This window comes from Pseudomonas quasicaspiana, from assembly GCF_021147825.1.
GTDB lineage: Bacteria > Pseudomonadota > Gammaproteobacteria > Pseudomonadales > Pseudomonadaceae > Aquipseudomonas > Aquipseudomonas quasicaspiana.
The window spans coordinates 114072-170346 of sequence record NZ_JAGTPI010000003.1; the positions used below are offsets into that span (position 1 = coordinate 114072).

A 56275-nucleotide genomic window follows, 5' to 3' on the forward strand; every position below is an offset into this window, starting at 1 on the left:
TATGGTCACAGAGCCGGTAGGCACCGGATTGGTTCGGGCGCTGTACTCGACCTATCTCAGCTATTTGCCTCCCGAGCGATTTACCTATGAGGTCCCGCGCCACGCTGACCCACGTGGCGTTTTCGTGGAGATGCTCAAGACCCGCGATTCCGGCCAGTTCTCCTATTTTACGGCGCACCCCGGCATTACTCGCGGCGGGCACTATCACCATTCGAAAACTGAAAAGTTTCTGGTCATCAAAGGCAATGCCTGTTTTCGTTTCCGTCACATTATGTCTGGCGAGTTCTATGAGCTGTTTACTACAGGTGAGCAACCACAGATCGTTGAAACCGTACCTGGCTGGACGCACGACATCACTAATGTCGGCGATGGCGAAATGATTGTGATGCTCTGGGCCAACGAAATTTTTGATCGCGAGCATCCGGACACTTTTGCCCGCCCCGTCGGTACCGAAGCCTGAGCCGCTGTTGACAGGATATTGAAATGAAAAAGCTGAAAATTGTAACCGTCGTAGGCACACGACCAGAGATTATTCGTTTGTCGCGCGTGATGGCGGCCCTGGATGAGCACTGCGATCACATTCTGGTGCATACCGGCCAGAACTATGACTACGAACTTAACGAGATATTTTTTCAGGACCTCGGCATACGCAAGCCTGATCACTTCCTCAATGCCGCGGGCGCCAGTGGTGCAGAAACCATTGGTAATGTGATTATTTCGGTTGATCGCGTACTGGCTGAAATCGAACCCGAGGCTCTCCTTGTGTTGGGGGATACGAATAGTTGCATGGCTGTATTGCCCGCCAAGCGCCGCAAGATCCCGACCTTCCATATGGAAGCCGGCAACCGCTGTTTCGATATGCGTGTGCCTGAGGAAATCAATCGTCGTATCGTCGATCACACGGCTGATATCAACCTTACCTATAGCACCATCGCCCGTGACTACCTTCTGCGCGAAGGGCTTCCTGCCGATAGGGTGATCAAAACCGGTAGCCCGATGTTTGAAGTACTGGGTTACTACCGTGAGGGGATCGACAACTCTGATGTCCTGACGCGTCTCGGCCTTGAGCCTGGAAAGTTCTTCGTGGTCAGTGCGCACCGGGAAGAGAACATCGACTCGGACAAAAACTTCCTCAAGCTGGCTGATGTGCTCAACACGGTAGCTGAGCAGTTTGGACTGCCGGTTATTGTGTCGACGCATCCTCGGACACAGAAGCGTTTTGACGCCATGGGCGTCCAGTTTCACGCCAATGTACGTCTGTTGAAACCTTTAGGGTTCAAGGACTACAACAAGCTCCAGCTGGAGTCCAAAGCCGTACTGTCCGACAGTGGCACCATCAGCGAAGAGTCCTCCATCCTGAACTTTCCTGCACTGAATATCCGCGAGGCGCACGAGCGTCCTGAAGGTATGGAGGAGGCGGCGGTGATGATGGTCGGACTGGAAACCGAGCGTGTGCTGCAAGGGCTTTGTGTTCTTGAAAGCCAGGGCCGAGGCGACGCACGTAGCTTGCGTCTGGTCGCTGACTACAGCATGCCCAACGTTTCGGACAAGGTCGTGCGTATACTGCATAGCTACACCGACTACGTGAATCGCGTCGTCTGGAAGCAATACTGATTCGAGTAGTAAGCATGTGTGAAAGCAGTTTGAGAGTTCTGGTCGTTACGCAGTATTTCTGGCCGGAGAACATGCGGATCAATGACCTGGTTCGCGATCTTTCGGAAAAAGGCCATCAGGTTACCGTACTGACCGGGTTGCCCAATTATCCTGAAGGAACCGTATTCGAGCAGTTTCGCGAAAACCCTGAAGCATTCAGCGCCTACTGTGGCGCTGAAGTGGTGAGGGTACCGCTGATCCCGAGGGGTAAACGCAGTATCAGCCTGGCGCTGAATTATCTTTCGTTCTTTGTCAGCGCCTCGACTCTCGGCGCGTTCAAGCTTCGTAAGCGCGAATTCGATACTGTCTTCGTCTATGCCGTATCACCCATCATGACTGCCATTCCTGCACTGGTGATCGGGCGGCTAAAGCGTGCACCTGTCTTTGTCTGGGTACTGGACTTGTGGCCTGAGACATTGCGTGCGGTTGGCGTGCTCAAGCAGCCAATGCTCCTGGGGCTTGTCGGCAAGGTTGTGTCCTGGATTTACAACCGTACGGATTACTTGCTGCTGCAGTCTCACGGATTTATCGAGAACGTTCGACGCTATTGCACCCGACCTATCAATGACGAGCGTCTGGTCTACTTCCCCAGTTGGGCTGAAGACGATTTCTCGTCTTCTACACCACCGGCTTGCGATCTGATTAAGCCGGATTCGCAGGCTTTCACTGTTGTTTTCGCCGGAAACCTGGGCGACGCTCAGGACTTTCCTGCGGTACTGAATGCCGCCGAGTCGCTGCGTGGAAGTGTATCCGTGCGGTGGGTAATCGTTGGTGATGGGCGAATGAGCGAATGGATTGCTGAGCAAGTCGCGTCTCGTCAGTTGGATAATGTGCACTTGCTGGGGCGACATCCGCTAGAGGCGATGCCGGGCTTGTTCGCACAGGCCGATGCCTTGTTGGTTTCCCTGAAAACCAATGATGTGTTCGAAAAAACCATTCCGGGAAAAGTCCAGGCCTATCTGGCTTCCGGTAGACCTCTGCTCGGCATGATCAATGGTGAAGCGGCGCGAGTGATAAAGGAGTCAGGTGCAGGCTTTGCCTGTGACTCCGGAGATGCACAGGGGCTGGCTGCCATTACTCGCTCGCTGGCCGATGCATCGAAGGATCGTCGCGACGATATGGGGCAGGCGGGCCGCCACTATTACGAGCAGCACTATGCCAAGGGCAATCTTTTGATGCGCCTGGAATCCCTATTTCGTGATGCAACCCTTCGCAAGGCAAGCCCGCAATGAGTACTGCAGTTTTATTGACCGGCGCCACCGGTTTTGTTGGTAATGCATTGCTGAACAACCTCCTCAAGCGCGGCGACAAAGTCGTAGCCGCTGTACGTGACTCCTCTGCAGCGCTCGACCCGCGGGCCTCCCTTGAGTACATCTCAGGCCTGGATGGCAAGACCGACTGGAGAGACTGTCTCAAGGACGTGCAAGTGGTGATCCATTCGGCCGCGCGCGTGCACGTGATGAATGACACCGAAGCCGATCCGCTGGCAGCTTTTCGCGTTGTCAATGTCGAAGGTACCCTTAACCTGGCTCGTCAGGCTGCGGCAGCAGGCGTTCGGCGCTTCATCTTCATCAGTTCCATCAAGGTCAATGGCGAGGGCACTGCGCCAGGCGAATGTTATCGAGCAGACGACACTCCAGCTCCCGCCGACCCGTATGGTATTTCCAAGATGGAAGCGGAGCAGGGGCTGCGCGCTCTGGCCGAGCAAGTGGGTCTGGAGGTGGTGATCATTCGCCCTGTTCTGGTCTATGGCCCTGGGGTCAAGGCGAACTTCCTGTCGATGATGCGTTGGCTGCACAAGGGGGTACCGCTTCCTTTCGGCGCAATCGACAACCGGCGCAGCCTTGTAGCGCTGGATAACCTGATCGATCTGATCCTTACCTGCATGACGCATCCTGCCGCTGCCAACCAGACGTTTCTGGTCAGTGACGGCGAAGACCTGTCGACAACCATGTTGTTGAAACGCATGGCTCGTGCTTTGGGAAAAAGTGCGCGTTTGCTGCCGGTTCCGTCTGTGTTGCTTGTATGGGCCGCGACCCTGTTGGGAAGGCGGTCGCTGTCCCAACGACTTTGCGGGTCTTTACAGGTCGATATTGAAAAAAACCGCACGTTATTAGGCTGGACGCCCGTGGTAAGTGTTGACGAGGCTTTGTCTATGGCTGCCCGTCCCTTCCAGAAGCATGCACAGGAACACGCAAAGAAATGACTCAATGGTGGCTTGTTCCGCTGGTACTGCTGGCGTCGTTATTGATGACTGCTGGCTTGCGCCGGTACGCGTTGGCAAAAAGTATCATCGACATTCCCAATGCTCGCAGTTCCCACGCGATCCCAACCCCCCGAGGCGGCGGCGTCGCCATCGTGCTGGCGTTTCTGGTGGTACTTGCTGCGCTTGGCCTGAGTGATCTTGCCGACTCCCGCTCAGTGATTGGTTTGGCTGGCGCTGGTGGCCTTATCGCAATCATCGGCTTCATGGACGATCACGGGCATATCGCTGCTCGCTGGCGTTTGCTGGGTCATTTCACTTCAGCCGCCTGGGGCCTTTACTGGATGGGCGGCCTTCCGCCACTGTTGATGTTCGGTCATGAGTTTAATCTAGGGTGGATTGGCGCAGTTTTAGCGGCTTTCTATCTGGTCTGGGTACTCAATCTTTACAACTTCATGGATGGAATCGATGGTATCGCCAGCGTTGAAGCCATCTGCGCTTGCCTGGGTGCTTGCGTGATCTATTCGATGGCCGGACATGCGGAGATGATTGCCCTGCCATTGCTACTGGCTGCTGCCGTGGCCGGTTTCCTGTTCTGGAACTTTCCTCCGGCACGGATTTTCATGGGGGATGCGGGAAGCGGTTTCCTCGGCATTATTCTGGCCATGCTTTCACTGCAAGCCGCTTGGGCCGAACCGTCCCTGCTTTGGTGCTGGTTGATCCTGCTGGGTGTATTCATTGTTGATGCGACAGTGACACTGATTCATCGCTTGATAAGGGGTGAAAAGGTGTACGAGGCTCATCGCTCGCACGCGTATCAATTTGCGACGCGCCGGTTTGGACGGCACCTACCCGTGACCCTCGCAGTAGCGGTGATAAATATCGTCTGGTTGCTGCCTCTGGCCATGGCCGTCGGGGTATGGGGGATGGAGGGTACGACTGCATTGATCCTTGCTTATGCTCCCCTGGTCTTTCTGGCATTCAAGTTTTCAGCCGGAGCCGCTGAATAAGTTGGCGTATGCTTTGTAATAAAATTGCTACATGGCGGTTTTTTCATCAACTCTGTGTCTGTTGAAATCGTACAATGCGGCACGGAGTCTGTTGGAAGCAGAGGGATGATGATGACGTTACGTTCGCGAATGCTCGGTCTTTCGCGCAAGAACAAGCGAATTGTGCAGGTTGGCGCCGACATCGTGCTGATCTGGGTCGCGTTGGCTCTTGCCTTCGTTGTGCGCCTGGGTTTCGACGCAGCTTACGCACCTATCTCGAATCACCTCTGGCTGTTTGCCACTGCGCCCATTTTAACCATTCCCATTTTTATCCGTTTTGGCATGTACCGCGCGGTCATGCGTTTTTTTGGCAATGATGCGCTGATCACCATTGGCAAGGCAGTCAGCCTTTCTGCGCTTGTGCTGGCGCTGTTCGTCTATTGGTATAGCGACCACAAGGTGGTCGTTCCTCGATCAATAGTTTTCAACTACTGGTGGCTTAGTCTCGTCATGATCGGTGGCTTACGCTTGATGATGCGCCACTATTTCCTGGGCGACTGGTTCATGGGGAACCTGCACGTACCATTTGCCGCACGTAGTGACGGCCTGCCTAAAGTCGCGATCTATGGTGCTGGCGCTGCTGGCAATCAACTGGTCGCAGCGTTGCGAATGGGACGGTTGATGCGTCCTGTGGCGTTTATCGACGATGACGACAATCTCAGTAAACGTATCATCGCCGGGTTGCCGGTATACAAGCCTAAACATATCCAGCAGATGATCGATGCCACGGGTGCAGATGAAATTCTGCTTGCTGTGCCTTCGGCAACGCGTGGGCGTCGTCGGGAAATACTGGGCTATCTGGAAGGCTACCCGTTGCATGTGCGTAGTGTTCCCGGCTTCATGGATCTCGCCAGCGGCCGAGTCAAGGTTGACGATATTCAGGAAGTTGACATTGCTGACTTGTTGGGTAGGGATTCTGTCCCTGCCCAGGACGATCTACTTGAGCACTGCATCACTGGGAAAACCGTGATGGTGACAGGTGCGGGCGGTTCAATAGGCTCCGAGTTGTGTCGGCAGATCCTGATGCTGAAGCCCGCCAGATTGCTGTTATTCGAGCACAGCGAGTTCAACCTCTACAGCATATTCGGTGAGCTCGAGCAGCAGGTTCAGCGCGGCGCGCTGACGGTTGAGGTACTGCCGATCCTTGGCTCGGTACGTTACTTCGAAAAGATGGTCGACGTCATGCGTACCTGGAATGTTGATACGGTCTATCATGCTGCCGCCTATAAACATGTGCCGATGGTTGAGCACAATAGCGCCGAAGGTGTGCTTAACAATGTCATGGGTACTCTGTACACCGCCCAAGCTGCTTTGCAGGTAGGTGTAGCCAACTTCGTTCTGATTTCCACCGACAAGGCTGTTCGGCCGACCAATGTCATGGGTAGTACCAAGCGGCTCGCCGAAATGGTACTGCAGGCACTCAGTCGCGAGCTCGCGCCTGTGTTGTTTCGAGGCAGCAGTAATGTCTCTCGGGTAAACAAAACGCGATTTACCATGGTACGTTTCGGCAATGTGCTGGGTTCTTCCGGGTCTGTGATTCCTCTGTTTCACAAACAGATCAAGAGCGGTGGTCCTTTAACCGTTACTCATCCAAATATCACTCGCTATTTCATGACCATTCCCGAGGCTGCTCAATTAGTTATTCAGGCCGGCTCAATGGGGCAGGGCGGAGACGTGTTTGTGCTTGATATGGGTGTTCCGGTCAAGATCACTGAACTGGCTGAGCGAATGATTCACTTGTCAGGATTGAGCGTCCGCTCTGAACGTAATCCCCACGGGGACATCGCTATACAGTTCACGGGGTTGCGTCCAGGTGAAAAACTTTATGAAGAGTTGCTGATCGGCGATAACGTAGTCCCAACCCGCCATCCGATGATCATGAGTGCTCACGAAGACTTTCTCTCTTGGGACGTTCTCAAGGAGAAGCTCGAATTGCTAATGGACGCTGTGTCGTTAGACGATTATCCACAAGTGAGGAAAATGCTGCGTGAAATGGTTGCCGGTTATTCGCCAGAGGGCGAAATCGTCGACTGGATGTATTTGGAAAGTCAGGAAAAAATAGCGGATCAATGATGCCCTCTTAGGAGCGGTAAGGATCGCGCTTGTGAAAGGCTGCGGTCTATTAGCGCTCTTGCTTTCAACGCCTCGAATAGATCATCGTTTCTACTGCTTATTAATGTCGACGTTCGAGAAACGATTACTTTTGAACTTCACATCCTGATTTCGCACCGGGGTATTCATGGCAATATCCGCAGCAGCGACAGAGCCAATGACCTGATCCAGATACTTCGGTGCCATCCCGAAGCCAGGCCTTACGCTACGCACAGCATCCGCACTGATAATCTCACCAGCCTTGAGATCCTTCACGAAATACAGCGAACGACGAAACTTGACGTTCCCTTGCTCGCTGGCTTTACGACCATAGTCCACACGACCTAACGCGGCCCAGGCCGTCTTACTGTCCCGACACAACGCCATCAGCTCATGAGGCTCCAGGGAGAAACTATCGTCCGGCCCACCACCACTGCGGTCAAGGGTGAAGTGCTTCTCGATGATGGATGCGCCCAAGGCAACACTGGTAATGGCAGTGGTGTTATCGAGGGTATGGTCCGAAAGCCCCGTCACCAGCCCGAAGCGCTTCATCATGTCGGGGAGGGTACGCAGGTTATAGTCTTCTGCAGGCGCAGGATAACCACTGACACAGTGCAGAATGGCGAGTTCTTTGCAGCCGCCAGCACGCGCAGCTTCAATCGCTTCGGCGATCTCTTGCTCATCGGCCATCCCGGTGGAGATGATCATGGGTTTACCGGTGCTGGCGACGTATTTGATCAGCGGCAGATCTACAGCTTCAAATGAAGCGATCTTGTAAGCGGGCGCGCCGAGATCTTCAAGCAGGTCGACAGCCGTTGAATCGAATGGCGAGCTGAATAGAGTAATGCCCACTTGGCGGGCATGCTCAAACAGCGGCGCGTGCCACTCCCATGGCATCTGTGCTCGAAGATACAGCCCATGAAGCGTCTCACCGTCCCACAACCCACCGTGAATTTTAAACTCATCAGCATCGCTATTCAGGGTAATGGTATCTGCTGTATAGGTCTGTAACTTGACGGCATCAGCACCCGCCAGCTTGGCGGCTTCAATGATTTTGAGAGCGGTTTCCAGCTTGCCATTATGATTGGCGGAAAGCTCGGCAATGATATAGGGAGAAGACTCCACACCAATGGTACGGCCTGCTATGGATATCGATGGACTCATGACTTCTCCCCAAACACCTTGACCAACTTCTCCAGAATAACCGGACGCTTTTCCTGCCACTCCGCTGACGACAAACCGAACTGGACGATGCCCACTTGCTCACCCTCGTACAGATGCTGCTTAGGCGGGACATCTTCAATCCTGAATCCAAATTTCTGATGTAGCTTGAGCACGGCAGTATTGAATTCCAGGACTTCGCATCGGAGCTTGTTCAGGGCGAGCTCGCCAAACGCCATATCCAATGCCATGAATTCCATTTTGCTGCCCGTTCCTTTCGGCGCTTCTGGATCGGCATAAAACGCCCATGTGCCAACGGCATCAACCCTTCCAAGATCGCTAAATCCCACCACGCCCAATGGAGCGCCCGAGCACTCATACATGAAATAACGTCGATCCGATTGCCCCTGAAGCGAGCTCCACCACTTCAGGTGTTCAGCGGTAGAAATCACGTGTCTTGAATACATGTTACGCCGAACGCTTTCAGCGTTACGCCACGTCAGTACGCGTTCGAGTTCATCCTGACGAATCGCTCTCAACATCCCCAGGCTGCTCACTGCGCTATCTCCACACCCGTTAGTCGCTCCAGAATACTGCTGACCTTGCTCGCACCTGCACCGTCAGTAATGCCCGAAGCGGCGGTGGTCATGTTATTCAGAAAGCCAGGATCACTAAGTGCACGTTCAATGCACTGCGATAATTGATCGCCAAGTGGCTCCTCGGACGACAGCAGGTGAGCTGCGCCCGCAGACGACAGCAACGAGGCGGCATATCGTTGGTTATCGGCCAATATCAGCATCAGCGTAGGCAGGCCAAGACAGCATCGTTCCCAAGACGTAGATCCAGCAGCGCCTATGGCCAGATCGGCAGCGCACATCTGGCTGGCCATCTCCGAAACGTTCTCAAGGACACTGGTTCTCCAGGGCATGCGCGCTGCCCGCTGGCGAACAGCATCCAGCCACGGCGCAGTCGTCCCCATCACGACAACGATTTCAGAATCCTTGGGGAGCGGGCTTTCGCAAAAGCTATCTAGAACCCGCTCCGTGACATTGTTGCTGTCGACTCCACCGAGACTGATCAGGATACGTTTCAGTCCGCTGTTTTTACGCCGCTCAAGTGACATTTCCCGCAGCCTTGAAAAGTCAGGGCGAAGCAGGGCGTATTCACTGCCGGTCAGTATTTTGCATTCTTCGGGCACCAGTGCCTGATAGTCAGACTCGGGACGTCCGTAGGTCTGGTCCAGCAGCACATCGCAGCAGTGGTTGCGAGTGGCCAGATCGTCGATGACGGCCAATCTTGAATAGTGAGATTCAAGAAACGACTGCCAGCGATAATCGATCCCGTAATGATCAACGATTATCCAGTCATATGGGTTATCCCCAAGAGCGCTCTTGCACGCCGACGCATCACTCTCCTGAGTGGCCCCCAACCATTGCAGATACTGGGCGCCGGGATGAGCCGATACTTCAGAGCAAGGCGCTCCCAGGTTAAAGACAGGAAACCCTTGATCCCGAATAAACCCAATCAGGTTTCCAGGATGCTCTCGGCATAGAAACTCACAAACGGAGCCTCTTTCCTTGAGGGCATTAGCCAATGTCAGACAGCGCATCACATGGCCGCTGCCCATTTCAAGGGAGGCATCGACCCTGAACATGACCCTCATCGGCTTCACTTTGCCGTATCCACGGCATTCATCACCTTGAACATCCATTCCGCACGCACCCAGTCCTCAAGGGTATCGATGTCTTGCACGCGGTGTCTTGCCAGTTTTACCGCAGCCGAGTCCTGACTGAAGACCATCTTGCCTTCAAGCCAGGCACTCGCCTTGCCCCAATAGAATTGGCCAGCATCGTGATAGGTCTCTTCAAGGTCTTGAGAGCGGGTATTGAAATGTTCCGGGTTAAACATACTCACGCGGTCAGCTTCGTCCAGGCGTATCGCACGCTGGATCGGGAAGGGATAACTGGTGACCGAGAATGCATAGTCACTGCCGGTCTCTTCCAGCACATTCAGACCTGCCTGAAGATCCTCCGCGGTCATGAAAGGCGCTGTCGCGTAGATACAGCACACGTGCGTTACCGCGACGCCACTCTCCAGATGCCATTGCACAGCATGGGCGACTATCGGAATAGTGCCGGTGTAATCGTCCGACAGTGCCTCCGGACGCATGAATGGCGTAGTTGCCCCGTATCCACGCGCCACTTCGGCAATCTCTGCATCATCTGTAGAAACGACAATCTGATCAAAACAGCCGCTCTTGAGGGCTGCCTCGATCGACCAGGCAATCATTGGCTTGCCGCAGAACATTTTGAGGTTTTTGCGAGATATACGTTTGCTGCCACCGCGAGCTGGTATCACTGCTAGTTTCATGGGTAAAGCGCCTTTCTCAAGGCGGTGACAACCTCGTCCTGCTGGTCAAAGGTCAGGGTCTGGAACATCGGAATACTGATAGCTTCGCGATAGTATTTCTGGCTTTCTGGAAAGTCGTCTGGCAAGAAGCCCATTTTTGCGAAGTAGGGCTGCTTATAGACAGGAATGTAATGCAGGTTTACACCAATACCCTGAGCACGCAGAGATTCGAATACTTGACGATGAGTCGTTGCCAGTTTCTCAAGCTGTAGGCGGATGATAAACAGGTGCAAGCCTGAATAGCCTTCTGGGTGCTGCCACGGGAGAGTAATTGGCAAATCAGTCATCAGCTCGCAATAACGCTCTGCCAGACGATGTCGACGAGCAACGTATTCGTCCAGGCGCTTCATCTGGCTTACACCCAGCGCAGCCTGTAACTCCGACATCCGATAATTGAATCCAAGATCGACCTGCTGGTAATACCACGGACCGTCCGACTCTTGGGTCATCTGTGCCTGATCACGAGTAATCCCGTGGCTACGTAGTAATCTCATTCTTTGCGCCAGCTTCGAATCGTTGGTGGTAACCACCCCTCCCTCCGCAGTGGTAATGATCTTCACCGGGTGAAAGCTGAACACCGTGATATCGCTGTATTGGCAATTTCCAATGGGCTTGTTTTGGTATTTGCCGCCAGTGGCATGGGACGCATCTTCGATGACCCGAAAACCGTAGCGCTTTGACAGCGCATGAATGCGCTCCATGTCACAGGGTTGACCGCACAGATGCACAGCAACCAGGACTTTGGGTAGCTTGCCTGTCAGTTCAGCCGCCAGCAGTTTTTCCTCCAGCGCCTTCACATCCAGGTTGTAAGTGCGTGGATCGATATCGACAAAATCAACCTGTGCACCACAGTGCAGCCCACAGTTGGCCGAGGCCACGAATGTAATAGGCGTGGTCCAAAGCAAGTCTCCTGTTCCAAGACCAAGCGCCAGACAAGCTATATGCAACGCAGAGGTTGCACTGTTGACTGCAAGTGCATGCTCTGCATGACAATAATCAGTAATCGTTGATTCAAACTGCGGAACCATAGGTCCCTGAGTGAGGAAGTCGGACTGCAGAACGCTAACTACGGCATCGATATCGGCCTGGGTAATATCCTGGCGACCATAGGGAATCATAGTCAGGACCCGGCATCATTTTTCGGTACTGCACGAATGACAGAATCAATGAAATAGTGCATGCACGGTGCTTTGAAGGTCTGCTGCATTTCGTACTGCTTGATCTCATCATGAGAGAGAATGATCAACTTCTTGGGCGTGTAACGGCTCAAAAAAGTCTGAACGTATTTCTTGCCGAACGACCCAGTGCCACCGGTGATGAGAATGGTCTTATCGTTGAACATCTATCTATCCTGAAAAGAAGTCTTGGATGTGTTCGGCCTGACAGTTGATTGCGTCGTCATTTGCGATCGCATCGTCATAGGTGCCCCTGCTGCACACCTTACTTTAGCCATGGACGTAGATCACATCGCATTGTCTGCCTCAGCCAGCGGCAGTATATCGGCATCTTCGTGATGCGCCCGGTTGATGAACGGCTTTTTGCTTTCCCAGTCCACGCTAAGCGGCCCTTGTCGGAGCGTTTTCATGATCGTAAAAAAGTGTTTTTTCAGTCCCTTCACGGCGTGGTTTGTAGCCTCGTGTTGCCAGAAAACGGTGTCCGTGTCCCTGTAATCTCTATCGGCTCGTCAGGGTAATAACTTGACACCCTTGCCTCAATTGACACCTCAAGACCCTGAACTAGGTTTGAGTGGCGACTCAAGGAATGTCGCACTCAATCATGATGTTACGGAGTGTTCCACATGCGTAAAGCTTTTCTTTCCTCGTTGTTATTCGCGTTTTTAACCAGTGCTTCGGTTGCTGTAACCGCTGCACCGGCAATGCCTGCGGAAAAGAATAATCCCATGGCCCCAGCTGCCATGCAGGAGCAGATGACACCCAGGGTCAACATCAATACTGCCGAAGCGGAAACCCTGCAGAAGCAACTGTCGGGCATCGGCAAAGGCAAGGCTGAAGCCATCGTTGCCTATCGCGAAGCCAACGGTGAGTTCACCTCGGTGGACGAGTTGATTGAAGTCAAAGGCATTGGCAAAGCCCTTCTGGACAAGAACCGGGACAGACTCGCGGTCGAGTAACCTTCGTTAATTCCTTCTGATCAGGCCGGTCCATGACCGGCCTTCCTGTCATCCCCGCTTTTATTTCCGCCTTCTGCCAAACCTGGCAAGCGTCAGTCCTCCTGATCCTTTTGGCCTTCTTGACACATCAAATGCTGATCGACATACAATGATTTAAATTACGTATGTAATATAAATATGGTATTCGATTGGGGATTTCAGAATGAGCACCACCCACGCAAGAGGCGTCAAATCTTGAACACCGAGGCACAGATCACTATGAAGGGTCCACGAATCGTCGTGACGGGAATGGGGTTGGTTACACCTTTGGGCACTGGCGTCGAAGTCGTATGGCAGCGTTTGCTGGACGGGCGCTCCGGCATTGTTCGGCTCAGTGAAGAGGTCGTTGCCGATCTGCCGGGCAAGGTGGGTGGTCGCGTACCGCTGATGGCTGACGATCCAGAAGCCGGTTTCGATGCCGACAGCGCGGTGCCCGCCAAAGAGCAAAAGAAGATGGATCGCTTCATCGTGTTTGCCCTCGCTGCTGCCAAAGAGGCGATTACGCAGGCGGGCTGGGTCGCCGATAGCGAAGAAGCCCAAGAGCGTACGGCGACTATTATTGGCTCGGGTATTGGTGGTTTCGGGGCGATTGCCGATGCGGTGCGCACCACCGACAGCCGCGGGCCGCGGCGTTTGTCTCCGTTCACGATCCCCTCGTTTCTGGTCAATCTGGCGGCGGGTCATGTTTCCATTCAGCATGGTTTCAAAGGACCGCTGGGCGCGCCGGTGACGGCGTGTGCTGCGGGTGTCCAAGCCATTGGCGATGCGGCGCGAATGATCCGCAGTGGCGAAGCAGACATTGCTATTTGCGGTGGGGCAGAGGCAGCGATTGATCGGGTCAGCCTGGGAGGTTTCGCTGCAGCCCGGGCCTTGTCCAGTGGCTTCAATGAAACGCCAGAGCGGGCCTCACGACCCTTTGATCGTGACCGCGACGGTTTTGTGATGGGCGAGGGCGCCGGGATTCTGGTGATTGAATCGCTGGAACACGCCTTGGCCCGGGGCGCTAAACCGATTGTAGAGCTGGTGGGCTATGGCACCAGCGCGGATGCTTATCACCTGACGGCTGGACCGGAAGACGGCAGTGGTGCTCAGCGGGCCATGGGCGCGGCCATTCGCCAGGCGGGGATCAAGCCAGAACACATCCAGCATCTGAATGCTCATGCCACTTCCACGCCGGTCGGTGACAAAGGAGAGATGGCCGCCATCAAGGCACTGTTTGGCGATCAACACTCGATTGCAGTGACGTCGACTAAATCGGCGACCGGGCATTTGTTGGGCGCTGCGGGTGGGATCGAGGCGATTTTCACGGCGTTGGCGATTCGCGATCAGATCGCTCCGGCTACCCTGAATTTCGACAATCCTGATGAAGCCGCAGCCGGTCTCGATATTGTCCACGGCGCAGCGCGGACCATGGCCATCGAATACGCCTTGTCGAACGGTTTTGGCTTCGGTGGCGTCAATGCCAGCGTGTTGTTCAAGCGCTGGCAGAACTGATCAGGACTCGGTGTTCTGCTGTTTCAGAAAGTCACGTGTGGTGTCCAGGATTCGCGCTGAAAGAGCCGGATCCTGAGTGCTGCGCGACAGCATCAAAGCGCCGACCAGAGCGGACAGCATTACCACGCTTTGCGCGTCGGCATCAGGCCCGCCGAGTGCTTCTTGCAGCAACGCCAGACGCGACTCGATCAGCTCATCGGCGATCGGGCTGGCCTGGCCGCGCTGACCGAGCTCCGACGCCATGGTCGGCATTGGGCAGCCTTTCTCGGGCGCATTGCGATGTCCCTCGGATAAATACATATCGATAAAGGCGCTCAGGCCATTCTCTTTTTCGAAGGCTTGTCTGGTGCGCTCGTTGGCTTCGTCCGCCGCGCAGCGCATCGCGTTTTCGACCAGGTCATCCTTGGATTTGAAATGCGCGTAAAAGCCGCCATGGGTCAGCCCCAATGCTTTCATCAGTGGCTGCAGCCCGGTGGCACCAATCCCGTCGCGACGAAAGCGTGCCGAGGCTTCGTGAAGAATGCGTTCGTGAGTCTGGGCTTTGTGATCGTGCGCGTACCGCATGCAATCCTCCTGATACTTTGGGCCTTGATATGTTGGTCGACATTTTTACATGGATGAGGCGTGCGCGGAGCGTAAATCTCCTCAGCGGTCGCGCACTCTGGAGCGACCGGGGGTGGTATTCCACCGAGCACCCTAACGGTTTGGACACCGCGCCACCCGGTAGGAGCGAACTTGTTCGCGAGACGATTCAACTGACACACCGCGTAGTCTTCTCGCCAACAAGTTGCCTCCTACCCGAACGGCAGAGACACTACGCCCACGGTAGGAGCGAACTTGTTCGCGAAGACGATTCAACTGACACACCGCGTAATCCTTCTCGCCAAAAAGTTGCGTGCTACGACTCCACATTTCAAGCTGAGGTGCTTGCTGAGAGCCTCGCATTAAATTTTCCCACCCCGAGAACGTTTTCTCACTGAATCAGCCCTTTATTCGTGAGCCCAAAGCATGCCTCAGTCATTACCCGCGACGGCGATGCCGTTGATTCGCCCGGCCAAGCCTGTCGGCGAAGTCTATCGACGTTTTGATGCCCGTCTCGGCACCTCGATTTCTCTGCGCGCTCTGGATGTCGATCTGGACCTTGAGCGCTTCAATCGCTGGCAAAACAATCCTCGCGTTCTGCAATTCTGGCAGGAGGGCGGATCGCTGGAGCAGCATCGAGAGTACCTGGAAAAGCAGGCTGCCGACCCTCATACACTGACCTTGATCGGCTGCTTTGACGACGAACCCTTTGCTTATTTCGAAGCCTATTGGGCGCTGGAAGATCGCATCGCTCCGTTCTGTAGTCCTGGCGAATACGACCGTGGGATTCACATGTTGGTGGGCGAAGAAAGCCACCGGGGCCCACATAAAGTCGCCAGTTGGCTCTCGGCACTGGTGCATTACCTTTTTCTCGATGATGAGCGCACTCAGCGGCTGGTGTCAGAACCGCGTGCCGACAACGGGAAGATGATTGCCTATATGCAAGGGCAGGGGTTCGAGAAGGAGAAGGAATTCGATTTCCCACATAAGCGGGCAGCGCTGATGACGCTGGACCGGCAGCGGTTTTTTGAGCGGTGTGATTGGGCTTAACGCCGGTTTACGTCGTGCACCGTCCCTGTAGGAGCTGCCGAAGGCTGCGATTGGGGCGGTCAGTGAAACCGCTTTCGCAGCCTTCGGCAGCTCCTACAGGTTCAGCGTTCAGCGACGTACAGCGCGCGCTTCCTGCAGGGAAACCTTGCGGCAATGCACCAGCGCATCGCGAATCATGAAGTTCACCAGTGTCGGCGAAACACCCAGTTCCTTGGCGATGTCCTTCTGCGGGACGCCGTGCAGCCGGTACATCTCGAATGCATAGCGAGTGCGGCTAGGCAGTTCGGTCAGGGCGTCGGCAATGGTTTCCAGGGTGGTGAAGTTCATGTGCGAGGTTTCAGGAGACGCGCCGTGGATAACCACATTGAGTCCCTCTTCCTCGGGGCCCGAGTACTTCTGCTCAAGCGCCTGTTTGCGGTAATGATCGATCGCCAGATTGCGCACGATCTGAAACAGGTAACTGAGCTGGGCCTTGATCGACGACGTGATCTGCGGCGCGGACTGCAGTCGGAAGAAAGCGTCCTGTACGACGTCTTCCGCCCGTGATCGGCAGCCGGTAATGCGGGCGGCGATCTTGACCAGAATCAGGCGGTTTTCGACAAACGCCTGGAGAAGCGGTGAATCGCACGTACTTGTGGATAGTTGTTCCGGCATGGAAATCACCTTGCAGCAATTGGGCAGATGCAGCTTTCGTAGGGAAGCCCCCTACACACCGGGCAACAAATTAGGCTTGATGATAATGATTGTCAAATGAGAAATATGTATATCGGTATTCCTTTCTCATAATCGTTTGCCTCACCGCTTGCGCTGCGGACCATCAACGGCGAGGCTTGGCCGCGATAAACGACAACGCGGTCTGTCTTTTAGCTGCGTCTTATGTATCGCGGGCAAGCCTTGCTCCCACAGGGGACGGCATTTCAACTCAAGATTAAATGCGCCTCGAAGAGCATTGGACCTATGCGGGAGATTCTATGTTTGCCTGCAAGCTGAGATGCAAAGTAAATCGAGTGGGACCTGTGGAAGCAGAGCTTGCTCGCGATAAGGTCCGCGCGGTCTAAAGTGAAACGCGTCCAGCCTTATGCGCAGACCTCACCCCAACATCACATGCCGACTCAGCAACGCCCGCAAAGCAGCGGGCTTGACCGGCTTGGGCAGGTAATCCAGCCCCGCAGCATGCACTTGAGCGATCAGTTCGGGCCGGCCGTCGGCGCTGATCACGACGCCCGGTACCGGTTTACCCAGGCGCGTTCGCAACCAGGCCATCAGCTCGGTGCCGGTCTCGCCATTGTCCAGGTGGTAATCCACCAGCGCCAGTTGCGGGCTTACGCCTTCATCCAGCAGCGCCTGACATTCCTCACGGCTGCGGGCAGTCCATACCTGACAGCCCCAGCGAGTCAGCAGGCTGTTCATGCCGATCAGAATGCTGTCTTCGTTATCAATGCACAGCACTTGCGTCCCGGTCAGCGCGTTACGGTTTGCGTCGGGTACGACGCTGGCCGGAACTGTCTGATGCTGAGCCAGCGGCACGCACACGCTGAACACGCTGCCTTTGCCCGGCCATGAGCGCACTTGCAACGTGTGGCCCAGTACGCGACACAGACCATCAGCAATCGCCAGGCCCAGCCCCAGGCCTTTTTCAGCGCGGGTCTGGTGACTGTCCAGACGTTTGAACTCTTCGAAAATCACCCGCTGCTTGTCTTCCGGAATCCCCGGCCCGCGATCCCAGACCTCCAGACTAAGGTAGGTGCCACGACGGCGCACGCCGAGCAGTATCGGGCCTTTGCCGTAACGGAACGCATTGGTCAGGAAGTTCTGCAGGATGCGCCGCAGCAACTTGGCATCACTGTCGACCCGCAGCGCGGTGCCGCTTACCCGGAATTCCAGGCCTTGTTCCTGGGCCAGCGCCTTGAACTCGGCGCCCAGTGTGTCAAACAGCGTGTTCAGTGCAAAAGGCTGACGGTCCGGGGTGATCTTGCCGTTTTCCAGGCGGGAAATGTCCAGCAAGTCGCTGATCAGGTCTTCGGCTGAGCGCAGCGAACTGTCCAGATGCTGCACCAGTTGCTGGGTTTCAGCGGACATGCCGTCGTCCTGATGGGACAGCGCCGCGGAGAACAGGCGGGCGGCATTCAGTGGTTGCATCAAGTCGTGGCTGACCGCTGCCAGGAAGCGGGTTTTCGACTGGTTGGCCGCTTCGGCTGTGCCCTTGGCTTCGGTCAGGGCAAGGTTCAGCTGTGATAGCTCGTGGGTACGCTCGGCGACCCGTTGCTCAAGGCTTTCATTCGCGCCCTTGAGCGCATGTTCGGCATCGCGGAAGGCTGTGATGTCAGTGAAACTCATCACGAAACCACCGCCAGGCATCGGGTTGCCGATCAGTTCGATCACCCGGCCATTGGGGAACATCCGCTCGGAGGTGTGGGCACGGCCCTGACGCATCCAGTGCAGACGCCGGGCCACGTGAACTTCCGCCTCGCCGGGACCCAGCAGCCCGCGTTCGGCGTTGTAGCGAATGATGTCGGCAATCGGGCGGCCAATGCTGATCAGCCCCTCGGGATAATTGAACAGCTCCAGATAACGGTGATTCCACGCCACCAGCTTGAGCGATTGATCGACCACGCTGATGCCCTGGGTGATGTTCTCGATGGCTCCTTGGAGCAGGGCGCGGTTGAACTGCAGCACCTCGGAGGCTTCATCGGCGATGCGCACCACGTCTTCGAGCTGCATGTCGCGGCCTTCGATGGCGGCTTTCACCACGGCGCGGGTCGATGAGGCGCCCAGCACACCGGCCAACAGGCGCTCGGTGTGAGCGATCCAGTCGCCGTTGGCATTCTGGTTCGGGTTGAAGCCTTTGCCTTGACGATAGGCAAAGCGGATGAAGCTTTGTCGGGCGCGTTCTTCACCCACGAAACGTGCGGAAAGGTTCAGCAAATCCTCGACCTGCACGGCCAGCAGCGGCCGGTTGCCGGTGCTGACGCTGGCGTCCTGACCGATGAAACGTCCGGCCTGCCAGTGCTCGGAAACCCGGGTCTTGGAGATCACCGACACCCAGCCGAACAGGATGAAGTTGCCCGCCAACGACAGCACCACGCCTTGGGTCAGCGGCGTAATCGGCAACCCCAACGGGTTGCTGTGCAGCCAGGCCAGCAGTGGAAACGTTTCCAGCGGCCATCCCAGACTTTCGGCAGAAATCGGCAGTACCAAGGTGTAAAACCACAGGAAAATCCCGGCCCCCAATCCGGCAAAAACACCCCTGCGGTTGGCCTGCTTCCACCACAGTGCACCAAACATCGCGGGCGATAACTGCGTAATGGCGGCGAAGGCGATCTGGCCAATGGTTGCCAGACTGGCGGTCGAACCCAGCAGTCGATAGCAGACGTAGGCCAGCAGCAGAATGACCACGATGCTGACCCGGCGCACCGACAGCATCCAGTGACGGAACGCCTCAAACGGGCGCTCCGCCGTTTTTCGGCTCAGTAGCCAAGGCAGCAGCATGTCGTTGGAGATCATCGTCGACAGCGCGACACTCGCCACGATCACCATGCCTGTTGCCGCTGAGGCACCGCCGATGAACGCCAGCAAGGCCAGTGACGGATGAGTCGTCGCCAGCGGCAGACTGATCACGAACGAGTCCGGGAGCACCGAGTCTGGCAGCAGCATTTGTCCGGCCAGGGCGATGGGCACTACGAAAAGCGCCGCGAGGACCAGATAGGCCGGGAACACCCACTTGGCCAGGCGCAGGTCTTGCGGATCGATATTCTCCACGACGGTGACGTGAAACTGCCGTGGCAAGCAGACAATCGCCATCATCGCCACGCCGGTTTGCACCACCATGGACGGCCAGTTGATGGTTTCCTTCCAGTACTCCTCAAGCCGTGGCGCGATCAGGGCCTGATTGAACAGGTCGTCGAAGCCGTCATAGAGGCCATAGGTCACGAACGCGCCCACTGCCATGAAGGCAAACAGCTTGACCAGCGCCTCGAAGGCAATCGCCATGACCATGCCGCGATGGTGCTCGGTGACGTCCAGATTGCGCGTTCCAAAGACAATCGTGAACAGCGCGAGGACCAGCGAGACGATGAGTGCTGTGTCCTGGGCTCGGGTTCCTGTGGCGTCCGCGACTGCACCAATGAGGATGTTCACCCCCAGCACGATGCCTTTGAGTTGCAGGGCGATATAGGGCAGCACGCCCACCAGACAGATCAGCGCAACCACCACGGCCAGGGATTGCGACTTGCCATAGCGGGCAGCGATGAAGTCAGCAATCGAGGTGATGTTTTCCTGTTTGCTGATCAGCACCATCTTTTGCAGCACCCACGGCGCCAGCAGCATCAGCACCACAGGCCCGAGGTAGATCGGCAGAAACGACCATAACTGCTCGGCGGCCTGACCAACTGCGCCGAAGAACGTCCAGCTGGTGCAATACACCGCCAGCGACAGGCTATACACCCACGCGCGCAGCCGGGGCGGCAGCGACGTGCTGCGCCGGTCACCGTAAAAGGCGATGGCAAACATGACGGCCATATAAGCCAGGGCGACGGCCGCAATCAGCCCGGTGGACAGCGACATAGACATTCAGAGCCTCAAGAACAAGCTGGCTAGTCTCGCATGAAGGTTCGGGGGAGCAGGAGCTACTTTAGTCGTGAAAGGGAAGAGTGGCTGGATGTGGGCACTTGGTGCGCTTATGGCGGGCAAGCACTGTCCATACATGCCGTTGATTCCTGTGGGAGCAGCCCCTGTGTTCATCACACTGCGCTGTCTCACGCCAAACGATGGACCTGGAGCGCACGAGCACCGCGAGGCCGCGATAGCGGTGTATCAGACAAACTGCCATCGCTGCCTCGCTGTGCTCGTGAGCTCCTACAGGATGTATTTCAATTAGGTAGTCTGGATACGAACCGAGCTTCTCGCGATAAACGATGATGCGGTCTGTCTGGGCAGCCAAAGCGCCTGAATCGCGGGCAAGCCACGCTCCCACAGGATCTGCGCCATTCTGAATTGACCTCCAAATCCACAACATTCCGAAACATGCTATCGACATTACGTCTTGTAACGTCTTCAATGTGCCCGTTGCCATTCAGGATCGCGGACGATGAGCCATCAGTCACAGTTCAATTTGCTTGGAAAGCGTCGTTTCCTGCCGTTTTTCATCACACAGTCCCTCGGGGCTTTCAATGACAATATCCTCAAGCAATCGCTGATTCTGGCCATTCTCTACAAACTGAACATCGACGGTGATCGCTCTATCTGGGTCAACCTGTGTGCGTTGCTGTTCATCCTGCCGTTCTTCCTGTTCTCTGCCCTAGCCGGACAGTTTGGTGAGAAGTACGCCAAGGACAAGTTGATCCGTGTGATCAAGCTGGCCGAGATTGGCATCATGCTGGTGGGATCGGTGGGGTTTCTGTTCGGGCACTTGTGGCTGATGCTGGTGGCGTTGTTTGCCATGGGCACCCACTCGGCGCTGTTCGGGCCCGTGAAGTATTCGATCCTGCCGCAACACCTGCGTGAAGAAGAACTGGTCGGCGGTAACGGGCTGGTGGAAATGGGCACCTTTCTGGCGATTCTGGCCGGGACCATTTGCGCCGGTATCATCATGTCCACCGCTCATTACGAGATGTTTGTCGCCAGCGTGATGGTGTTGACGGCGAGCCTGGGCTACATCGCCAGCCATAGCATTCCCCGGGCCGCAGCGGTTACGCCGCAGATGAAAATTGAATGGAATATTTTCACTCAGACCTGGGCCACCTTGCGTCTGGGACTGGGTCAGACGCCCGCGGTGTCGCGTTCAATTGTCGGTAACTCGTGGTTCTGGTTCGTCGGTGCGATTTACCTGACGCAAATCCCGTCCTACGCCAAAGAGTGGCTGTACGGCGACGAAACCGTGGTGACGCTGATACTGACCGTCTTCTCCATCGGCATCGCGACCGGCTCGATGCTCTGCGAGCGCCTGTCCGGGCGCAAGGTAGAAATAGGTCTGGTGCCATTTGGCTCCATGGGCCTGACGGTGTTCGGCCTGTTGCTGTGGTGGCATTCCGGACAGATGCCGCAGAACGTCATGGCCAATGACTGGCTGGGCGTCCTTGGTTTCAGTCATGCGTGGTGGGTGCTGCTGGACATTCTCGGCATCGGGATTTTTGGTGGCTTCTACATCGTGCCGCTGTATGCCCTGATTCAGTCCCGCACCCTGGAGCGCGAGCGCTCTCGGGTCATTGCTGCCAACAACATTCTCAATGCGCTGTTCATGGTGGTGTCGGCGATTGTGTCGATCTTGCTGCTCAGCGTGGCCAAGCTGTCGATTCCTGAGCTGTTCCTGGCCATCTCGTTGATGAACATCGCGGTCAACGTGTACATCTTCAAGGTTGTTCCCGAGTTCACCATGCGCTTCATGATCTGGCTGCTCAGCCATTCCATGTACCGCGTCAAGCACGAGAATCTCGACCATATTCCAGACGAAGGTCCGGCATTGCTGGTTTGTAATCACGTGTCGTTCGTTGATGCCCTGTTGATCGGCGGCGCAGTGCGGCGGCCGATTCGTTTCGTCATGTACTACAAGATCTACAACTTGCCGGTGCTTAACTTTATTTTCCGCACCGCCGGGACGATCCCTATCGCCGGGCGTGGTGAGGACTTGCAGATCTACGATCAAGCTTTCAAAAAGATTGCCCAATACCTGAACGAAGGCGAGCTGGTATGCATCTTTCCAGAAGGCAAGTTGACTCGCGACGGTGAGATTGATGAGTTTAAAAGTGGCATGAAGCTCATTCTTGAACAGACGTCTGTGCCGGTCATCCCGATGGCGCTGCAAGGCTTGTGGGGCAGCTTTTTCAGCCGTGCGCCGGGCAAACGTTTGTTCCGCCGCCTGTGGTCGAGGGTGACTGTTGTCGCCGGGCCAGCGTTGACAGGTGACGCATCGACCCAGGCAGCGGCGCGCAGACAGGTGGCGTTGTTGCGTGGGGAGTCGCGTTAAGCCGCGTCTGATCAAAAATAGCGCAATTATTTGAATGGAAACGTATTCCTGTAGGAGCTGCCGAAGGCTGCGATAGCGGTGTGTCAGGCTTGATGCATTCGCAGCCTTCGGCAGCTCCTACAGAATATGCATCACATAACAGCAGGGCCGGCTTTCCTGTCCCTCTGCCTCGTCGCCCCGTTCTCGGCCCAATCGTTAAATTTTGTTTCTCTGTCCTCGTTTCCTACTGCAACAGGCCACCTTGCTGGCCATTGATTGACGAGCGGGCAACATCTCCCGAGGACACTGGAATGACACAGGCTCTTGTATCTGCCGTGGTTCACGATTTGATCGGTATCGGTTTTGGTCCATCCAATCTGGCACTGGCAATTGCCCTGAAGGAACGGGGCGAGCGGGAGGGTGCGCTGGATGCGTTGTTCCTCGACAAACAGGCCGACTACCGCTGGCACGGCAACACTCTGGTGACCCAAAGCGAACTGCAGATTTCCTTCCTCAAGGATCTGGTCACGCTGCGTAATCCCACGAGCCCGTTTTCGTTCGTCAACTACCTCAAGCAGCACGGTCGCCTGGTGGACTTCATCAACCTGGGCACTTTTTACCCGTGCCGGATGGAGTACAACGACTACCTGCGCTGGGTGGCAGCACAGTTCAACGAACAGAGCCGCTATGGCGAAGAAGTCACCGCCATCGAGCCGGTGCTGCACAAAAAGCAGGTCGAGGCGTTGCGGGTTATCTCCCGTGATACGCAAGGCCAGAATCATGTGCGCACCACTCGCTCGGTGGTGGTCAGCTCTGGCGGCACGCCGCGTATTCCTGAGGCTTTCTCCGGGATGAAGGGCGACGCACGAGTGTTTCACCATTCCAAATACCTGCAATCCATGGCTCAGCAAGCCTGCGCCAATGGCAAGCCGATGCGCATCGCGATTGTTGGCGGCGGGCAGAGTGCGGCCGAGGCCTTCATTGACCTGAACGACAGTTACCCGTCGGTGCAGGTGGACGTGATTCTGCGCGGTTCGGCCCTCAAGCCTGCTGACGACAGTCCTTTCGTCAACGAAGTGTTCTCACCCGAGTTCACCGATCTCATGTTCAGCCAGAACGGCATGCAGCGCGCAGAGATGATCCGCGAATACCACAGCACCAATTACTCAGTGGTGGACATTGATCTGATCGAGCGCATCTACGGTGTGTTCTATCGCCAGAAAGTCTCGGGCATTGCACGTCATACATTCCGCAACCTGACCTCGGTCCAGAACGCGAAGGCAACCGCCAACGGTATTGAAGTGGTGCTGGGTAATCTCGCCAATGGTGAAAGCAGCGTGCAGACCTACGACGCAGTGGTCCTGGCCACCGGCTACGAGCGTCAGTTGCACCGCCATCTGCTGGAGCCGCTGAGTGAGTATCTGGGGGACTTTGAAGTGAGCCGCGATTATCGGATCAAGAGCGACAGCCGCTGCAAAGCCTCGATCTACATGCAGGGTTTCTGCGAGTCCAGTCACGGGTTGAGCGACACCTTGTTGTCGGTGCTGCCAATCCGCGCCGATGAAATCGCCGAATCGCTGTACGCCAATGTGGCGCGGGCGGGGCGTGATCAGTCAGTGCTGGAGCGGCTGTTGGCGGTGGGGTAAGCACACCTCATTGAATTGAAATGAAATCTCTTGTGGGAGCCGGGCTTGCCCGCGATAAGGACACCGCGATTTCTGTTAGATCGCTTCGACCTTATCGCGGGCAAGCCCGGCTCCCACAGGTATTGCATTCCAATCAGACGCTGATCAATCCCACTTCGGCGCAAGGCTCGCGGGGCTGGTCAGGCGGTGGCCGCGATCTAGCGCTGCGATCTGTGCCATGTCTTCATCGCTCAGTTTCAAATCCTGAGCCTTGAGGTTGCTCTCCAGATTGCTGCGTTTGGTCGACGACGGGATCACCGCGTAACCCAGTTGCATCGCCCAGGCCAGCGTCACTTGTGCTGTCGAAGCATTGTGGCGTTTGGCGATCTGTTCGATCACCGGATCCTTCAGCACTTCACCGTAGGCCAGGGTCATGTAAGACGTGATCTGAATGCCGTGCTGTTTGGCGAAGTCAGCCACCTTGCGGTTTTGCAGGTACGGGTGCAGTTCAATCTGGTTGGTGGCGATGTTCTCTGCACCGACCACTTCAATGGCTTCCTTCATCAACGCAATCGTGAAGTTGGAGATGCCGATCTGTTTGGTCAGGCCTTGCTTTTTGGCCTCCAGCAAAGCCGTCATGAACTCTTTGACCGAGACTTTGCCTTCTGGCGAAGGCCAGTGAATCAGTGTCAGATCCACGTGGTCAGTCTGCAGTTTTGCCAGGCTTTCCTTGAGGCTCGGGATCAGCTTGTCGGCGGCGAAGTTGTCGGTCCAGATTTTGGTGGTGATGAACAACTCTTCACGAGGCACGTCGCTGTCGGCGATGGCTTTGCCGACTTCGGCTTCGTTGCCATAGATCTGAGCGGTGTCGATGACTCTATAGCCCACTTCAAGGCCATTGGTTACAGAGTCGATAACAACCTGATCCTTGAGGCGAAAAGTGCCAAGGCCGAATGCTGGAATAGACATGCGTGGTGCTCCTTCAAATTGATTCAACAAACAAGACGTGAGCTCAGTATCCCGGCTCGGACTGCGGAGAAAAACAGTGCAACGGGAAAGGGATATTTGCCTGTGCGTCACGAATGGGCTTGTCAGGTTGGTCAGTAGAAGGCGTGGAGGGTTCAAGATTTTGGTCGTTCAGCGTGTGAGAGAGGTCTCGATTGGAACTGTAGGAGCTCACGAGCACCGCGAGGCAGCGATAGCGTTCTATCTGATACACCGCCATCGCTGGCTCGCGATGCTCGTGAGCTCCTACAACTATGGAGTCAATTCAAGTATCCATATTGAGAATCATGCAGGTCGTACTGCCAATGGCGTAAAGCCGGTCATCCACGTCATACAGCCGACCCTCGGCCAATGCAGTTGAACGACCGATATGGATCACCTTGCCTTCCGCGCGCACCGGCCCGACTGAGTGGTTCAGTGCCCTTACGTAACTGATACGCAAGTCCAGCGTGGTGTAGCCCTGACCTTTTTTCAGACGGGTGTGAATCGCGCAACCCATGCATGAGTCCAGTAGCGTTGCCGCGTACCCGCCATGCACGCTGCCCAAAGGATTGTAATGACGCTCATCGGGCGTCCCCTGAAAAACGAACTCTCCCGGCGACCAGCGCAGCGGAGTGAAATCCATGAGCTCGCCAATGGGCGGACAGGGCAGGTCGCCACGACCAATGCCTTCGAAGAACTCTCTGGGCTCCAACAGGGCCACATCGGCTAGACGCATTGTGCCCGCTGCGCCCAGGCTTTCTCGTATGGCTCGCTCTTCTTCCAGCCAGAGGCTGAGTTTTTCATCACGGGTCTGAATCGACATGACGTGCACTCCACAAGGCTTTTGCGGTTTTAATTATGGTCATAATCCTTTGGTTTTATGACGGGTGCAATACTAAGTGGCGACAGCTCTGGAAAATGTCCGACTCAAGTAACGGCTTGGCCTACCTGGCTTCTCACTCGAACAGGATGGACAGGGCGTTGGAAAAGCGGCCAGTCAGCCCGGCTTTTTCTCGCAATCGACCGGGTCGCGTTTCACGAAATGCTTATGCATGTCAGAGGTGAGCGTCTCAATACGCTCGGTGAGCGATTTGGTCAGTTCTGTGAGGCGGGTGTTCTGCTCCAGCAGCGAGAGCATTTGTGCTGCCAGATCTTCGCGGTGCTGGGCGTCAGCGTCGGCATTGGCTTTGTCGCGCGCTGACTGGCGGGTCTGAGCCAGCAGAATCAGAGGCGCTGCGTAGGCCGACTGAAGGCTGAACGCCAGATTGAGGAGGATAAACGGGTACAGATCGAATTGGGTCAGGCCGGTGGCGTTACACACCACCCAGAGCAGAACGATAACGGTTTGTGCACCGAGGAACGCAGGCGTACCAAAGAAGCGGGCGAAGGCCTCGGCCTTGAGGGCAAACCCGTCATTGCCAAAGGTACTGGCGAGGTGCGCGTGGTGCTTGTGGAAACGCAGATGATCGACAGGTTTCTTGCCGGTCGATTCTGTTGCTAAGTGCCGTTCAGAGGGGGCGTGTTCAGATCCAGCGGGATTCATGACGGATTCCAGATTACCGGGGCGTGCGGCCACTATAGGCGCTTGCGCCGGGTTAGGGTGTCATGGGCTGAACCGGGGCTGAATAGACGACAGTGGGAGCGAATTTATTCGCGAAGGCGGTGCCAGGCATGTATCGACTGTATCAGCCCATCGCGAATAAATTCGCTCCCACACAGTCTGCACAGGGTTCTCATCAAATTCAGAGACCGCGGGCACTCAATCCGGATGCAACGGCTTGGACAGCGACATAATGGCTGCGTAGTCATAGACGTACTGACGTCCGGCATGGCTGGTCTGACGTAACTGGTCGATCAGCAGTCGCTCTTTCTTGTTCAGGTATCTCAGCCCAGGGTGGTCACTTGACTTGAGGCGATCACGTTCATGGGCGTCAGGGAAAGCAATGACGTTAGTCATGAAATATCTCCTACTTAGTGAGTCCTTGCTTCCGGTTATGTAGTCCCGGTCACTTTATGTGGCGACGAAGCCACCATACCCAGAAAAAGTTGGAGCGATCAACCCTGTAAATGAATAGCCGGTCACACTATCTGCGTGACTTCGAAGGTTTGGCTGCTGCTATTTACGCGAATCTCCAGTTCATCGCCCGTCTGTTTACCCAGCAAGCTCTGGCCTAATGGCGCACGGGCGGTGATTACCGTGACAGTGTGCGCGTCGTATTGAATCTTCAGACCAGCGGCGTCAGGCCCCAGAAACAGATGCTGTTCAACGCCAAGGTGATTTTCCAGCGTGATCAGGTCGCCGGACTGAATGCCTTTGTCCTCGCTGAATGGCGCGAGTGTCAGCTTTTGGTAGAGCACCAGCGACTGGCGAATTTCTTCCACACGCCGCGCCTGACCCGCAGCCAGATACGAGGCTTCGAGCCCCAGCGTGTCGTATTTGTTTTCGGCGATGTTTTCTTCGTGGGTCGCGGTTTCATACGCGGTCTGAGCAGCGCGCCGGGCGATATCCAGGTCCACCTCCAGTTTGTCGATGATCAGTTGCAACACGTCTTGCTTGTTCATGGTTTATCCGCAGAACTGGATGACATTGGCGCGGCTTTTCTCGCTGGGCGCGGTGCGATCCTGCTGCATCCAGAAGTTACATTTGGGGCCGTTGAAGTTTTTCTGCTGTTGTTCCTGAGCCTGTTCCCACGCCTGGCGAGCCTCGCTTTCCCGCAGGCTTTGCTCATACTTTTCGAACATGGTTTTTTCCGCCGCGGGCGCAGGCTTTTCGACCGGCGGTGCGCTTAGTTGCGCGGCCGCATTGTTGATTACCTGAGTTTCGGCAGCGGGCAGGGCTTTGTAGATCAGCATGCCGGTCATCGCCACTGCGACAAAACCAAGCCAGATGCCGATGGCGATACAGGCGATCAGTTTCAATGGGTGAAGGGACACATTCAGCTCGCGACGATGGGTAGTGGGCATGACGGGATCTCGGCGTTGACTGCAGATGCTGCGATTGTGCCATGACCGGAGGCTGGTGAATGCCGGTTGTCTGAAGGACAATCGGCGTTTTTTATCATCCAGCCTCAGGGAGCCGGACATGAAAGCCTCTTGGGACATTTTTTGCAGCGTCGTCGACAACTACGGCGACATCGGCGTGACCTGGCGTCTGGCCAGGCAACTGGTAGCCGAGCATGGTTTGAAGGTACGCCTGTGGGTCGATGATCTGACTGCCTTCGTACGCCTGAGCCCTGGCGCTGATGCCTCTGCCGCGCAGCAGTGGCGCGAAGGCGTCAGCGTCCATCAATGGCCGAAACAATGGGAGGCCACTGACATCCCCGACGTAATTGTTGAGGCATTCGCCTGCCGTCTGCCACCCGACTACGTTGACGCTATCGCACAATGTTCACCCCGGCCGGTATGGATCAATCTCGAATACCTCAGTGCCGAATATTGGGTGAGTGGCTGCCATGGCCTGCCGTCGGTGCAATCCAACGGGCTGCGCAAATTCTTTTTCTTTCCGGGCTTTGTTCCGACTACCGGTGGTCTGCTGCGAGAGCATGATTTGCTTGTCACACGTCAGGCGTTTCAACAGAACCAGGCAGCGCGTAGCCATTTCCTGCAAGGTCTTAGGGTCACTCCTGACGATGGCGCGCGGTTGATTTCGGTGTTTGCGTATGAAAATCCGGGTATCGGAGCCTGGCTTGACGCATTGGCGACCGATAGCGAGGCAAACCATTTACTGGTACCGGAAGGCCGTATTCTGGGGGATCTGCAACGCTGGCTTGGCGTCGACTCGCTTCATGCCGGGGCACGGGAAACCCGCGGGGCGCTGACGGTTCAGGTACTGCCGTTCGTCAGACAGGAGGATTACGACCGGCTCCTATGGTCCTGTGATTTCAACGTGGTACGCGGCGAAGACTCTTTCGTAAGGGCGCAGTGGGCGGGGCGGCCGCTGCTCTGGCACATCTATGAACAGGACGATGACGCCCATTGGGTCAAGCTCGATGCCTTTCTGGAGCACTACCTTGCAGGGCTCTCGCCCGAGGCTGCAAAGGCGTTGAGCGACTTCTGGCGCACCTGGAATGCCGGAGAGGAGGGCGCTGAAAGCTGGCAGGCGCTGCTTGAGCACTGGTCAGAGATCGCGAACCACGCTGAAAGCTGGTGTGTGCAGCAAGCTTCCCTCGCTGATCTTGCGACGGCGCTGGTACTGTTTTGTGGAGTTTCGTATGATACGCGGCCTTGAGATTAGGCTCTGTACGAAAAAGACCTTCGCGTGACACGCGCGAAGCGGTTTCTCGTACAGAGCCTCGGCAAATTCCATCCAAATTCGGATATACGCAATGAAAACTGGTAAAGAACTCAAACCCGGTACCGTGATTCGTCTTGAAAATGACCCTTGGCTGGTTCAGAAAGCTGAATTCACCAAGTCCGGTCGTAACAGCGCCATCATGAAAACCAAGCTGAAAAACCTGCTGACCGGTTACAAGACCGAGATCGTTTACAGCGCTGATGACAAACTGGACGACGTAATCCTCGACCGCAAAGAAGCGACCCTGTCCTTCATCAGCGGCGACACTTACACGTTCATGGACACCACTGACTACACCATGTACGAGCTGAACGCTGAAGACATCGAAGCCGTTCTGCCATTCGTGGAAGAAGGCATGACCGACGTCTGCGAAGCGATCTTCTTCGAAGAGCGTCTGGTTTCCGTAGAGCTGCCAACCACCATCGTGCGCGTAGTTGACTACACCGAAGGTTCGGCTCGTGGCGACACTTCCGGCAAGGTGATGAAGCCTGCCAAGCTGGCCAACGGTACCGAGCTGCAAGTAGCTGATTTCATCGAAATCGGTGACCGCATCGAGATCGATACACGTGAAGGCGGTTCCTACAAAGGCCGTGCTAAATAAGCACAGCTTTTACCGCGTTCAACAAAAAGCCCGCAGCGATGCGGGCTTTTTTGTGGGCGCTTGTCGAACGAACATGGCTGCCCTTGTGCCGCCTGTGTGGGAGCGAATTCATTCGCGAAAGCTATATATCAGTCAACAGAAGCGTGTCGGCTGTACTGGCCTCTTCGCGAATGAATTCCCACAGGTTTCGGCCATTCCGCAGCACCTGGAACCGTTGCGGTTATACGGTTACATGCAGGCGCACATCAACGTTGCCGCGAGTAGCGTTCGAGTACGGGCACACCTGGTGAGCCGCTTCAACCAGTTGCTCGGCATCCGCTTGTTCCAGGCCTGGCAGGTTGATGTTCAGGTCGATATCCAGACCGAAACCGCCAGGAATCTGGCCGATGCCGACATGGGTAGTGATCGAGGCGTCAGCCGGAATAGTGCGCTTGCTCTGGCCCGCGACGAATTTCAGCGCGCCGATGAAGCAGGCCGAGTAACCGGCTGCAAACAATTGCTCAGGGTTGGTGGCTGCACCACCTGCGCCGCCCAGTTCTTTTGGCGTAGCGAGTTTCACGTCGAGGATATTGTCGCTGGAAACAGCACGACCATCACGGCCGCCGGTTGCAGTTGCGATGCCGGTATAAAGCGTATCCATGGTGTCACCTCATCAGAGTCGGAAGATCGTAGTGATCGGGTCTTTCAAAACTTGTCTGTTTGCGCTGGAAAGGAGTGCGCTAACGGAGTACGAAATAAATGTATCGCGCAAATAGTTTGCGCGCAAGATAATATTTCGGATTGTTGGAATGGAATCATCTATAGGCGATCGGCTTGTGCTCCCGGCACAGTGCGGTGGTGACGCAAGCACGCTTTTTTCTGTGGGAGCTGAGCTTGCTCGCGATAAGGTCGGGCGCGATCTAAAGTGAACCGCGTCCAGCCTCATCGCGAGCAAGCTCGGCTCCCAACATGGTATTTTTTGACGCGAGACTGCGCGGTGCCATGCACATCGGGATGCTCTTACAGAAAAACGTTTATCCAGTGGTTGTGGATGAGGTGCAGAACGCCCTCAAACACTGCCCTGCAGATTCTCGCGAAGCTTGAGCAGTTCACCTTGCAACGCTTGCAGTTGTGCTATTTCCAGGCCGCTGGCGGACAGGATGCAGCCGGGGACGGTCAGGGCTTTTTGCTGAAGGGCCCGGCCTTGTTCGGTCAGGTGCAGCAGCACAACCCGCTCATCTTCCTTGCTGCGAGTACGACTGATAAAACCTTCGCCTTCCAGGCGTTTGAGCAGGGGCGTCAGGGAACCCGGATCTGTCAGCAGCCGGGTGCTGACGTCGCCAACGGTCAAACCGTCCTGTTCCCAGAGCACCATCATCGCCAGATACTGCGGATAGGTCAGGCCCAGCGCCTGCAGCAGCGGTTTGTAGACCTTGGTCATCAGCAAAGACGTGGAGTAAAGGGCGAAACACAGTTGGTTGTCGAGCTGCAACGCTTGGCAGTTACTGTCGGCAGTGGAGCTGGCGTCAGCGCTCATGGGATGGTCCTCTTTTGCGTGTGTCATGCCGACAATTTAGTGCCGTGATCTTTGTTGCGCCAGATAAATTCCGGTCAGTCGCTGCGCGCAAGCAGGGATGGCTTGTGATCAGGGGCATGAAAACCATCGCAATAGCGCACATCGGTTATTTGCCTGAGCAGCCAGACTGCGTAGCATGCGCGCATTGTTTGAGAAGGGATTGCGGCGTGATTGAAGTGGTGATGTTCGTAGCGTTGGGTGCCGCCATGGGCACTCTGGGTGGGTTGTTCGGTATTGGGGGCGGCCTGGTTGCGATTCCCGCTTTAGGCGTGCTGTTCGGGCTTGATCAACAACTGGCTCAGGGCACCGCTTTGTTGATGGTATTGCCTAACGTGCTGTTGGCGCTGTGGCGTTACAACCAGCGAAATCGTATCTCCATGCGCAACGCCATGATGCTGATCATCCCCAGTTTCTGTCTGGCGTGGCTGACATCGTTGTGGGCGGTACGCCTTGATCCGCAGCACATGCGCCTGGCGTTCATTGCCTTTCTGATTTTGCTCACGGTCTTCAATCTGGCGCAGATGTTCTGGCGCAAAGATAACGCCAGTACCGGGTTGCGCCACGTTAATCGGCTCTGGTTGCTAGGGATAGGTTCGGGCGTCACCGGAGGCCTGTTCGGCGTCGGCGGTGGAGTGATTGCCACGCCGATTCTGACCAGTTTTTTTGGTGCGAGCCAAGTGGTTGCGCAAGGACTGGCTTTGGCGCTGGCTGCCCCGAGTACAGCCATCACCTTGTTTACTTACGCACTGCATGACCACGTCAATTGGAGCATGGGCATTCCGCTGGCCGTGGGTGGGCTGGCCAGCATCAGTTGGGGCGTAAAGCTGGCGCATTCGCTGCCCGAGCGTTTGCTGCGCTCGCTGTTCTGCGGCTTCCTGGTGGTCTGTGCGGTCATTCTGGCATTCAAAGCCTGAACGCTTAAAGCCTGAATCCTTCGGCGATGTGTTCCGCGAGACATTCGGTAATGGGCGACGGGTTTTTCGGATTACGCAGCAGGACGATGCTCGCCAGCGGTAGCTGCGGCATCTGTTCAGCTTCGCCAATGATGCGTAAATCAGGGGTTAGCAGACTTTCCAGTTGTGCGGTCACGGCCAGGCCGGCTGTCACTACCGCGCTGATCGCCGCCAGACTCGCACTCGTGTAGGCAATCCGATAATCGCGCTGCATCGTGTCTAGCGCATTGCAGGCCCACGTTCGGCAAAAACAGTCGGTGTTGAACATCGCCAAAGGCATCGGATTTTGTTCGTGAGGATAAAAGCCTTGAGCAACCATCCAGACAAATCGCTCCTGACGCAGGATCTGACCGATCTCGGTACCGGGTTCGCGAGTAACGATACTCAGGTCCAGATCCTGGCGCAGGAGCAATTGTCTTGAGGGTTCACAGTGCACTTCAATCTGCACCAGCGGATAGGTCTGCGCAAATCGCTGCAGAATGCCGGGTAAAAAACGCATGACGTAGTCGTCCGGTGAACCAATCTTCACCACGCCCACCATGTGCGGCTCGCGCAGGGTGTTGAAGACTTCTCCGTGCAGCTTCAGGATCCGCCGCGCATAACCCAGTAGCACTTGCCCCTCAATCGTCAGGCTGACGGTGCGTCCATCCTTCTGGAAGAGGGGACGCTGGATCAGATCTTCCTCCAGACGCTTCATCTGCATGCTGACGGCCGATTGAGTACGGTTCACCACTTCGCCCGCGCGGGTAAACCCACCGTGATCGGCAATAGCGACAAACGTGCGAAGGAGCTCGGTGTCGATGCTTGGGTAGCTGGTCAATGCATCAATCTCTCAAATGGAACGCATAAAAAACATTCGTTTGATTGATCTTAACGCTGGCGCGAGACTCTTGCCATCCCACATGGAGGGCAAGATGATGAAAGGTCAAAAAGGTTACGTGCTGGTGTTGAAAGCCCAATCCCGTGATTCCTGGATCGAGCGCCTGCTCAGGTCGATAAGGAGACGCGCTTCCCGCTGGTCCGAACTGCATCGCCAGCGTCGGCAATTGGAAAGTTTGAGTGACGCTGCACTGAAGGATCTTGGTTTGAGTCGGGCGGATGTCTATCAGGAAACCGGGCAGCACTTCTGGAAAGACCCGATGAAGCGCTGATGTTGGCTGTAACCACTGTAGGAGCTGCCGAAGGCTGCGATGGCGGTGTGTCAAAGGTATGCAATCGCAGCCTTCGGCAGCTCCTACAAGTCTTGGGTTTGCCTGAGGCCTAGCGTTTAACCTGCTTCAACGTCTCCGCAATCAGAAACGCCAGCTCCAGCGACTGATCGGCGTTCATCCGTGGGTCGCAGTGGGTGTGGTAACGATCTGACAAACCATCTTCGGTAATCGGCCGGGCGCCGCCAATGCATTCAGTGACGTTCTGCCCGGTCATTTCGATATGAATGCCGCCGGCATACGTGCCTTCAGCCTGATGCACCTGGAAGAACTGTTTCACCTCGCCAAGGATCTGCGCAAAGTCGCGCGTTTTGTAGCCGCTGCTGGCCTTGATCGTATTGCCATGCATCGGGTCGGAACTCCACAGCACTTTGCGGCCTTCACGTTCAACGGCGCGGATCAGTTGCGGCAAGTGGTCGCCAACCTTGTTCGCGCCCATGCGGGCGATCAGGTTGAGGCGGCCAGGGTCGTTGTCCGGATTGAGGGTGTCGATCAGGCGAATCAAATCATCGGGGTTCATGCTTGGGCCGACTTTCACGCCAATCGGGTTGTTCACCCCGCGCAGGAACTCCACATGAGCGCCGTCCAATTGCCGGGTACGGTCGCCGATCCACAGCATGTGCGCCGAACAATCGTAGTAGTCGTTGGTCAGGCTGTCGCGCCGCACAAAGGCTTCTTCATAGTTCAGCAGCAGCGCTTCGTGGGCGGTGAAGAAACTGGTTTCACGCAGTTGCGGCGAGCTGTCCATCCCGCAGGCGCGCATGAACGCCAGGGTTTCATCAATGCGGTCGGCCAGTTGGCTGTACTTCTCGGCCAAGGCTGAGTTGGCGATGAAGTCCAGGTTCCATTTGTGGACTTGATGCAGGTCGGCGAAACCGCCCTGGGCAAAGGCACGCAGCAGGTTCAGGGTTGCAGTGGACTGGTTGTAGGCCTGAATCAGTCGGTCCGGGTCCGGAACGCGGCTTTTTTCATCGAAGCCGATGGCGTTGACGATATCGCCCCGATACGCGGGAAACGTCACGCCGTCGATGGTTTCATCGTTGGCTGAGCGGGGTTTGGCGAACTGACCGGCCATGCGACCGACTTTCACAACCGGGCACCCGGCAGCAAAGGTCATGACGATTGCCATCTGCAGCAAGACTTTGAATGTGTCGCGAATCTTGGCCGCGGAGAACTCGACGAAGCTCTCGGCGCAATCACCGCCCTGCAACAGGAAGGCACGGCCCTGAGTCACCTCGGCAAACTGTCGGCGCAACTCTCTGGCCTCGCCGGCAAATACCAGCGGCGGATAGCTTGCCAGTGTCTGCTCGACCTTTAACAAGTGCGCAGCATCGGGGTATTGAGGTTGCTGCTGAATAGGCAATGCCCGCCAGCTGTCGGGGCTCCAGGGTTGGCTCATCATGAACTCAAGGTCAGTGCGATCGGATCAGCATGTTAGCAGTTCGCCGAGCTGTCGCTAGCGTCCAAGGGATAATCGGAGCGCGGTTACGGCAGTAGCGCTAGCGCCATCAAAGAGAAAGAGCGTGACCTTGTGACTGCGGTTGATCGACAATTCGCTTTTTGCGCGGTCCTGCGACTGCATCAACAGGCCAGACTTGGGCTCGCCGTTAGGAGAAACAATGACTGAGGAGCGGGTGGAGCGGATTCTGGCCGAGGTGCACGACGATTTCGGCATGATTCGCGTGCTGGAGGTCGACGACTACCGCTTTCTGGAATTCGGCGATGCCATCGAGCAAAGCTGCACCTTCACGGCCGATCCGAGCTGGCTTGAGTACGACTACACCCGGGCGATGCTGATTGGCGCGTTGTGTCACGACGCCCCGGAAAGCGCGCTGTTTCTGGGGCTGGGGGCGGGTACGCTGACTCAGGCTTGCCTGAAGTTTTTGCCGCTGGAAGATGTCGAGGCCATCGAATTGCGTCCTGACGTGCCGCGTCTGGCTATTGAATTCATGGGGCTGGATGACGATCCCCGGTTGTATATCCGCATTGGCGATGCGCTTGAACTGCTGGACACCGCCGAACCGGCTGACCTGATTTTCGTCGATCTCTATACCGATGTCGGTCCCGGTGTTGGCCATCTGGCCTGGAAATTCCTTGAGAACTGTCAGAAACGTCTGAATTCAGGAGGCTGGCTGGTGATCAATCAGTGGGCCTCGGATGACGGCAAACCGTTGGGCGCGGCGCTATTTCGTGGTCTCTACCACCGGCACTACTGGGAGCTGCCGGTGAAGGAGGGCAACGTTATTCTTATTGTTCCTGCCGATCTGGATCAGGAGCTGGACGTTGCATCGCTGAATGCCCGTGCTGAAGAACTGGCACCACGCCTTGGTTACTCGCTGGCATCCTTGATCAAGGATCTGCGCCCGGCAACCTGAAGACAGAGCCTTCAGGCGTTGCCCATGTCCGGACACGGCGAACGATCTTTGGGGCGCATTTCTGTAGGAGCTGCCGAAGGCTGCGATGCTCTTATCCTGACACACCGCCATCGCAGCCTTCGGCAGCTCCTACACAGACTGTGTGAAAACTACTCCAGGCTGGGCACCTTCGGTGCTACGCGCACAATACTGCGTTAAAAACAGGCGAAAAATGCTCATTTAGAACACCTAGAGTCGGACGCGACCCCGGCCGTTTTTCGCCTGTGTTTGCCTTGTCTTGCCGTCGCTCGCTACGTTTTCACACAGTCTGTACAGGTCCAATGCCTGCTGCGCGACAGCGCTGTGTCACGGACACTGTGGGACTCAGATCACACGCCTTTAAAGACACCGGGCCTGCGCTCTTGCATGGCAAGCAGGCCTTCTTTGGCGTCCTCGGTACTCATCAGGTGGTTGACCATGGCAGGTAGCGCCTGGGCGGCGACTGTTTCTCCTTCGAGCACCGCCTGACGGGCCGAAGCAATCGTTGCGCGAATCGCCAGCGGTGCCTGTTCTGCGATGCGCCCGGCCAGCAGCAAGGCATAGGGCAGAAGGTCTTCCGGGGCCGTGACTTCCTGCACCAGCCCCATGCGACAGGCTTCCTGGGCATCGAATTCGTCGCCGGTCAGCAGCCAGCGCATCGCATTGCCCCAACCGGCGATCTGATGCAGACGTAATGTGGCGCCACCAAAGGCGAAGATCCCGCGATGGACTTCCAGTTGCGCAAAGCGGGTCGTGCTCGCGCACAGATTGATATCCGACGCCAACATCAGCTCAATGCCCAGGGTCAGGCAGTAACCCTGAGCGGCAACGATCACCGGTTTGCTGACCCGGGGGCCTGCGAACACGCCCCAAGGGTCACAACCGCCTTCGGGCACCTGCCAGCCATTGATCAGCGCCGGACCGGCTTCGGCCAGATCCAGCCCGGCAGTGAAATGCTCACCATGGGCAAAAACCACCAGGACTCTGGCCTGATCCTCGCGTTCGTATTCACCGTAAGCCAGGCTTAGCTGGTTGAGCAGCTCAAGATCGAAGGCGTTGCGTTTGGCGACACGATCCAGGCCGATGAGCATCACGTGGTCGTGCAGTTCACGACTGACACGGCCTTTTATAGAGGAAGTCATGTAGGAAGTCCCTGCGCGTGGAGTAGGATCGGAGGCGGACTGTCTGAGTGATCAGGTGAACCGTTTAAGCAGTTTCTCCCGTAAACCCGGGCCTGTAGCAAAATAGTCACTGTTGTCGGTTTGCGCAAAGCCTGTAGGTCTTGGGCATTAGCCATGATTGGTAGTGAAAAAAATCCTCACTTTTTTGCGTAATTCCGGTATAGTGCGCGCCGGTCTTTAACAGGGCCCTCGTCAAGGTATTGCAATTCCCCGAAGCCAGCTTCGGCTGCTTGTTCGCTGTGCGAACTATCCTAGGCGATCCATTCATCAAACGTTTTCGCAAATCCCCGCCGACAGAGCAGCCAGGGTGACTTTAGGGTCGTACACGGCACGCGCAGCTTTGGAGCATGGGTCTTTGCGGATGCACTAGAGGCAGACCCATGACCCAGGAATTCGGCGGCTTCGCCGCTTTTGAACTTCATCCAAATATCCTTGCAGCCGTTATTGCCACTGGCTACGAAGAGCCTTCGGCCATTCAGCAGCAGTCGATCCCGATTATCATGGCCGGCCATGACATGATCGGCCAGGCGCAAACCGGTACGGGTAAAACCGCCGCGTTCGCACTGCCAATCCTGCATCGTATCGACCCAAGCAAGCGCGAGCCGCAAGCACTGATTCTGGCGCCGACTCGCGAACTGGCCCTGCAGGTTGCTACCGCTTTCGAAACCTACGCCAAGCAAATGCCGGGCGTTACCGTAGTGGCTGTCTACGGCGGTGCGCCGATGGGCCCGCAACTGAAAGCAATCCGCAATGGCGCACAAATCGTTGTCGCCACGCCGGGCCGTCTGTGCGATCACCTGCGTCGTGACGAGAAAGTCCTCGCGACCGTGAACCACCTGGTTCTCGACGAAGCGGACGAAATGCTCAAGCTGGGCTTCATGGACGACCTGGAAGTTATCTTCAAGGCCATGCCGGAAACCAAGCAGACCGTTTTGTTCTCGGCTACTTTGCCGCAATCGATCCGTGCCATCGCCGAGCGCCACCTGCGCGATCCGAAGCACGTTAAGATTCAGACCAAGACCCAGACCGTTACCGCGATCGAGCAGGCTCACCTGCTGGTTCACGCTGACCAGAAGACCTCAGCTGTACTGAGCCTGCTGGAAGTCGAAGATTTCGACGCCCTGATCATGTTCGTACGCACCAAGCAAGCGACCCTGGATCTGGCAAGTGCCCTTGAAGCCAAAGGCTACAAGGCTGCTGCACTGAACGGTGACATTGCCCAGAACCAGCGTGAGCGCGTTATCGACTCCCTCAAGGATGGCCGCCTGGACATCGTTGTAGCGACCGACGTTGCTGCCCGTGGTCTGGACGTTCCGCGCATCACTCACGTATTCAACGTTGACATGCCGTACGACCCAGAGTCCTACGTTCACCGTATCGGCCGTACTGGCCGTGCCGGTCGCGAAGGTCGTGCACTGCTGCTGGTGACTCCGCGTGAGCGCCGCATGCTGCAAGTGATCGAGCGTGTAACCGGTCAGAAAGTTGCTGAAGTCCGCCTGCCGGATGCTCAGGCTGTTCTCGATGCCCGCATCAAGAAACTGACCAACAGCCTGTCGCCACTGGTTGGCGATGCCGAGTCGACTCACGGCGAACTGCTGGATCGTCTGACTGCCGATATCGGTTGCAGCCCGCGCGCCCTGGCCGCTGCTCTGCTGCGCAAAGCTACCAACGGTCAGGCTCTGACCCTGGCAGCCATCGAGCGCGAGCGCCCACTGGTGCCGAACAACGCACCGCGTGAGCGTAGTGATCGTTCGTCGTCGGATCGTCCAGAGCGCAGTGGTGATCGTGAGCGTCGCGCTCCGGTTCCATTGGCCGAAGGTCGTGCTCGTTGCCGTACCGCGCTGGGTGCGCGTGATGGTATCGCTGCCAAGAACCTGCTGGGTGCAATCCTCAACGAAGGCGGCCTGGCCCGCGAAGCAATCGGCCGCATCCAGGTGCGCGACAGCTTCAGCCTGGTTGAACTGCCGGAAGATGGCCTTGAGCGTCTGTTGACCAAACTCAAGGACACCCGCGTTGCAGGCAAGCAGTTGAAGCTGCGTCGCTATCGCGAAGATTGATCAACGCTTGAGTTGATCGTCTGAAATAAAAAATCCCCGACTGGTTCGGGGATTTTTTTGTCTGGGTTTCCTGCTTCTGTAGGAGCTGCCGAGGGCTGCGATGGTGGTGCATCAGGAATATCGTCTCGCAGCCTTCGGCAGCTCCTACAGATTGTCGTCAGGTCTGTGGCCTCACCCAAACCTGTAAATATCCATTCCCAGTGCTCCCATCGTGAAGCCTTTGTGCGCCACGCTGAATTCACCACCGGCACCCCGGGCGAAATACAGCGGCAGCAAATGCTCATCGCTTGGGTGACTGCGCACGGCGTTGGGGGCTTGTGCCCGGTAGTCATGCAATGCGCCCTCATCATTGCTGCCCAGCTTCTCTATCATCCAGTCGCGAAACGCTTTGGCCCATGGCTCTACGCTTTCCGGTCCGGCATGCCAGTCCAGTTCACCAAGATTGTGGGTGATGCTGCCCGAGCCGATAATCAATACACCCTGATCACGCAGGCTGGCCAGCGCCCGGCCGACGCGAGTCTGCAGTGCCGGGCCTTCGCGGCTGGGCAGGGAAACCTGAACAACAGGGATGTCGGCATCGGGATACATCAGAGACAGTGGCACCCACACACCATGATCAAAAGGTCGTTGGCTGTTAGTGCGCGCTGCCAGCCCGGCAGCCTGCAACAGCCCCAGGACTTCAGCGCTCAACGTTGGCAAGCCGGGAGCGGGGTACTGCACCGCAAACAGGGCCGCGGGGAAACCGCCGAAGTCATGCCAGGTTTCCGGCTGCGGGTTGGCGTTGACCAGCAGCTCCTGGCTTTCCCAGTGAGCTGAAACAATAACAATCGCCTTGGGCCTGGGCATCTCGGCTGCGAGACGCAACAGGGCCGGGCCGCTTTCGCCTGGTTCCAGCGCAAGCATCGGCGAGCCGTGGGAGATAAACAGGCTGGGGAACATAGCGGGCGTCCTGAGCGTTAAGATGACGCCATCTTCAGTCAGATCATTGATCTAAATCTAATATAAGTTTTAGCGCCTTTTAATCGAATTATAAGGAGTATTCATGCAGGCCGAATTTTGGCACGAGCGGTGGGCGGCCAACCAGATTGGTTTCCATCAGCAACAAGCGAACCCCTTGCTTCAGCAGTTCTGGCCGGAACTGGCGGTCGGGAAGGATGGACGTGTTTTGGTGCCCTTATGCGGCAAGAGCCTTGATCTGGTCTGGCTGGCGGAGCAGGGGCATAAGGTATTGGGTGTCGAGCTGTCGGAAAAAGCGGTCCAGGCGTTTTTCAGCGAGCAACATATTGAACCTGTCATCAGCCAGCTTGGCGCGTTCAAAGTGTACGGCTGCGCAGGGATTGAGTTGTGGTGCGGTGACTTCTTTGCGTTGCGGGCTGAGGATGTCGCGGTGTGTACGGCGCTTTATGATCGCGCCGCATTGATTGCCTTGCCGCCTGCGATGCGTGAGCGATATGTCGCACACCTGGCGTCGGTATTGCCTGCTGAATGCCAAGGGCTGCTGATTACGCTGGATTACGATCAGGCAAAGATTGATGGGCCGCCGTTCTCTGTTCCGGACGAGGAGGTGCAGCGATTGATGGCCGAGGGCTGGAAGCTGGACATATTGCAGACCAGCGATGTTCTCAAGGGCAGTGTGAAATTTGAGCAGCGCGGTGTGGAAGGCCTGGAAGAGCGGGTTTATCGTTTGGTTCGACGTTGAAAAGGCGCTGATGCGCGGCAAACGATTGACCTGTAGGAGCTGCCGAAGGCTGCGATGGCGGTATGTCAGGATGAATGCCTCGCAGCCTTCGGCAGCTCCTACAGGTTATTTACTCGCATAAAAAAACCGGCACTAAGGCCGGTTTTTTTTATGCAGGTCGATCAACCGCGGCGGCGCAGTGCCTCGATACGATCTTCCAGAGCCGGGTGGCTCATGAACAGCGCAGCCAGACCGCTCTTCAGGCCACCGTTGATGCCAAACGCCGTCAGGCTGTCAGGCATCTGCACCGGCACGCCCTGTTCGGAGCGCAGGCGTTGCAGGGCACCGATCATGGCGCTGGTGCCTGCCAGTCGGGCACCGGCTTCGTCAGCGCGGTATTCGCGTTTGCGCGAGAACCACATGACGATGGCGCTGGCCAGGAAGCCCAGAACCAGTTCGGCAAAGATCGTCGTCACGTAGTAAGCAATGCCCTGACCGTTTTCGGTCTTGAAGATCACCTTGTCGACGAAGTTACCGATGATGCGGGCGAAGAACATTACAAAGGTGTTCACCACGCCCTGCACCAGCGCCAGAGTCACCATGTCGCCATTGGCAACGTGGCCGATTTCGTGGGCCAGTACCGCCTTCACCTCATCAGGTGAGAAGCGTTCCAGCAGACCCTGGCTGACAGCAACCAGTGCATCATTCTTGTTCCAGCCTGTGGCGAAAGCGTTGGCTTCGTAGGCAGGGAAGATCCCGACTTCCGGCATCTTGATACCAGCGTCGCGGGACAGTTGCTCGACGGTTTGCACCAGCCATTGTTCATGGCGGGTACGCGGCTGGGTGATGATCTGGGTGCCGGTGCTCATTTTCGCCATCCACTTGGAGATGAACAGCGAGAACAGCGAGCCGGCGAAACCAAATACAGCGCAGAAGATCAGCAGCTGATTGAGGTTCAGATCAACCCCATTGGCCGCCATGAACCCGTTGAAGCCAAAAAGGCTCAGGGTGATGCTGGCAATCAGCACGACCGCCAGGTTAGTGGCCAAAAACAGCAAAATGCGCATCATGGTTTGGATGTTCTCCTGTGACGAATATGTAACGCGTTGCGGGGTATATAAGGTGATGTCAGCGGCTATTCAACCTGACGACTATTTCAAACTGTGTCGTCTGGCGCGAACCAGTAGCATTCGCTTTAGGCAAACAGGTTCCGGCCCAGAGCGGCTGGCTCTGAACGCTGTTACGCGCAGATTGTTTTTTTGTATTGCGGCACGAGCGCGGGCACAGCAAAAGCGATCCCTTGCTCAGGAATCGCTATGACCGCAAAGAGAGGGCAGGAATTCCCGTCGGGCGCAGTTTATGCGCCGCAGCGGGGCCTGGGGTTACTGACGATATGTCTTGAGGAAGTTGCCGATGCGACCAATGGCCTGATCCAGATCGTCGACGCGCGGCAGGGTGACCACGCGGAAGTGATCAGGCCATGGCCAGTTGAACGCCGTACCTTGAACGATCAGCAGCTTTTCCGACAGGAGCAGGTCAAGGGCGAACTTCTCGTCGTTGTGGATCGGGCAGACCTTCGGATCGATCCGTGGGAACGCATAAAGTGCGCCCATCGGCTTCACGCAGCTGACGCCGGGAATGTCGTTGAGCAGTTCCCAGGTGCGGTTGCGTTGCTCCAGCAAGCGGCCTGGAGGCAACACCAGATCGTTGATGCTCTGGTAGCCGCCCAATGCGGTTTGAATGGCGTGTTGGCTCGGCACGTTGGCGCACAGGCGCATATTGGCCAGGATGTCGATGCCTTCGATGTAGCTCTGCGCGTTGTGTTTAGGGCCGGAGATGGCTACCCAGCCTGAGCGGAAGCCTGCCACGCGATAGGATTTGGACAGGCCGTTGAACGTCAGGCACAGCAGATCGGGTGCCAGCGAGGCAGTGCAGATGTGCACGGCATCGTCATAGAGAATCTTGTCGTAGATCTCGTCGGAAAAGACCACGAGATTATGCTGGCGCGCCAGTTCGAGCATGCCTTCCAGTACTTCTTTGGAGTACACGGCACCGGTCGGGTTGTTCGGGTTGATGATCACCATGGCTTTGGTGTTCGGGGTGATCTTGGCCTTGATATCGGCCAGATCAGGCCACCAGTTAGCCTGCTCGTCGCACAGGTAGTGCACCGGGTTGCCGCCGGCCAGACTGACGGCTGCGGTCCACAGTGGATAGTCTGGAGCCGGGATCAGTACTTCATCGCCATTGTTGAGCAATGCCTGCATCGACATCACGATCAGCTCGGAGACGCCGTTGCCCAGGTAGATGTCTTCGATGCCGACGCCTTCAACCTGCTTCTGCTGGTAATACTGCATGACGGCCTTGCGCGCACTGAACAGGCCTTTGGAGTCGCTGTAGCCTTGAGCGGTCGGCAGGTTGCGGATCACGTCCTGCAGAATTTCGTCCGGCGCTTCGAAACCAAATGGCGCCGGGTTGCCGATGTTCAGCTTGAGGATGCGATGGCCTTCCTCTTCCAGGCGTTTGGCGTGCTTGAGCACCGGGCCGCGAATGTCATAGCAGACGTTGGCGAGCTTGTTCGATTTGCTGAACTGCATGGTGATTGATCCCGAAAATGGACGAGCCGTAGCGAGCTGTAAATCTGGTTCGTCGGGTGTGACGCCGTAAAAATGAGTTTGTATGGTCGAAACGTGAGTGACAGACTGGCGCGTAATGAGGCGCAATGATACGTGCCACCTGATCTGTGGAGAAGATACAGATCAGGCTTTTTCGACTGCGGAGGTGTACCTGTGGAAAAGTTGGACAAGACTCTGGAAGAATGGCGGGCCATGCTTGACCCGGAGCAGTACAACGTTTGCCGCCTCAAGGGCACCGAACGTCCGTTCTCCGGTAAATACAACAGCACCAAAACCGATGGCGTCTATCATTGCATCTGCTGCAACGAGCCGCTGTTTGACTCTTCTACCAAGTTTGATTCCGGTTGCGGCTGGCCGAGTTTCTACGCGCCGCTCGAAGGCAGCGCAGTGGTCGAAGTGCGCGATGTCAGCCATGGCATGATTCGCACTGAAGTGGTTTGCGCCAAATGTGACGCGCATCTGGGTCACGTATTCCCTGATGGCCCACCGCCCACTGGCCTGCGTTACTGCATCAACTCGGTGTGCCTGGACTTGGTGCCCCGCGAAGCTTGAAAGATGTCTCGCCCTGCATGCTTGATTTGTGGGAGCCGCCCCGGTGTCACTGACACCGCGCTGTCGCGAAACAAACATTGGATCTGTAGGAGCGCACGAGCACCGCGAGGCCGCGATGGCGGTGTATCAGACAGGACGCAATCGCTGCCTCGCGATGCTCGTGAGCTCCTACAGAAAATCATTTCAGGTCAGGGATTGCATTTTGTTTGATAGGAGCAGAGCTTGCTCGCGATAAGGCTGGGCGCGGTTCAGTTTAGATCGCGTCCAGTCTTATCGCGAGCAAGCTCTGCTCCCACATAGACTGCGTTTTAGCCGGAAGGGCGTTGGGACATTCACCAGGTTTCCGGCAGAAATACTGATTTCCTGTAGGAGCGCACGAGCAACAGCATCGCGCAATGGCTTATAAGCCTCCATCACTCCCGGAAATTGAGATGCGCGCCAGTCAATGGCGCGCTAATTTCAGGACCCGCTTTTCATCAAGGATCACTGTCATGAGCGCCAATCTGCTGAGCATTCCGGTTACGACGATCAAGGGTGAATCGAAAACCCTCGCCGACTTTTCCGGCAAGGCTGTGCTGGTGGTCAATACCGCGAGCAAGTGCGGTTTTACCCCGCAGTACAAAGGGCTTGAGAAGCTCTGGCAGGACTACAAGGATCAGGGGCTGGTCGTGCTGGGCTTTCCCTGCAATCAGTTTGGCAAGCAGGAGCCGGGTAACGAAGGGGCTATTTCGGAATTCTGTGAGCTGAATTTCGGGGTAAGTTTTCCGCTGTTCAAGAAAATCGATGTCAATGGCAGCGATGCCCACCCGCTGTTCGTCCAGTTGAAGAAGCAGGCGCCGGGTTTACTCGGGTCCGAGCGCATCAAGTGGAACTTCACCAAGTTTCTCATTGGCAAGGACGGTCAGTTGGTCAAACGTTTCGCACCGCTGACCAAGCCCGAGGACCTGAAAAGCGAAATCGAGACGCTGCTCAAATAGTCATTTCACCGGTAGCCACTGTTCCAGCAGGCTGACCAGATCGGAACGGCGAAACGGCTTGGCCAGATAATCACTCATGCCTGCCGCCCGGCAGCGTTCGCGCTCTTCGGGCATGGCATTGGCAGTCAGTGCAATGATCGGCAGTTGTGGCCAGCGTCCGCATTGGCGGATCTGGCGGCTGGCTTCGTAGCCATCCATGACCGGCATATTGCAGTCCATCAGCACCAGATCGAACTCGTGAAGTTCAAGCTGCTCCAGCGCTTCGCCGCCGTGGCTGCTGACAATCACCTCACAGCCCAGTTTGCTCAGTATCCCTCGGGCTACCAATTGATTGACCGGGTTGTCTTCCACCAGCAGGATTTTGGCCGGGCGCAAGGTCTTGCTGTCGGCCGCTTCCGTATCCCGGTCGGGAATCTGCTCGGGTTGCAGGATCCGACACAGGCTTTGATAAAGGGCATTGCGTGCCAGCGGTCGAGCATGTTGCTGCAGGGGGGCGAGGGCGCTGACCTGTTCGCTTGGCATGAAGTTGCCGTAGGCAGTCACCAGCAGAATGGGCACATCAATCGTCGGGCGCATGCCAAACAGGCATTCCGGGCAATCGGTGATCACCAGATCAGGACTGCTCCTGGGGTCCATATTCAGCACGTTGTCATCCATGCTCCATCGCTGAAAATCGATACCCCATTCAGGCAACAAATTGCCCAGTAGCTCAACAAGCCCGCTGCCCGCGTTGCTGACAACTACGACGCGGCCTTTTAGAGGCGTCGGAGTAATGGTGGCCTGATGGATGGGCAGTGGCAGGTCTGCGCAGAATTGACTGCCGAATCCTGACTCCGAATGAATACTCAATTGCCCTGACATGGCTTCACACAGGTTATGGGTCAAAGCCAGACCCAATCCGGTGCCACCAAATTGCCGGGTAATCGCCGCTTCTGCCTGGGTAAAAGGCTGGAAAATCCTCTCCTGTGCTTCTTGGGCAATGCCGATACCGGTATCCCGCACTTCAATGCGCACGCTGTTTTCCAGGGTGTCAGTATCCTGATAGTTGCTCAGTCGCACATCCACCCGGCCAAAACGGGTGAATTTCAGCGCGTTTGAAAGCAGGTTGCTGACGATTTGTCGGACCCGTGTCGGGTCACCCACCACCAGAGCCGGAAATTGCGTATCAATGAAACAGGTCAGCTCGACGCTGGGCGCCGCATTCTGTGACAGCAGGTTGGCGGTGTCCTCTACCAGCGCGCCGAGATCGAAGGGGATGCGCTCGACCTGCAAGTGACCCGCGTTGAATTTGGACATGTCGAGTATGTCGTTGAGCAGTTCCACCAGCACCTTGCCCGAGTCGTGGGCAATCGACAGTTGCTGACGCTGTTCGGCGCTCAGGGGGCTGTCCAGCGCCAGGGCGAGCATGCCTAGCAGCCCGTTGAGCGGCGTGCGGATTTCATGGCTCATGTTCGCCAGGAACGCGGTGCGGGCCTGAGCCATGTCCAGCGCCGTACTGCGAGCGATTTTCAGCTCTTCATTGGACTTGCTCAGCCTTTCGTTGCTGGCCTTCAATTCAGTGGTGCGGGCAGAAACGATGTCTTCCAGTTCATTGCGGTGTGCCGTCAGCCGGTCTTCGGCTTCAACCCGCCGCGCCAGTTCTGAAGCGATGTTTGCAAACTGGCGGTTGGCGACATCTACCAGTACGCCGATTTCATCGTTTTCGTGCTTGGGTGGGCATCGCAGTGGTGTGGGAGTAGGGTTGCTTGAGTCGCGCGTGGCCAGAGCCCGTATCACGTCAACCAGGGGTTTGGTCAGTGTCATGTAGAACAGCAGGGTCAGCACGCCCGCCAGAATCAGGCTGCGCATGAAGCCATTGAGCAGCGTGATGCCCGAGCGCTGCAGGAAATGATTACCGAAGGCAAAGGTGTCGACGTTCAGGCGCAGCGTGCCAATCGGTTCGTTGGGTAAGTGCGCCAGGTTCAGGGTGTCTTCGAACTGGCGGCTTTCGCCAAACAGGAAGTCGCTGACAAACCGGTAGCGACTTTGCGCGAAGGGGCGTTCGACGCTGGAAAGCACCACATTGTTGTTGTCGGTCAATCTGGCGCCCGCCACCGCCGGGGATTGCAACAGGCCCAGGGTCAGTTCCTGAGCCAGCTCGGCGTCGATGTTGTAGGCAATGCGTGAGGCCGGGTTGTGGCTGATTTCCAGCAGAGAGCGAATTTCACGATTGATGGACGCATCTTCGCTGGCATAATCGATAGCAATTTGTATCAGGCTCAGCAACATCCCCAGAATGAAGCCGAGCAAAACGGTCAGGCGGGCCTGTTTATACGAGAGCCGTTGAGTAAACGCTATGTCCATGAGGGTATTGCCACTTCTGGTGTCCTTCGCGGGGGCAAGCATAGCTGATCGGCGCTGGCTCTCATCAAGCAACTTATAGTTAACTGAATTGAAATGAATATTTGCAGGGCTGGCATTAGCCGTGAAGGCGTTGGCACATCTTATCTACAGGTGTGACCGGAACCGCTTTCCTCACTGCTCAGGCCAGTCCCGTCGTGTTTACTGCGTGTTAATCAAGGAGCCATTGTGGACTCTCGCTTGAATGCTTTTCTCGAACGCGCCGACGCCGTACTGGCGCGGCTTGAACCGCTGCTGCCAGCGCCACGGGAAGCGGTCGACTGGTCACACTCCATGGCCGCGCGCTGGGTTCGTGAAGGCCGCAGCGGTTACCTGATGCCGCTTGAAGTCAGCCTCGACATGCGTTTGTCTGATCTGATCGGTGTCGATCTGCAACGTGAACAACTGGGTCGCAATACGCGTCAGTTCATCGACGGTCTTCCGGCCAACCATGCTTTGCTGTGGGGGTCGCGTGGGACAGGCAAGTCTTCGCTGATCCGTGCGCTACTCGCCGAGTACGCGAAGGCGGGCCTGCGGCTGATCGAAATCGAGCGCGATCATCTGGGCGATCTGCCGCGTGTCGTCGAGCAACTGCAAAAGCTGCCGCAGCGTTTTGTGCTGTTCTGCGATGACCTGTCTTTCGAGGCAGGGGAGAGCGATTACCGGGTTCTGAAGAGTGTGCTCGACGGTTCTCTCGAGCAGGCTCCGGACAACGTTCTGCTTTATGCCACGTCCAACCGTCGTCATCTGGTGCCGGAAAAGGAAAGCGACAATCTCAACTGGCAGCAAGTCGATGGCGAACTGCATCCAAGCGAGGCCGTAGAAGACAAGATTGCGCTGTCGGATCGCTTTGGGCTGTGGCTGTCGTTTTATCCGTTCACTCAGGAGCACTACCTGAACGTAGTGGAACACTGGATCACGCAACTTGCCCTGGCGGCCGGCCTGAGCTGGCAGCGTGATGAGGAACTGGACAAGCACGCGATCCGCTGGGCAACCGGACGGGGCAACCGCAATGGGCGGTGCGCCTATCAATTCGCACGTTATTGGGTAGGTTTGAAATTGTTGGAGCAACAACCATGATTGACTTGCAAAACACCGGTGCCGGGCTGGAAGGCTACGGTCTGTTGGCTGCGCAGCTGGAATCTCTATTGGCTGATGAGAAAGACTTTATCGCCAACGCCGCACAGTTCTCGGCTTTTTTGTATAGCCAGATTGATGATCTGAACTGGGCCGGCTTTTATCTCAACCGTGATGAAGAGTTGGTGCTGGGGCCGTTTCAGGGGCAAATCGCGTGTGTGCGCATCCCGTTTGGCCGCGGTGTGTGCGGCGCTGCTGCGCAAAGTCTGCAAACCCAGCGTGTCGAAGACGTGCATGAGTTTCCGGGGCACATTGCGTGCGACAGCGCATCGAACAGCGAGCTGGTGGTGCCGTTGGTGAAAGAGGGGCGCTTGATTGGGGTGTTGGATCTGGACAGTCCGAAGGTGGGGCGCTTTTCGGAGCAGGATCAGGCAGGCATTGAGCGATTGGCAGCGATCTTTCTGAAAGCAACGGACTGTTGAGTCCTGGTTGGCGCATCGCTCAGAGCGTATGCGCCAACCCGTCGTCTATCAGTCGTAGATGACTTTCTTCTTCCATTCCGATTCGGTGTCGTCCGCCTTCAGACCTTCGGTCAGAGCGTTGTCGTCGTCTGCGGTTGGCGCAATGTTGGTCAGTACCATGGAGTTGGCACGTGCCAGCTGTTTTTCCATGGCTATCAATGCGGCTTGATACGTCACAGGATCTGGCTGGTTCTTCAGGTACTGCACGCCGCGTTCAAACGCGAGACGCGCCTGACCAGGCTGGTCCTGCTGCAGTGCGGCCTGGCCCAGGTTGTTGAAGAATTCAATATGCAGCATCACCAGAATGTTGCGGATCTCGCGAATCCAGTGCTTGGCTTCGCTGGTTTGCAGAAATCCGTCATGTGCAGCGCGAGTGACCTGGCCATGCAGCGCTTCTAATAGAAAGCGAACATCTTTGGCCTTGGCTTCGGTGAGGATCGGGCTGGCCGGGTTGGTCACTGCAATGGCGTCGCCTTGTGCAACCAGGGTGTTCAGCTCGTCGACGCGGGTTTTGAGATGTGCGCTGTTTTTATCCAGCGCCAGCATGCGCTGTACCACGTTGAGTTCCAGACGGGTCATCAGCAGCTTTAAAGCAGGGGTGACCAGTTGGCCCGGGAACGTTTCGGAAATTTCGGTGCAGCGACGCAGTCGGTCGCTGAGCTCGATCTTCGTTCGCGCTTTATCCAGCTTGGAGTTTTCTGCCACATGGTTGAGATAGCCGATCGCGATCAGGAGCGCAATGCCGGCTACTACCATCAGGGTAATCATCAGTGGAGTCACCGCGCGAACCTCTATATAGCTGTAGTCAGTAAATTTGAAGTGAGTGTAGTGGCTAAGCACTATTGCGCATAGATGCACTGCTTGTAGTTTGTCGGCCAATCCATAAATACCTGAAGCGCGCAGCGCCAGGCGGCTGGATAAAGCAGGCGAAGTCATTGATTTAGATAAATTTTCACATTGGGGTTGACGACCCCTCAATCCATCCATAGAATGCGCGCCACTTACAGCGTAAAGCACCTAGCGGAACGCAAGTTAAGTAGTGAAGTTGTACGTGTGTCCCCTTCGTCTAGTGGCCTAGGACACCGCCCTTTCACGGCGGTAACAGGGGTTCGAGTCCCCTAGGGGACGCCATATTGCGGGAATAGCTCAGTTGGTAGAGCACGACCTTGCCAAGGTCGGGGTCGCGAGTTCGAGTCTCGTTTCCCGCTCCAGTTTATGCAGTCTTGCTTCCGGGCGAGATTGAGTGAAACCAGAACCCAGTCTTCGGACTTGGATTTGGGCACTGAAATACACACCATGTGTTTCAGTTAGCGTGTCCCCTTCGTCTAGTGGCCTAGGACACCGCCCTTTCACGGCGGTAACAGGGGTTCGAGTCCCCTAGGGGACGCCATTGCGGGAATAGCTCAGTTGGTAGAGCACGACCTTGCCAAGGTCGGGGTCGCGAGTTCGAGTCTCGTTTCCCGCTCCATATTTAACGAAAACGCCGCTCAATAGAGCGGCGTTTTTGTTTGTGCGTTTTTTAATGCCCAGCTATCTGATTTGGCATATTTTTCTGTAGAAGTGGCCCCGGTGTCCAAGGCACCGGGATGTATCGTGGCAAACATAGGGCCTGTAGGAGCTGCCGAAGGCTGCGATCGCGGTGTGTCAGGAGAAATGCTTCGCAGCCTTCGGCAGCTCCTACAGAAAATGCATTTCAATCCAGCCGTGTTTGCTGTGAACAGCGTGGTTTTATCAGCGAGGCAAGATCTGTCGCAAGTCACGCAATCCGAAAATCAGCATGCAGCCGCTTCCAGTGCTCGCGTAAAACGCTTTTGTGGTCGTCCGCCATCCCGCTCTCATCCAGAGCCGCAGGCCAAAAGGTACGAGCTTTCTCCAGTGCCGCTATGAGGTTGTAGAGAACCGGGCGCCACGGAATATCCCCATATTCCGCCCACTTCTTGAAGTCCTCCATGGAAACTTCGTACCAGTTTTTGCTACCGCCCATATTCAGGGCGTACTGGTTTTCATCGGTGATGTAGGCCTTGGTCACAACGATGTCGTACGCGGGAGACAGTTCGGCGTTGCGGCCATCTGGATAAATCATGCTCCAGTTCTTGAGGTGCGCGTCGCCGTTCGCCAGCAGTATGTTGACCAGGAGCCTCACCGCCATCTGCGCCGCGTCGCGCTGGCCTTGAAGCGAGTTTTGATAAATCAGCTTCCCTACCTGTTCATAACTGGCCGCGCGGTATTTGTCGTGGGCGTAGGCAAAGAAAATCTGGGCAAAGTCTTCTGAGTGGATGCGTTTGTTGTCTGGTAATCGATCGTATCGACATATTCCATAGGCGTACTGCTCGTTCGGCAGATTGATGTTGGGAAGCGCCTCGATGTGGGTCATCGGGATCAGCTTGATTTCAGGGATGTTCACGCCAGCAAGGGCAGCGAGTGTCATTGCTGTGTATTCATTGAGTGGCACAAAGGGATGCACGGTCGAAGGCGTTTTAATAATCCAGTCCCCCGGAGCATCGGGGTCGCCGGTGATGTAACGCCCGTCCTGGCTGCGCATGGAGAATTTCATTTGTACACCGGCCAGGGAAAAATGCGCTCGGCTGTCAGGAATATCGATAACGGTGGGCTGGATTTTTCCACGGTACTGAAGGGCCAGATGCGGGATTTCCGAGGCTTCCAGAGGGTAGGCAATCAGTGCGCCGGGGAGGTCTCGGCCCAGCCAGGTCAGCAGCGGGAATTCATTATCCCGATGAACCTTCATCGCTTGTGACAGGAAGTCGCGTAACGCGCCTTCTGGAAGCAGGTTGCTGAGTACCGGGTGCAGCTTATGGCTGCTGATGTAGGGATGGCTTGCTGCAAGTTGCCGGGACAGAGATGCGGGGTTGTTGTGGGACAGCGTCAGCGGATGTCTGGCCTCGTTTTGGACGTACTCGGGCGCTAGTGTGAAAACGTTTTTGCCGTTGGAGTACCCCGCGACATAACCGACGTTTTCACCCTGAAGGGTCAATCGTAAGGCTGAGACCGTTTCTTTGACCATCAGAGGTCTCCCCACGGGTTTTCAGCCTCTTCGCTGACCGTCAAAGTTTGCACTGTAGGTTCGGTGTAGCGCTGATTGATCTCCGTTGGAGCTTCGCTGGCAAGAATGCGTTGAACGGCAGCGAGCTTCGACTTGGGGACCAGAACCAGTGCCGACTCCAACCCTTCAGCAATCTGATCGAGTGTGTTGAGTCGTGGGTTGCCACCCGCTTCGATTTTGCCGTACTGCTGTCTTGTGAGCCCTGCCAGCAGTGGCATTTCCTGAATTTTCAAGCCAAGCGCAAGACGACGTTGGCGGATTTGATCAAGCAATGTGGTTTTCATGGCGCGGTCCCTCAGTGAGGTACGCAGTATGTAATCTATATGGCTCTCGTCAAGATAAATGAGCTATATAGATTGCTTTATTAGATAAAGAGCCTTATAGCTTACATTTTTAGCATGAAGAGTCTTATATGGCTCTTAGTTGGCGAGAGAGTCATATAGATTGCATCTCATGCATCGCCAATTGAGTCAATCAAGCACTCTGGATAACGAGCTTTCTGCACTTATATAAAGCCGACTGCGCCCGATTTGCACCATGGGGATGCGCCGAATCATGAGTCTTATAGCTAAGCCGGTCCCGTATACCCGCATCGACAGTCGGGCTTTACGAGGGTTTCCCGATTTGCACCCAGGCTGGCACAAACGCTGCATCATCCCTGCTCAGGTCCACCGCGAATGTAGTCGAGTGGGCAGCCCCGTCGGTCAACGAAGATCGATCAGCCAACAAGGCCAGGGCAATTCAGGTGGATCAGGCATAGAGGCCAGGTTAACCACCAAAACGAACAGGCAAAGGCGCCTGAGACCGCAAGGTTTCAGGCGCTTTTTTTTGCTTTTTATTCCGTGATTGGCTTTGGTCGGGTGCTATCCATGAACACAAATATTGATTCTTCGAACTCGCTGCAAACCCTGATCGTGATCGGCAATGGAATGGTCGGACACCACTGTGTCGAGCAATTGATTGCCGGTGGCGCGTTGCAGCACTATCAACTGCATGTGTTTGGCGAAGAGCTCATGCGCGCTTATGACCGCGTGCATTTGTCCGAGTACTTCACCGGCCGTGATGCCGAGTCGCTGGCGCTTTCCGATGCTGCGCTGTATCAGACGCCCGGCGTCACGCTGCACCTTGGCACCCAAGTGCTGGAGATTGACCGGGACGGCCACAAAGTCATCACCGCCACCGGCAGCGTGCATTACGACAAGCTGGTACTGGCCACCGGATCCTACCCGTTCGTGCCGCCAATTGAAGGGGCTCACGGTGACTCACGTCTGGTTTACCGCACTCTGGAAGACCTTGATGCGATCCGCACTGCGGCGACTAACGCTATTCGCGGTGTTGTGGTGGGCGGCGGCTTGCTGGGACTGGAAGCTGCGAATGCCCTGAAAAGCCTTGGCCTCGAAGCGCACGTCGTGGAGTTCGCCCCGCGCCTGATGCCGGTGCAACTGGACGAGCAGGGCGGTATCGCCCTCAAGGATCGCATTGAGCAATTAGGCGTCGGGGTGCATCTGGCCCGTGGTACGCAGTCGATCACGGCGGGTGAGGAATACCGCTACCGGATGAACTTCGGCAATGACGAATTCCTCGAAACCGACCTCATCGTGTTCTCGGCGGGCATTCGTGCGCAGGATGCGCTGGCCCGCCAATGCGGTCTGGACATTGGTCCCCGTGGCGGCATCAGCATCGACGGCCAGTGCCTGAGCAGCGATCCGGATATTTACGCGATTGGCGAGTGCGCGGCCTGGAACGGCAGTATCTTTGGTCTGGTTGCACCGGGTTACCAGATGGCACGCGCCGTAGCGACGACCTTGTGCGGCGGCGACGCTGAACCGTTCATGGGCGCCGACATGTCCACCAAGCTGAAACTGCTGGGTGTCGACGTTGGCTCTATTGGTGATGCTCACGGCCACACGCCGGGCTCACGCAGCTATCAATTCATCGATCAGACCACTGCCAGCTACCGCCGCCTGGTGGTCGATGCCTCGGGCAAACATGTGATCGGCGCAGTGCTGGTGGGCGACAACAGTTACTACGACACCCTGCTGCAATACATGCAGAACGCGATCACGCTGCCCGCCGAACCGGCCAGTCTGATCCTGCCGAGTTCTTCTGGCGCACCCACTCTGGGCCCGGCGTCTTTGCCTGAAACCGCGACCATTTGTTCGTGCCACAACGTCACCAAAGGCGCGATCTGTTCTGCCATCGATGGCGGTTGTACCGATTTGGGCGTGCTCAAGTCCGAGACCAAGGCTTGCACCGGTTGCGGTGGCTGTGCCGCTTTGTTGAAAACTGTGTTTGAACACGAGCTGATTGCCCGTGGTGTCAGCGTCGATAAAAGCCTGTGCGAACATTTCGCCTACACCCGTCAGGAGTTGTATGCGCTGGTTCGCATCGAGGGTGTGCAGACGTTCGAAGAACTGCTTGCCAAACACGGTCGCGGCCATACCGGTTGTGATATCTGCAAACCGGCCGTGGGGTCGATTCTGGCGTCGTGCTGGAACCAGCCGATCATGGACGCCTCGCTGGTGCCTTTGCAGGACACTAACGACACGTTTATGGCCAACATGCAGAAGAACGGCACTTACTCCGTTGTGCCGCGTATCGCGGGCGGCGAAATCACGGCCGACAAGCTGATCGCCATCGGCGTGGTAGCCAAGAAGTACGACCTGTACACCAAAATCACCGGCGGCCAGCGCATCGATCTGTTCGGTGCGCAACTGCATGAGTTGCCGGACATCTGGTCTGAGCTGATCGAAGCCGGGTTCGAGACCGGCCATGCCTACGGTAAATCGACGCGTACGGTGAAGTCCTGTGTCGGCAGTACCTGGTGCCGTTACGGTGTGCAGGACAGCGTGCAGATGGCCTTGACCATCGAGGATCGCTACAAAGGCCTGCGCTCGCCGCACAAGCTAAAGTTCGCGGTCTCCGGCTGTACCCGTGAGTGCGCCGAAGCGCAGAGCAAAGACGTTGGCGTGATCGCCACCGAGAAGGGCTGGAACCTCTATATCTCCGGTAACGGTGGCATGCGTCCGCGCCATGCCGAGCTGTTCGCCACCGACCTGGATGACGAAACCCTGATTCGCTACATCGACCGTTTCCTGATGTTCTACATCCGCACTGCCGACAAGCTGCAGCGCACCTCGGTATGGCGCGAAAGCCTGGAAGGCGGTCTGGACTACCTCAAAGATGTGATCATCAACGACAGCCTCGGGTTGGGCGCGGAACTGGAAGCGCAGATGCAACTGGTGGTTGATCGCTACGAATGCGAATGGGCCAACACCCTCAAGAGCCCGGAGAAACTCAAGCGTTTCCGCACCTTCGTTAATGACAAGCGGCCGGACCCGGACATCCATTTCGTTGAGGAGCGCGGCCAGCGTCGTCCGGCCACGGCTGCCGAGCTTAACCTTATTCCCGTCGTCGAGGAGGTACTCTGATGAGCCTGACAGCTATCGAACACAGTGAACCTGTTGCACCTGATTCGAGTCTTGCGTGGCATACGGTTTGCGGCCGAGAAGATCTGGTGACCAACTCTGGCGTTGTGGTCTGGCTCGACGGCGCGCAGGTCGCGCTGTTCTATCTGCCGGACGCTGAGGGCAGTCAGCTTTACGCGGTGGACAATCGTGATCCGCAGTCCGGGGTTAACGTGATTGGCCGCGGACTGATCGGCAGTATCAAGGGTGATCTGGTCATTGCCTCGCCGCTGTACAAGCAGCACTTTCGTTTGAAGGATGGCAGCTGTCTGGA

50 protein-coding genes, 4 tRNA genes and 1 pseudogene (2 of these 55 only partly in view) are annotated in these 56275 nt (G+C 56.4%); 28 read left to right on the forward strand and 27 right to left on the reverse strand.

What is annotated here, in order from left to right; genetic code table 11:
* The 6 genes from wbjC to KDX30_RS03855 form a co-directional block, all read left to right on the forward strand.
* On the forward strand, nucleotides 1-460 hold the 3' portion of the coding sequence (gene wbjC, locus KDX30_RS03830; protein ID WP_231675013.1) for a UDP-2-acetamido-2,6-beta-L-arabino-hexul-4-ose reductase. The gene continues 659 nt to the left of window position 1, outside the view; 460 of the gene's 1119 nt are visible here — the last part of the coding sequence; the start codon falls outside the window, past its left edge; it ends in the stop codon at nucleotides 458-460.
* Between the two features lie 23 nt (nucleotides 461-483).
* Nucleotides 484-1614: a non-hydrolyzing UDP-N-acetylglucosamine 2-epimerase gene (gene wecB / locus KDX30_RS03835; RefSeq protein ID WP_231675014.1), complete on the forward strand. Its 1131-nt coding sequence runs from the start codon at nucleotides 484-486 to the stop codon at nucleotides 1612-1614.
* Nucleotides 1615-1628: 14 nt separating this feature from the next.
* Entirely contained in the window at nucleotides 1629-2885 is a 1257-nt protein-coding gene (locus KDX30_RS03840) for a glycosyltransferase family 4 protein (RefSeq protein WP_231675015.1), read from the forward strand.
* On the forward strand, nucleotides 2882-3859 hold the full coding sequence (locus KDX30_RS03845) for a UDP-glucose 4-epimerase family protein (RefSeq protein ID WP_231675016.1): 978 nt from the start codon (nucleotides 2882-2884) through the stop codon (nucleotides 3857-3859). The genes KDX30_RS03840 and KDX30_RS03845 overlap by 4 nt, the downstream gene beginning before the upstream one ends.
* Nucleotides 3856-4866, forward strand: coding sequence for an MraY family glycosyltransferase (locus tag KDX30_RS03850; RefSeq protein WP_231675017.1), 1011 nt, complete (start codon nucleotides 3856-3858; stop codon nucleotides 4864-4866). The genes KDX30_RS03845 and KDX30_RS03850 overlap by 4 nt, the downstream gene beginning before the upstream one ends.
* A gap of 105 nt (nucleotides 4867-4971) precedes the next feature.
* On the forward strand, nucleotides 4972-6978 hold the full coding sequence (locus tag KDX30_RS03855) for a polysaccharide biosynthesis protein (protein ID WP_406643717.1): 2007 nt from the start codon (nucleotides 4972-4974) through the stop codon (nucleotides 6976-6978).
* A gap of 90 nt (nucleotides 6979-7068) precedes the next feature.
* Here the strand turns inward: KDX30_RS03855 and pseI are convergent, their stop codons facing one another.
* The 6 genes from pseI to KDX30_RS03885 are packed head-to-tail and all read right to left on the reverse strand — an operon-like array spanning nucleotide 7069 to nucleotide 11908.
* A complete protein-coding gene (gene pseI / locus KDX30_RS03860) occupies nucleotides 7069-8160 on the reverse strand; it encodes a pseudaminic acid synthase (RefSeq protein WP_231675018.1) in 1092 nt (363 codons plus the stop codon).
* Nucleotides 8157-8714 (reverse strand): UDP-4-amino-4,6-dideoxy-N-acetyl-beta-L-altrosamine N-acetyltransferase, encoded by a 558-nt coding sequence (gene pseH, locus KDX30_RS03865; protein WP_231675019.1) that lies wholly within the window; start codon nucleotides 8712-8714, stop codon nucleotides 8157-8159. The genes pseI and pseH overlap by 4 nt, the downstream gene beginning before the upstream one ends.
* Nucleotides 8711-9868 (reverse strand): UDP-2,4-diacetamido-2,4,6-trideoxy-beta-L-altropyranose hydrolase, encoded by a 1158-nt coding sequence (pseG, locus tag KDX30_RS03870; protein WP_231675020.1) that lies wholly within the window; start codon nucleotides 9866-9868, stop codon nucleotides 8711-8713. The genes pseH and pseG overlap by 4 nt, the downstream gene beginning before the upstream one ends.
* On the reverse strand, nucleotides 9826-10527 hold the full coding sequence (gene pseF / locus KDX30_RS03875; RefSeq protein ID WP_231666984.1) for a pseudaminic acid cytidylyltransferase: 702 nt from the start codon (nucleotides 10525-10527) through the stop codon (nucleotides 9826-9828). The genes pseG and pseF overlap by 43 nt, the downstream gene beginning before the upstream one ends.
* Nucleotides 10524-11684: a UDP-4-amino-4,6-dideoxy-N-acetyl-beta-L-altrosamine transaminase gene (gene pseC / locus KDX30_RS03880; RefSeq protein ID WP_231666985.1), complete on the reverse strand. Its 1161-nt coding sequence runs from the start codon at nucleotides 11682-11684 to the stop codon at nucleotides 10524-10526. Before pseC ends, pseF begins: the two co-directional genes overlap by 4 nt.
* Nucleotides 11685-11686: 2 nt before the next feature.
* Nucleotides 11687-11908: a polysaccharide biosynthesis protein gene (locus KDX30_RS03885; RefSeq protein WP_231675021.1), complete on the reverse strand. Its 222-nt coding sequence runs from the start codon at nucleotides 11906-11908 to the stop codon at nucleotides 11687-11689.
* A 456-nt stretch (nucleotides 11909-12364) separates the two neighbouring features.
* On the opposite strand from KDX30_RS03885, the gene KDX30_RS03890 reads away from it, so the two are divergent.
* Together KDX30_RS03890 and fabF are read left to right on the forward strand one after the other, a co-directional pair.
* Entirely contained in the window at nucleotides 12365-12697 is a 333-nt protein-coding gene (locus KDX30_RS03890) for a ComEA family DNA-binding protein (protein WP_027897973.1), read from the forward strand.
* Nucleotides 12698-12955: 258 nt separating this feature from the next.
* Complete coding sequence (gene fabF, locus KDX30_RS03895; protein WP_231675022.1) at nucleotides 12956-14230, forward strand: beta-ketoacyl-ACP synthase II; 1275 nt, start codon at nucleotides 12956-12958, stop codon at nucleotides 14228-14230.
* Here fabF and KDX30_RS03900 read toward each other — a convergent pair whose 3' ends face one another.
* Nucleotides 14231-14794, reverse strand: coding sequence for a TetR/AcrR family transcriptional regulator (locus KDX30_RS03900; RefSeq protein WP_231675023.1), 564 nt, complete (start codon nucleotides 14792-14794; stop codon nucleotides 14231-14233). It abuts the gene before it with no gap.
* Nucleotides 14795-15274: 480 nt separating this feature from the next.
* Here KDX30_RS03900 and KDX30_RS03905 point away from each other — a divergent pair.
* Nucleotides 15275-15862, forward strand: a pseudogene (locus KDX30_RS03905) (GNAT family N-acetyltransferase); the annotation flags it as partial.
* A 108-nt stretch (nucleotides 15863-15970) separates the two neighbouring features.
* Here KDX30_RS03905 and KDX30_RS03910 read toward each other — a convergent pair.
* Both KDX30_RS03910 and KDX30_RS03915 read right to left on the reverse strand, forming a co-directional pair.
* On the reverse strand, nucleotides 15971-16516 hold the full coding sequence (locus tag KDX30_RS03910; protein ID WP_231675024.1) for an RNA polymerase factor sigma-70: 546 nt from the start codon (nucleotides 16514-16516) through the stop codon (nucleotides 15971-15973).
* Between the two features lie 435 nt (nucleotides 16517-16951).
* On the reverse strand, nucleotides 16952-20425 hold the full coding sequence (locus KDX30_RS03915) for a hybrid sensor histidine kinase/response regulator (protein WP_231675053.1): 3474 nt from the start codon (nucleotides 20423-20425) through the stop codon (nucleotides 16952-16954).
* A 523-nt stretch (nucleotides 20426-20948) separates the two neighbouring features.
* On the opposite strand from KDX30_RS03915, the gene KDX30_RS03920 reads away from it, so the two are divergent.
* Both KDX30_RS03920 and KDX30_RS03925 read left to right on the forward strand, forming a co-directional pair.
* A complete protein-coding gene (locus KDX30_RS03920) occupies nucleotides 20949-22823 on the forward strand; it encodes an MFS transporter (protein ID WP_231675025.1) in 1875 nt (624 codons plus the stop codon).
* Nucleotides 22824-23113: 290 nt separating this feature from the next.
* Nucleotides 23114-24448, forward strand: coding sequence for a lysine N(6)-hydroxylase/L-ornithine N(5)-oxygenase family protein (locus KDX30_RS03925; RefSeq protein WP_231675026.1), 1335 nt, complete (start codon nucleotides 23114-23116; stop codon nucleotides 24446-24448).
* A 144-nt stretch (nucleotides 24449-24592) separates the two neighbouring features.
* Here the strand turns inward: KDX30_RS03925 and dkgB are convergent, their stop codons facing one another.
* The 6 genes from dkgB to KDX30_RS03955 all read right to left on the reverse strand — a co-directional run bounded on the left by dkgB (nucleotide 24593) and on the right by KDX30_RS03955 (nucleotide 28378).
* Nucleotides 24593-25396, reverse strand: a complete 804-nt coding sequence (dkgB, locus tag KDX30_RS03930) for a 2,5-didehydrogluconate reductase DkgB (protein ID WP_231675027.1) — start codon at nucleotides 25394-25396, stop codon at nucleotides 24593-24595.
* Nucleotides 25397-25697: 301 nt separating this feature from the next.
* Nucleotides 25698-26237, reverse strand: coding sequence for a PaaI family thioesterase (locus tag KDX30_RS03935; RefSeq protein WP_099267458.1), 540 nt, complete (start codon nucleotides 26235-26237; stop codon nucleotides 25698-25700).
* A gap of 174 nt (nucleotides 26238-26411) precedes the next feature.
* Nucleotides 26412-26957: a DUF1003 domain-containing protein gene (locus KDX30_RS03940; protein ID WP_231675028.1), complete on the reverse strand. Its 546-nt coding sequence runs from the start codon at nucleotides 26955-26957 to the stop codon at nucleotides 26412-26414.
* 216 nt (nucleotides 26958-27173) lie between these two features.
* A complete protein-coding gene (locus tag KDX30_RS03945) occupies nucleotides 27174-27371 on the reverse strand; it encodes a hypothetical protein (protein WP_027900553.1) in 198 nt (65 codons plus the stop codon).
* Between the two features lie 122 nt (nucleotides 27372-27493).
* On the reverse strand, nucleotides 27494-27976 hold the full coding sequence (locus KDX30_RS03950) for a GreA/GreB family elongation factor (RefSeq protein WP_099267456.1): 483 nt from the start codon (nucleotides 27974-27976) through the stop codon (nucleotides 27494-27496).
* A gap of 3 nt (nucleotides 27977-27979) precedes the next feature.
* Nucleotides 27980-28378 (reverse strand): hypothetical protein, encoded by a 399-nt coding sequence (locus KDX30_RS03955; protein ID WP_231675029.1) that lies wholly within the window; start codon nucleotides 28376-28378, stop codon nucleotides 27980-27982.
* Nucleotides 28379-28496: 118 nt separating this feature from the next.
* Here KDX30_RS03955 and earP point away from each other — a divergent pair, with 118 nt between their 5' ends.
* Both earP and KDX30_RS03965 read left to right on the forward strand, forming a co-directional pair.
* A complete protein-coding gene (earP, locus tag KDX30_RS03960) occupies nucleotides 28497-29642 on the forward strand; it encodes an elongation factor P maturation arginine rhamnosyltransferase EarP (protein ID WP_231675030.1) in 1146 nt (381 codons plus the stop codon).
* 97 nt (nucleotides 29643-29739) lie between these two features.
* Nucleotides 29740-30309, forward strand: coding sequence for an elongation factor P (locus KDX30_RS03965; protein WP_027900557.1), 570 nt, complete (start codon nucleotides 29740-29742; stop codon nucleotides 30307-30309).
* A gap of 220 nt (nucleotides 30310-30529) precedes the next feature.
* On the opposite strand, the gene KDX30_RS03970 is transcribed toward KDX30_RS03965, so the two are convergent.
* On the reverse strand, nucleotides 30530-30949 hold the full coding sequence (locus KDX30_RS03970) for an organic hydroperoxide resistance protein (protein ID WP_027900558.1): 420 nt from the start codon (nucleotides 30947-30949) through the stop codon (nucleotides 30530-30532).
* Nucleotides 30950-31357: 408 nt separating this feature from the next.
* Complete coding sequence (locus KDX30_RS03975) at nucleotides 31358-31825, reverse strand: MarR family winged helix-turn-helix transcriptional regulator (RefSeq protein ID WP_231675031.1); 468 nt, start codon at nucleotides 31823-31825, stop codon at nucleotides 31358-31360.
* Between the two features lie 206 nt (nucleotides 31826-32031).
* Between KDX30_RS03975 and KDX30_RS03980 the strand changes: the two genes are divergently transcribed.
* Nucleotides 32032-32778 carry a sulfite exporter TauE/SafE family protein gene (locus tag KDX30_RS03980; RefSeq protein ID WP_027900560.1) on the forward strand — a complete coding sequence of 249 codons (747 nt, stop codon included), beginning with the start codon at nucleotides 32032-32034 and terminating at the stop codon, nucleotides 32776-32778.
* A gap of 4 nt (nucleotides 32779-32782) precedes the next feature.
* Here the strand turns inward: KDX30_RS03980 and KDX30_RS03985 are convergent, their stop codons facing one another.
* A complete protein-coding gene (locus KDX30_RS03985; protein ID WP_027900561.1) occupies nucleotides 32783-33637 on the reverse strand; it encodes a LysR substrate-binding domain-containing protein in 855 nt (284 codons plus the stop codon).
* A gap of 94 nt (nucleotides 33638-33731) precedes the next feature.
* Here KDX30_RS03985 and KDX30_RS03990 point away from each other — a divergent pair, with 94 nt between their 5' ends.
* A complete protein-coding gene (locus tag KDX30_RS03990) occupies nucleotides 33732-33968 on the forward strand; it encodes a DUF1127 domain-containing protein (RefSeq protein WP_027900562.1) in 237 nt (78 codons plus the stop codon).
* Nucleotides 33969-34077: 109 nt separating this feature from the next.
* Here KDX30_RS03990 and KDX30_RS03995 read toward each other — a convergent pair whose 3' ends face one another.
* Nucleotides 34078-35424 carry a class II 3-deoxy-7-phosphoheptulonate synthase gene (locus tag KDX30_RS03995; RefSeq protein ID WP_099267452.1) on the reverse strand — a complete coding sequence of 449 codons (1347 nt, stop codon included), beginning with the start codon at nucleotides 35422-35424 and terminating at the stop codon, nucleotides 34078-34080.
* Nucleotides 35425-35644: 220 nt separating this feature from the next.
* On the opposite strand from KDX30_RS03995, the gene KDX30_RS04000 reads away from it, so the two are divergent.
* A complete protein-coding gene (locus tag KDX30_RS04000) occupies nucleotides 35645-36400 on the forward strand; it encodes a spermidine synthase (protein ID WP_027900564.1) in 756 nt (251 codons plus the stop codon).
* Nucleotides 36401-36768: 368 nt separating this feature from the next.
* Here the strand turns inward: KDX30_RS04000 and KDX30_RS04005 are convergent, their stop codons facing one another.
* Nucleotides 36769-37560 (reverse strand): crotonase/enoyl-CoA hydratase family protein, encoded by a 792-nt coding sequence (locus KDX30_RS04005; protein WP_099267451.1) that lies wholly within the window; start codon nucleotides 37558-37560, stop codon nucleotides 36769-36771.
* A 386-nt stretch (nucleotides 37561-37946) separates the two neighbouring features.
* On the opposite strand from KDX30_RS04005, the gene KDX30_RS04010 reads away from it, so the two are divergent.
* Entirely contained in the window at nucleotides 37947-39656 is a 1710-nt protein-coding gene (locus KDX30_RS04010; protein WP_200866102.1) for a DEAD/DEAH box helicase, read from the forward strand.
* A gap of 171 nt (nucleotides 39657-39827) precedes the next feature.
* On the opposite strand, the gene KDX30_RS04015 is transcribed toward KDX30_RS04010, so the two are convergent.
* Nucleotides 39828-40595: a DODA-type extradiol aromatic ring-opening family dioxygenase gene (locus tag KDX30_RS04015; protein ID WP_231675032.1), complete on the reverse strand. Its 768-nt coding sequence runs from the start codon at nucleotides 40593-40595 to the stop codon at nucleotides 39828-39830.
* 103 nt (nucleotides 40596-40698) lie between these two features.
* Between KDX30_RS04015 and KDX30_RS04020 the strand changes: the two genes are divergently transcribed.
* The gene (locus KDX30_RS04020) at nucleotides 40699-41355 is read left to right on the forward strand and encodes a thiopurine S-methyltransferase (RefSeq protein WP_231675033.1); all 657 of its coding nucleotides are present in this window, start codon (nucleotides 40699-40701) and stop codon (nucleotides 41353-41355) included.
* Between the two features lie 161 nt (nucleotides 41356-41516).
* Here the strand turns inward: KDX30_RS04020 and htpX are convergent, their stop codons facing one another.
* On the reverse strand, nucleotides 41517-42404 hold the full coding sequence (htpX, locus tag KDX30_RS04025) for a protease HtpX (protein WP_027902444.1): 888 nt from the start codon (nucleotides 42402-42404) through the stop codon (nucleotides 41517-41519).
* Nucleotides 42405-42716: 312 nt separating this feature from the next.
* Nucleotides 42717-43928 carry a pyridoxal phosphate-dependent aminotransferase gene (locus KDX30_RS04030; protein WP_027902445.1) on the reverse strand — a complete coding sequence of 404 codons (1212 nt, stop codon included), beginning with the start codon at nucleotides 43926-43928 and terminating at the stop codon, nucleotides 42717-42719.
* A 192-nt stretch (nucleotides 43929-44120) separates the two neighbouring features.
* Between KDX30_RS04030 and msrB the strand changes: the two genes are divergently transcribed.
* The gene (gene msrB, locus KDX30_RS04035) at nucleotides 44121-44519 is read left to right on the forward strand and encodes a peptide-methionine (R)-S-oxide reductase MsrB (protein WP_027902446.1); all 399 of its coding nucleotides are present in this window, start codon (nucleotides 44121-44123) and stop codon (nucleotides 44517-44519) included.
* Between the two features lie 491 nt (nucleotides 44520-45010).
* Nucleotides 45011-45496 carry a glutathione peroxidase gene (locus KDX30_RS04040; protein ID WP_027902447.1) on the forward strand — a complete coding sequence of 162 codons (486 nt, stop codon included), beginning with the start codon at nucleotides 45011-45013 and terminating at the stop codon, nucleotides 45494-45496.
* On the opposite strand, the gene KDX30_RS04045 is transcribed toward KDX30_RS04040, so the two are convergent.
* Entirely contained in the window at nucleotides 45497-47839 is a 2343-nt protein-coding gene (locus tag KDX30_RS04045) for a response regulator (RefSeq protein ID WP_231675034.1), read from the reverse strand.
* A 225-nt stretch (nucleotides 47840-48064) separates the two neighbouring features.
* On the opposite strand from KDX30_RS04045, the gene KDX30_RS04050 reads away from it, so the two are divergent.
* A complete protein-coding gene (locus KDX30_RS04050; protein ID WP_099267445.1) occupies nucleotides 48065-48955 on the forward strand; it encodes an ATP-binding protein in 891 nt (296 codons plus the stop codon).
* A complete protein-coding gene (locus tag KDX30_RS04055; RefSeq protein WP_122704386.1) occupies nucleotides 48952-49434 on the forward strand; it encodes a GAF domain-containing protein in 483 nt (160 codons plus the stop codon). The genes KDX30_RS04050 and KDX30_RS04055 overlap by 4 nt, the downstream gene beginning before the upstream one ends.
* Before the next feature lie 48 nt (nucleotides 49435-49482).
* Here the strand turns inward: KDX30_RS04055 and KDX30_RS04060 are convergent, their stop codons facing one another.
* Nucleotides 49483-50241 carry a hypothetical protein gene (locus KDX30_RS04060; RefSeq protein WP_231675054.1) on the reverse strand — a complete coding sequence of 253 codons (759 nt, stop codon included), beginning with the start codon at nucleotides 50239-50241 and terminating at the stop codon, nucleotides 49483-49485.
* Nucleotides 50242-50528: 287 nt separating this feature from the next.
* On the opposite strand from KDX30_RS04060, the gene KDX30_RS04065 reads away from it, so the two are divergent.
* From KDX30_RS04065 to KDX30_RS04080, 4 genes are all read left to right on the forward strand, one after another.
* Nucleotides 50529-50604: transfer RNA gene (locus KDX30_RS04065), tRNA-Glu, on the forward strand.
* Nucleotides 50605-50608: 4 nt separating this feature from the next.
* Nucleotides 50609-50684: transfer RNA gene (locus KDX30_RS04070), tRNA-Gly, on the forward strand.
* Between the two features lie 103 nt (nucleotides 50685-50787).
* A tRNA-Glu gene (locus KDX30_RS04075) sits at nucleotides 50788-50863 on the forward strand.
* 2 nt (nucleotides 50864-50865) lie between these two features.
* A tRNA-Gly gene (locus KDX30_RS04080) sits at nucleotides 50866-50941 on the forward strand.
* Nucleotides 50942-51229: 288 nt separating this feature from the next.
* Here the strand turns inward: KDX30_RS04080 and KDX30_RS04085 are convergent.
* Together KDX30_RS04085 and KDX30_RS04090 are read right to left on the reverse strand one after the other, a co-directional pair.
* Nucleotides 51230-52495, reverse strand: a complete 1266-nt coding sequence (locus tag KDX30_RS04085) for a type II toxin-antitoxin system HipA family toxin (RefSeq protein WP_231675035.1) — start codon at nucleotides 52493-52495, stop codon at nucleotides 51230-51232.
* Complete coding sequence (locus KDX30_RS04090) at nucleotides 52495-52818, reverse strand: helix-turn-helix transcriptional regulator (protein WP_231675036.1); 324 nt, start codon at nucleotides 52816-52818, stop codon at nucleotides 52495-52497. The genes KDX30_RS04085 and KDX30_RS04090 overlap by 1 nt, the downstream gene beginning before the upstream one ends.
* A 585-nt stretch (nucleotides 52819-53403) precedes the next feature.
* Here KDX30_RS04090 and nirB point away from each other — a divergent pair.
* The gene (gene nirB / locus KDX30_RS04095; RefSeq protein WP_231675037.1) at nucleotides 53404-55965 is read left to right on the forward strand and encodes a nitrite reductase large subunit NirB; all 2562 of its coding nucleotides are present in this window, start codon (nucleotides 53404-53406) and stop codon (nucleotides 55963-55965) included.
* Nucleotides 55965-56275, forward strand: the 5' portion of a protein-coding gene (nirD, locus tag KDX30_RS04100) for a nitrite reductase small subunit NirD (protein ID WP_231675038.1). The gene runs 73 nt beyond the window's last position; the window shows 311 of its 384 coding nt (coding positions 1-311); it begins with the start codon at nucleotides 55965-55967; its stop codon lies off the right edge, out of view. Before nirB ends, nirD begins: the two co-directional genes overlap by 1 nt.

What these genes read in the sequence shown, in the direction of transcription:
- wecB (WP_231675014.1), top strand. Translation starts at nt 484, where the DNA reads ATGAAAAAGCTGAAAATTGTAACCGTCGTAGGCACACGACCAGAGATT.
- KDX30_RS03840 (WP_231675015.1), top strand. Translation starts at nt 1,629, where the DNA reads ATGTGTGAAAGCAGTTTGAGAGTTCTGGTCGTTACGCAGTATTTCTGG.
- KDX30_RS03845 (WP_231675016.1), top strand. Translation starts at nt 2,882, where the DNA reads ATGAGTACTGCAGTTTTATTGACCGGCGCCACCGGTTTTGTTGGTAAT.
- KDX30_RS03850 (WP_231675017.1), top strand. Translation starts at nt 3,856, where the DNA reads ATGACTCAATGGTGGCTTGTTCCGCTGGTACTGCTGGCGTCGTTATTG.
- KDX30_RS03855 (WP_406643717.1), top strand. Translation starts at nt 4,972, where the DNA reads ATGATGATGACGTTACGTTCGCGAATGCTCGGTCTTTCGCGCAAGAAC.
- pseI (WP_231675018.1), bottom strand. Translation starts at nt 8,160, where the DNA reads ATGAGTCCATCGATATCCATAGCAGGCCGTACCATTGGTGTGGAGTCT.
- pseG (WP_231675020.1), bottom strand. Translation starts at nt 9,868, where the DNA reads ATGGATGTTCAAGGTGATGAATGCCGTGGATACGGCAAAGTGAAGCCG.
- pseF (WP_231666984.1), bottom strand. Translation starts at nt 10,527, where the DNA reads ATGAAACTAGCAGTGATACCAGCTCGCGGTGGCAGCAAACGTATATCT.
- pseC (WP_231666985.1), bottom strand. Translation starts at nt 11,684, where the DNA reads ATGATTCCCTATGGTCGCCAGGATATTACCCAGGCCGATATCGATGCC.
- KDX30_RS03885 (WP_231675021.1), bottom strand. Translation starts at nt 11,908, where the DNA reads ATGTTCAACGATAAGACCATTCTCATCACCGGTGGCACTGGGTCGTTC.
- KDX30_RS03890 (WP_027897973.1), top strand. Translation starts at nt 12,365, where the DNA reads ATGCGTAAAGCTTTTCTTTCCTCGTTGTTATTCGCGTTTTTAACCAGT.
- fabF (WP_231675022.1), top strand. Translation starts at nt 12,956, where the DNA reads ATGAAGGGTCCACGAATCGTCGTGACGGGAATGGGGTTGGTTACACCT.
- KDX30_RS03900 (WP_231675023.1), bottom strand. Translation starts at nt 14,794, where the DNA reads ATGCGGTACGCGCACGATCACAAAGCCCAGACTCACGAACGCATTCTT.
- KDX30_RS03910 (WP_231675024.1), bottom strand. Translation starts at nt 16,516, where the DNA reads ATGCCGGAACAACTATCCACAAGTACGTGCGATTCACCGCTTCTCCAG.
- KDX30_RS03915 (WP_231675053.1), bottom strand. Translation starts at nt 20,425, where the DNA reads ATGTCGCTGTCCACCGGGCTGATTGCGGCCGTCGCCCTGGCTTATATG.
- KDX30_RS03920 (WP_231675025.1), top strand. Translation starts at nt 20,949, where the DNA reads ATGAGCCATCAGTCACAGTTCAATTTGCTTGGAAAGCGTCGTTTCCTG.
- KDX30_RS03925 (WP_231675026.1), top strand. Translation starts at nt 23,114, where the DNA reads ATGACACAGGCTCTTGTATCTGCCGTGGTTCACGATTTGATCGGTATC.
- dkgB (WP_231675027.1), bottom strand. Translation starts at nt 25,396, where the DNA reads ATGTCTATTCCAGCATTCGGCCTTGGCACTTTTCGCCTCAAGGATCAG.
- KDX30_RS03935 (WP_099267458.1), bottom strand. Translation starts at nt 26,237, where the DNA reads ATGTCGATTCAGACCCGTGATGAAAAACTCAGCCTCTGGCTGGAAGAA.
- KDX30_RS03940 (WP_231675028.1), bottom strand. Translation starts at nt 26,957, where the DNA reads ATGAATCCCGCTGGATCTGAACACGCCCCCTCTGAACGGCACTTAGCA.
- KDX30_RS03945 (WP_027900553.1), bottom strand. Translation starts at nt 27,371, where the DNA reads ATGACTAACGTCATTGCTTTCCCTGACGCCCATGAACGTGATCGCCTC.
- KDX30_RS03950 (WP_099267456.1), bottom strand. Translation starts at nt 27,976, where the DNA reads ATGAACAAGCAAGACGTGTTGCAACTGATCATCGACAAACTGGAGGTG.
- KDX30_RS03955 (WP_231675029.1), bottom strand. Translation starts at nt 28,378, where the DNA reads ATGCCCACTACCCATCGTCGCGAGCTGAATGTGTCCCTTCACCCATTG.
- earP (WP_231675030.1), top strand. Translation starts at nt 28,497, where the DNA reads ATGAAAGCCTCTTGGGACATTTTTTGCAGCGTCGTCGACAACTACGGC.
- KDX30_RS03965 (WP_027900557.1), top strand. Translation starts at nt 29,740, where the DNA reads ATGAAAACTGGTAAAGAACTCAAACCCGGTACCGTGATTCGTCTTGAA.
- KDX30_RS03970 (WP_027900558.1), bottom strand. Translation starts at nt 30,949, where the DNA reads ATGGATACGCTTTATACCGGCATCGCAACTGCAACCGGCGGCCGTGAT.
- KDX30_RS03975 (WP_231675031.1), bottom strand. Translation starts at nt 31,825, where the DNA reads ATGAGCGCTGACGCCAGCTCCACTGCCGACAGTAACTGCCAAGCGTTG.
- KDX30_RS03990 (WP_027900562.1), top strand. Translation starts at nt 33,732, where the DNA reads ATGATGAAAGGTCAAAAAGGTTACGTGCTGGTGTTGAAAGCCCAATCC.
- KDX30_RS03995 (WP_099267452.1), bottom strand. Translation starts at nt 35,424, where the DNA reads ATGAGCCAACCCTGGAGCCCCGACAGCTGGCGGGCATTGCCTATTCAG.
- KDX30_RS04000 (WP_027900564.1), top strand. Translation starts at nt 35,645, where the DNA reads ATGACTGAGGAGCGGGTGGAGCGGATTCTGGCCGAGGTGCACGACGAT.
- KDX30_RS04005 (WP_099267451.1), bottom strand. Translation starts at nt 37,560, where the DNA reads ATGACTTCCTCTATAAAAGGCCGTGTCAGTCGTGAACTGCACGACCAC.
- KDX30_RS04010 (WP_200866102.1), top strand. Translation starts at nt 37,947, where the DNA reads ATGGGTCTTTGCGGATGCACTAGAGGCAGACCCATGACCCAGGAATTC.
- KDX30_RS04015 (WP_231675032.1), bottom strand. Translation starts at nt 40,595, where the DNA reads ATGTTCCCCAGCCTGTTTATCTCCCACGGCTCGCCGATGCTTGCGCTG.
- KDX30_RS04020 (WP_231675033.1), top strand. Translation starts at nt 40,699, where the DNA reads ATGCAGGCCGAATTTTGGCACGAGCGGTGGGCGGCCAACCAGATTGGT.
- htpX (WP_027902444.1), bottom strand. Translation starts at nt 42,404, where the DNA reads ATGATGCGCATTTTGCTGTTTTTGGCCACTAACCTGGCGGTCGTGCTG.
- KDX30_RS04030 (WP_027902445.1), bottom strand. Translation starts at nt 43,928, where the DNA reads ATGCAGTTCAGCAAATCGAACAAGCTCGCCAACGTCTGCTATGACATT.
- KDX30_RS04040 (WP_027902447.1), top strand. Translation starts at nt 45,011, where the DNA reads ATGAGCGCCAATCTGCTGAGCATTCCGGTTACGACGATCAAGGGTGAA.
- KDX30_RS04045 (WP_231675034.1), bottom strand. Translation starts at nt 47,839, where the DNA reads ATGGACATAGCGTTTACTCAACGGCTCTCGTATAAACAGGCCCGCCTG.
- KDX30_RS04055 (WP_122704386.1), top strand. Translation starts at nt 48,952, where the DNA reads ATGATTGACTTGCAAAACACCGGTGCCGGGCTGGAAGGCTACGGTCTG.
- KDX30_RS04060 (WP_231675054.1), bottom strand. Translation starts at nt 50,241, where the DNA reads ATGATTACCCTGATGGTAGTAGCCGGCATTGCGCTCCTGATCGCGATC.
- KDX30_RS04085 (WP_231675035.1), bottom strand. Translation starts at nt 52,495, where the DNA reads ATGGTCAAAGAAACGGTCTCAGCCTTACGATTGACCCTTCAGGGTGAA.
- KDX30_RS04090 (WP_231675036.1), bottom strand. Translation starts at nt 52,818, where the DNA reads ATGAAAACCACATTGCTTGATCAAATCCGCCAACGTCGTCTTGCGCTT.
- nirB (WP_231675037.1), top strand. Translation starts at nt 53,404, where the DNA reads ATGAACACAAATATTGATTCTTCGAACTCGCTGCAAACCCTGATCGTG.